The organism is Sinorhizobium sp. GQ132 (assembly GCF_059758575.1).
Genome location: NZ_JCAXDX010000001.1, coordinates 681,200 through 738,870, shown reverse-complemented (window position 1 = coordinate 738,870; position 57,671 = coordinate 681,200). Strand labels below are relative to the sequence as shown.

Below are 57,671 nucleotides of genomic sequence, written 5' to 3'. Positions count from 1 at the left end.
GGGCGAAAAGCATTCGCTTGTAACGTTCTCGGGATTGACAGGCACGGCTTTGGTAATGTTATTACGTCGCTATCGAGTAATGTAATAACATAGCGACTCCGGGAATATCCGCTGTGCGATAGGCCCGGCCGTGCCGACGGACTGCGCGGACGAAGACTGTTTCAAACAAAGAAAGGACCCCCCATGATATTGTCTCTCACCCGGGCCCGCCTGATGGCAGCAGTGGCGACCGCTTTCGTCCTGGCCGCACCCGGCGCACGCGCGGATGATCATGAGACGAAGGAGGCCTGGCGCCTGTTCGTCGCCGATCACACGCAGCCGGTGGTACGCGCCATCGACTTTTCGAACGGCAAGGAACTGGGCCGCTACGACACCAAGGGATATGCAGCCCTGACGGTCAGCGCATCCGGTCAGACGGTCTTCGCCGCGCAGTCGGAAAAGGACATCGTACACGTCATCAAGACCGGCATCGGGTTCTCGGATCATGGGGAGCATCGCGACCTGGAAGTCTCCGATGTGGCGCTTCTTCCGGTGGCGCTCGAGGGCAAGCGCCCCGCCCATGTGGTGCCGCATGACGATCACGCGATCATTTTCTACGATCGCGGCGGCAAGGCCGACATCGTCGATGAAGCCGCACTTCTCGAAGGCAAGGCGCAGGTCAGGACCATCGATACGACCAGGCCGCACCATGGTGTCGCCGTGAGCATGGGGCGCCACGTCCTCGTCTCGGTGCCGGACACGGAAATCGAGCCGAAGCCGGACGAACTGCCGCCGCGCGTCGGCGTGCGTGTGATCGACGAGAAGGGCGGGCAGATCGGCGAGATCAGCAAATGCACCGACCTGCATGGCGAGGCCACATCAGCCCGTCTCGTTGCCTTCGGCTGCAAGGAAGGGGTGCTCGTCGCCCGCCCCGGCGGTATCGACGGGCCGAAGCTCACAATGCTTCCCTACCCCTCGGATTTCCCGAAGGGTCACACCGGCACCCTGCTCGGAGGCAAGGCGATGCAGTTCTTCCTCGGCAATTACGGCGACGATAAAATCGTGCTCATCGATCCCGACAGCAGCGAACCGTATCGGCTGATCACGCTGCCGACCCGGCGTGTCGACTTCCTCCTGGATCCTGCAATGCCGGCCAATGCCTACATCCTGACGGAAGACGGCGACCTTCATGTGCTGGACGTGATCAAGGGGGAAATCCTCCGCAAGGGCAGGGTCACCGAGCCATACAGCAAGGACGGCCATTGGCGTGATCCGCGCCCGCGCCTGGCGGCAGCCGACGGCCAGATCGTGATCACCGACCCGCGACACGCGCTCCTCCGGGTGATCGATGCAGAGACTCTCAAGGAGACCCGCACGATCCCCATCGAAGGTCAGCCCTTTGCGATCGTCGCCGTCGGCGGTTCCGGCGCCTCGCACTGATTTCGAGCGCTTTCACGTCGGGCTCAGTGCAGGTGCCTCAGCTTGTCGGGGTTCCTTACGACATAGATCGCAGCGACTTTGCCGCCCTCGATATCGAGGGCGGTGGTCTGGATTTCGCCGTCGGCTTCCATCGTGATGAAGCCGGGCAGCCCGTTGACGAAACCGATGCGCAGCAGTTTCGAGCCGTTCGCCCGAAAAAGCGCAGCCAGCTTCTCATGGACCTTCATAACGGCATCAAAGCCGACGATCGGCATGATCGCTGCCGAGCGCTTGCCGCCGCCGTCCGCATGGATGCTGACATCGGCCGCGAGCATTGCGCCGAACGCGTTCATGTCCCCGCTGCGCGAGGCCTTGAAGAAGGCCTCCGCAAGCTGGAGGCCGCGCTCCTTCTCGACGTGAAAGCGAGGCCTTGCCTCCCGGACATGCGAGCGCGCGCGGGCGGCAAGCTGCCGGCAGGCGGCGGCGTCGCGCTGGATGGTCGCCGCGACCTCCTCGAAACCGAGCCCGAACACGTCGTGCAACAGGAACGCTGCCCGCTCGAGAGGGGACAACCGCTCCAGCGCCAGCATCAGCGGCAAGGTGACGTCTTCCTCTTCCTCCTCCTCCACGACGGGATCGGGAAGCCAAGGCCCCACATAGGTCTCGCGCTGGCGCCGAGCCGATTTCAGCTGATCGAGGCAGAGCCGGGTGACGGTGCGGCGCAGGAAGGCCTCCGGTTCGCGCACCGCGGCGCGGTCGGCCCCCATCCAGCGGATGAAGGCCTCCTGCACCATATCCTCGGCGTCGGCAACCGAGCCGAGCATGCGATAGGCGACGCGCATCAGCTTCGGACGCAGCGGGTCGAAACTCGCTGCCGCATCCGCTTGCGTAGCCTGTGTCATCAGGCGACCGCCTTCTCGGCGATTGTCTTCGCGGCTGCCGGTTCGACCCACAGGCCGAAGCCCACGGCGAGGCGGTTCCACCCGTTGATGACATTGATCATGAGCGTGAGCTTCACCTGCTCCTCCTGCGTGAACTCGGCCTTCAGCGCCTCATAGGCGGCGGCGTGAGTATGGCCCTCCGACAGCCGCGTCAAAGCTTCCGTCCAGGCGAGCGCAGCGCGCTCGCGGTCGGTATAGCACGGCGCCTCTCGCCATGCCGAGAGCAGGTAGATCCGCTGCTCGCTCTCGCCCTTGGCACGCGCCTCCGTCGTATGCATGTTGATGCAGTTTGCGCAACCGTTGATCTGCGAAGCGCGGATCTTGACGAGTTCGATAAGGCTCGACTCGAGGCTCGAAGCGATCGTGGTCGAGATGCTGAACCAGCTCTTCATCAGCGAAGGGGCGGCGGCAAAGGGATCAAGTCTGGCAGTCATGGTCGGTCTCCTTTTGTTGGTTCCGACACCATGACGAGACAGCATCCGCCGGTGTGACATCGATGCGAAATTTTTTGTGCGTGGACCGAACTTTTACTGTTCCAGCGAACCGCCGGAGTTCCTCGTATCGTCCGCCCCGGGAGCCATCACGCCAACCCCGAAGGGTTCGAAGTGCTTAAGATTCCTAGTGACCACGACCAGGTCATGGACTTTCGCTGTGCCGGCGATCAGCGCATCGGCCATGCCGGGACTGTGACCGGCCGCGACCGCGATTGCTTCCAGTTGGCCCGATATTGTGGAAACGGTCGTGTCGATCGACAGGATCCTGTCGTCGTAGGTCGACACAAGGCCGGAAAGCCAGAGCCGAAGACTTGCTCCTCTCGCCGTGGCTCCCTTCCGCTCGAGCAGGGCGACGCCCTTTTCGATTTCGTGAACTGTCACCACGGACAGGAATATCGTGCCTTCCGCATCGGCCGCCTCCAGCCAGCGGATAAAACCCTCCGGCACTGCCGGCTTGGATGGCGAGAACATCGAAATGACGTTCGTGTCGAGGAGATAACCGCTCACAGATCGACATCCCGGGATGGTGAACTGTTGCGTTCGAACTCACCGCCGGGAAACTTCTGGAGATGCGAGGCCAGGCTGGGCCGGATCCTGTTTAGGGCCTTGCGTGCAATCTCCGCTGCCGCAAGCGGAACCAGCGCTGCGACGGGCTTTCCGTGGCGGGTGATCGTTACGAACTCGCCGGCGATCGCCTCGTCTACATAGGCCGACAGGCCGGCCTTGGCATCTTTGAGGCTCACGGTCGACATGATTCCATCCCAGGCATATAGTCACATGTGACCATATATGCGCCTGCGGGCGGAGGAATTCAAGGCTCGATCTCGGGCTCGGCCCCGCGGCGGGAAGACGACGACGACGGCAACCGCGATCCTGATGGCCGAGAGGACAACACAGGTGCGATCGCGGCCGCCGAGCCGTGTGCGATAGGCGACGCGCGGAAGAACCGTCGCCGGTGCTTCGCTGGATGTCTCCCGCGGGCGGAAAGCGGGCAACAAGGCTGCGTTGCAAAGCCGCTCACTCCGTCCTTATACTCCTCCCGCTATGGAGAAGACCTTCGTCGCGGCGCAAGAGGAACGGCCTGGGGAAGCTTGGCTTTCGCGGTTTGCCGCCGGTCGAGCCGAGGCGGAGAGCTGGTATTTCGGGCGGGCCCGACGAGCATCGGGTCCAAGCGCCAAAGAATGTCGCGAGGCCTTACGGCAGTACATGCCGGAACTCGTTCCTCACTATGAGCACGCCTGCGCTCTCGTTGGAGATGATGAGGTTGCTCATCGGATGCTCAGTCACTTTCGACCCGCGCCGGATGCTTACGGCTGCAGTCAATCTGTCTGGCTCGGGGAAGGGGGCCCGGCACTGATCCGCAATTTCGACTATCCGCCGAGTGTCGCCTCCGATCGTTTCGAAATGACCCGGTGGTCCGGGTTGAAGGTGATCGCGAAGGCGCAACGCCCTTGGGGAGGCTGCGTGGATGGGATGAATGAGAAAGGACTGGCCGCAAGCGTTACTCTTGGGGGCGGACGTTCTCAGGGCAGGGGGTTCTCGATCATCCTCGTGATCCGCTACGTGCTGGAGACCTGTCAGCAGGTCGAGCAGGCTGTCAAAGCTCTATGCCGAATACCTGTGGCGCTCGCGCAGAACGTCACCGTACTGGATAGGGCCGGCAATTATGCCACTCTGTTCCTCGGACCGGGCCAGCGCCCGATCATTACGCGCCTGAAGGCATGCGCAAATCATCAGCGGGCGGCACGACCGTCATCATTCTCGGTGGCTCGACAGCAATTTATTCTGCAAGCACTAGAGGATCCTTCCATGTCGCTGGAGAAGCTGACGGATGGCTTCCTTCGGCCGCCGCTTTATTCCGTGAGCGGCTCCCATCCCACCCTCTACACAGCCGTCTATCGACCTGCAAAAGGCAGAGTAGATTATATCTGGCCGGGGAAACGCTGGTCTCAGCGTTTCGAGGATTTCCGGACAGGCGAATACACGCACACCTTCACCGATCGATTTCCCGGTCAGTGAGCGGGCGCATGGGGCCATGCGCCCGGTGCACCAGACCGATCCGGTTCAATCCTCCTCAACGAAGACCTGCTCGCGCTTTTTCTTGATGCTCGGCAGGAAGACGACGACGAGTACGGCGAGGGCGATGAGGAGCAGGGTCGCACTGATCGGCCGGGTGACGAAGGTCGTCGGGTCGCCGCGAGAGAGGATCATGGCGCGCCTGAGGTTTTCCTCGAGCAGGGGGCCGAGCACGAAGCCGAGGAGCAGCGGCGCCGGTTCGCAGCGCAGCTTCAGGAGCAGGTAGCCGACGAGGCCGAAGAAGGCGACGGCGTAGAGGTCGTAGACGTTGGAGTTGACGCTGTAGACCCCGATCGAGCAGAAGGCCATGATGATCGGGAAGAGCACGAAATAGGGGATCTTCAGGAGCTTCACCCAGAGGCCGATCAAGGGCAGGTTGAGGACCACCAGCATCAGGTTGCCGATCCACATCGAGGCGATGATGCCCCAGAAAAGCGCCGGCTGCTCCACCGCCACGTTCGGGCCGGGCACGATGCCCTGGATGATCATCGCACCGATCATCAGAGCCATCACCGGATTTGCCGGAATGCCGAGGGTGAGCAATGGGATGAACGAGGTTTGCGCGCCGGCATTGTTGGCGCTTTCAGGTCCGGCGACACCCGCGACCGCGCCGCGGCCGAATTCCTCCGGTCGGTCGGAGAGGCGCTTCTCCACCGTGTAGGAGGCGAAGGCGGCGAGGATCGCGCCGCCGCCGGGCAATACGCCGAGCGCCGAGCCGATGGCCGTGCCGCGCAGGACCGGCGCGGCCATCTGCCTGAAGTCCTCGCGCGTCGGCATCAGATCGGTGACCTTCGCCATCAGCACTTCGCGCGTCTTCTCGCTTTCGAGATTGCGGAGGATTTCGGCGATACCGAAGACGCCGACCGCCAGCGCCACGAAATTGAGGCCGTCCGAATATTCCCGGATGCCGAGGGTGAAGCGCGGCGTGCCGGTATAGATATCCGTGCCCACGAGGCCGAGAAGCAGGCCGAGCGCCACCATGGCAAGCGCCTTGATGACCGATCCGTGCGCAAGCGCGACCGAGGAGACGAGGCCGACGATCATCAGCGAGAAATATTCCGCCGCGCCGAACTCGAGCGCAATCTCCGTCAAAGGCGGCGCGAAGAGCGCGACCAGGAATGTCGAGACCGTGCCGGCGAAGAACGAGCCGAGCGCCGCGATCGCGAGCGCCGTGCCGGCGCGGCCCTTGCGCGCCATCTGATACCCGTCGATGGCGGTGACGGCAGACGAGGATTCGCCGGGCATGTTGATCAGGATCGCCGTGGTCGATCCGCCATATTGAGCGCCGTAATAGATGCCGGCGAGCATGATCAGCGAAGAGACCGGCTCAAGCTGGAAGGTAATCGGCAGCAGCATGGCGATGGTCGCGGTGGCGCCGATGCCGGGCAGCACGCCGATCAGGGTTCCGAGGAGTACGCCGATCAGGCAAAAGAGCAGGTTCGCCGGCGAGGCGGCTGTGGCGAAGCCGAGGGCAAGATTGCTGAAGAGTTCCATCGTCGCCGACTCCTAGAACCGGGTCCACGGGCCGAACCGCTCGAATGGCAGGTTGAGACCGTAGCTGAAGACGCCGACCGAAAAGATGGTCAAGGCAAGCGAGAGGGCGATCGCCCAGAGCGGCTTCATCCGGCTGGAGGCGAAACAGGCGATCAGCGCCGTGAAGAAGAGGGAGGGGACGAAGCCGAGGCCGCGCACCGTCAGCCCGAAGAAGATCGGCGCCGGCAGGATGAAGACGATGCCGCGGATGGCGATCGGCCCCATCGGCTCGCCGTGAACGCGCGCCGATTGCACCAGGATGATCAGGCCGAGCAGGATCAGCACGGCGGAGAGAACCAGCGGGAAATAGCCGGGGCCCATGCGGAAAGCAGTGCCGAGCTCGAGCCCGAGCGACTGCCAGGCGAAGAACAGCCCGACGGCCGTCAGAATGCCGCCGCACAGCGCGTTGGTCGTGTCGAAAGAGATGGATTTCATCGTTTCCCCATTATTTCCGTGTGCGCCGATCCCTTTTCCGAGGAGCGTGCCGCACCGGTTCTTGGCGAATATCTTCGCATGTTCTGCTGGCTGATGCATGTCGCCCGAAAGCGGGAAGCCGAGGCATCGCCTGTTGACAGCTGTCAACGCCGGTGCGGGCGCATCCTCGATAGGCGCCCGCACCGGATTGAAGGCCTGACGCGCGATCAGTCGGCGTACTGGCCGGCGGCCTCGATCACCGGCTTCCAGCGGGCGATCTCGCTTTCGAGCTTGGCCTTAAGCGCCGCCGGGGTTGCGTCGGCTTCGCTCGACGGCTCGGTGCCGAGCTCGCCGAAGCGGGCAACCACGTTCTCGTCCTTGAGTGCCTTCTGCAGCGACTTGGAGAGGCGGTCGGTGATTTCGGCCGGCGTGCCCTTCGGCGCATAGATGCCGTGCCAGATGCCGACCTGGAAGCCGGCAAGGCCCGCTTCCTCGGCGGTCGGCAGATCGGGGAAGATCTTGAGGCGCTGCGGCGAGGTCACCGCATAGGCCTTGATCGTGCCGCCCTGGATCTGCTTCGTCGTGTTCGTCGTCTGATCGCACATGATGTCGACCTGGCCGCCGAGCAGGTCGGTCATCGCCGGGCCGGTCCCTTTGTAGGGCACGGTCGTCAGCGGCGTTTCGATCGCGCTCATGAACATCATGCCGCAAAGATGCGACGCCGCGCCGATGCCGGCATTGGCGACCGTCACCGTGTCCTTGTTCGCCTTGACGTGTTCGATCAGGCCCTTGAGGTCGGTCGGCTCGAAATCCTTGCGGGCAACGATGGTCATCGGAACTTCGGTGACGAGGCCGACATATTCGAAGGCATTCAGCGTGTCATAGGCGAGCTTGCGATAGAGCGTCGCGCTGGTGGCCATGCCGATGTGGTGCAGAAGCAGCGTGTAGCCGTCCGGATCGGCCTGAGCGACGCGGCCGGCACCGAGCGTCCCGCCGGCGCCGCCGACATTCTCGACGATGATCTGCTGGCCGAGATCCTTCGACATGGACTCGGCGACGAGGCGGGCAACCGTATCGGTCGGGCCGCCGGCCGAGAACGGCACCACCATGGTGACCGTGCGCTCCGGATAGGTTTGGGCGTTCGCCGAAGCGGCCAAAAGGGAAACGGCGGCGGCTGCGCCCAGAAGCGCGTTAAGGATTTTCATCTTTTCCTCCCGGATGAAATTATCGACCAGCCGGCATGGTTCCTCCCGCCGGTTCTGGGTTCACCCATTAGCAAGCCGGATTTTAGCACAGACAACCGCTGCCCGACGCCGTTTCATGCATTTACCGACTATCGGCGCGTCAAATGGGTGGATTTGGAAACAAAAGCGCCTGTCGGTGGGTGGATTTCCGGACATCGAGCTTGCCGCGCCGGCAAGCCGGGGAAAGCCTCTCGTCAGAGCCCGGTGCGGTGTCTGAGATAAACTATCTCCGCCTCGGTCAGCGGCCGGCTTGCTCCCTTCGGCAGGTCGCCGAGGCGTATGTCGCCGATCGAGACGCGAAGGAGACGCAGGCACTCGAAGCCGAGCGCGTCGAGCATGCGGCGGATCTGGCGGTTGCGTCCTTCGTCAAGCTCCACCTCGATCCAGCTGTTCCTGTCTCCGCTTTTCAGGAGCTCGACCCGCACGGCGCGCAGCAGTTCGCCACCCTCCGTAACGCCTTCCAGCATCCGTGCGGCCATGGCCTCGCCGAAAATGCCGCGCACCTGAACATGGTATACCTTGCCGAGATGGGTCTCCGGATCGAGCAGTCGCTGCGCCAGAACCGTGTCGTTGGTGAAGAGCAGAAGCCCCTCGCTGGCCTTGTCGAGCCTGCCAACCGGCGAGAGGGACGGAACGTCGACATTGTCGAGGCAGCTGAAGACAGTCGGCCGGCCCTCGGGATCGTCGCGGGTGGTCACGAGGCCGCGCGGCTTGTTCAGCATGAGATAGACTCTGGCTTGCGCGGCAATGACGGTTCCGTCGACGGCGATTCTGTCCGTTTCGATGTCGACCCAATGGGAGAGATCCGTGATCTTCCGGCCGGCGACGCTGACACGCCCCTCGGCGATCAGCTTTTCGGCCTGCGTCCTCGAGCAGTAGCCGAGCTTCGAGAGCGCCCGGGCGAGCGTCACGCGCTTGCCGGGCAGTTCGCCGGCTTTCGCGCCTCCGATCCGCCTTTTCGCCGTAGGGTGGCGCTGTTTCACCGTTTCCGCCTCCGCGCTGTTGGATCGTGCCTCCTCTGACATAAATGGCGGTGGTAGGCCAGAGATCCGGCAGAGGTATCGGCTCCCTTTTCGGTGGTGGCGCGCCTCTTCTTCCCTTGCCTGCCGATCGTGGCCGGCTCATAAAAAGCGCCCATGGAAGCGGCGGGCAGATTTGTGGAGGAACTGGAGATGAGCGTGACGGGAGCTTGGGATTTCTGGGTGGATCGCGGCGGTACCTTCACCGACGTGGTCGGCCGCGATCCGGCGGGCGCCTTGCACGCGCTGAAGGTCCTTTCGGAAAATCCCGGCGCCTATCGCGATGCGGCGGTCCACGGCATCCGGCAGCATCTCGGCCTCGGCCCCCGCGATCCGGTTCCGGCGGGCGTGGTCGGCGAGGTCAGGATGGGCACCACGGTTGCCACCAATGCTTTGCTGGAGCGCAAGGGCGAGCGGCTGGCGCTCGTCACGACGCGCGGCTTCCGCGATGCGCTCAGGATCGGGTATCAGGAACGCAAGAAGATCTTCGCCACCGAAATCATCAAGCCCGAGGCGCTCTATTCGGAGATCGTCGAGCTCGACGAGCGGGTGCTCGCCGACGGCACGATCGAGCGGCCGCTCGACGAGGCGGCAGCGCGCCGGGCGCTCGAAGGCTTGAAAGCCAATGGCTACGGGGCGGTCGCTATCGTCCTGATGCACGCCTACAGATATCCCGCCCACGAGGCGATCGTCGCCCGCATCGCACGATCGATGGGATTCGAGCAGGTATCCGTCAGCCACGAGGTCTCGCCGCTCGTCAAATATGTCGGCCGTGGCGATACGACCGTGATCGACGCCTATCTCTCGCCCGTGCTCGGGCGCTATGTGGCGCAGGTTTCGGAAGAGCTGGACGTCGCCCGGTCCGGCGCCCGGCTCATGTTCATGATGTCGTCCGGCGGGCTTACGGCGGCAGAGATGTTCCAGGGCAAGGATGCGATCCTCTCGGGACCTGCGGGCGGTGTCGTCGGTCTGGCGCGGACGGGCGAGGCGGCCGGATTCGGCCGCGTGATCGGCTTCGACATGGGCGGAACCTCGACCGATGTCGCCCATTTCGACGGCGAGTACGAGCGCGCCTTCGAGACCGAGGTTGCCGGCGTGCGGGTGCGGGCGCCGATGATGCTGATCCACACGGTTGCCGCCGGCGGCGGCTCGGTCCTCCATTTCGACGGCGAGCGCTTCCGTGTCGGTCCGGATTCGGCCGGCGCCAATCCAGGTCCGGCCTGTTACCGCAACGGCGGACCGCTCGCCGTCACCGATGCGAATGTCATGCTCGGCAAGCTATTGCCGGAACACTTTCCGGCGATCTTCGGACCGGAACAGAATCTGCCGCTCGACGTGGAGACCGTGCGCGAGCGTTTCGTCGCGCTAGCGGCCGAGATCGGCGACGGGCGGAGCCCCGAGGACGTCGCCGACGGCTTCATCCGCATCGCGGTCGCCAACATGGTCGAGGCGATCAAGAAGATTTCCGTAAGCCGCGGCTATGACGTGACGCGCTATGCGCTCAACTGCTTCGGCGGCGCCGGCGGGCAACACGCCTGCCTGGTCGCCGACGCGCTCGGCATGAAGAGTATTCTCCTGCACCCGATGTCCGGGCTGCTCTCAGCCTATGGAATGGGCCTTGCCGATATTCGCGCAACGCGGCAGAAGGCGCTCGGGGCCGGTCTCGACGAGGCCGCACCGAGGGCGCTTGCCGCACTTGCCCGAACACTGCAATCGGAATGCCTGACGGAACTCGAGGCGCAGGGGATTTCCCGTGAGCGGATACGCACACATCTGCGCGCGCATATCCGCTATGCCGGAACCGACACGGTCCTGCCGGTGGAAGCGACCTTCCCGGATGAGGACGACCAGGCGCGGCTCCGCGGTGAATTCGAGCGTCTGCACAGGCGCCGCTTCGGATTCGTCGCCGAAAACAAGGCTCTGGTGATCGATGCGGTCGAGGTCGAAACGGTCGGCGGCGGGGCTGCGGAAATGGAAGCGGAAGGTCTTGCCGTGACGGCCGGAGATGTCGCCCCGAACCGGCGGACCCGCTTCTATTCGCAGGGTGCGTTTCACGACGCTCCGGTGGCGCTGCGTTCGCAAATCAGGCCCGGCCAGAAGCTCACCGGGCCCGCGATCATCATCGAAGCCAACCAGACGATCGTCGTCGAGGACGGCTGGCAGGCGGAACTGACGGCGAAAGACCATATCGTCCTTAGGCGGATCAAGGCGCTGCCCGAGCGCACCGCGATCGGCACGAAGGCCGATCCGGTCATGCTGGAGATCTTCAACAATCTCTTCATGTCGATTGCCGAGCAGATGGGGGTGACGCTGCAGAACACGGCCTATTCGGTCAACATCAAGGAGCGGCTCGATTTCTCCTGCGCGGTCTTCGACAACAGGGGAAATCTGGTCGCCAATGCGCCGCACATGCCGGTGCATCTGGGCTCCATGGACGCTTCGGTCGCGACCGCGATCCGTGAGAACCCGGTCATCCATCCCGGCGATGTGTTCCTGATCAATGCGCCCTACAACGGCGGCACGCATCTGCCGGACCTGACAGTATGCACGCCGGTCTTCGACGAGGAGGGCCACGAAATCCGCTTCTGGGTCGCAAGCCGCGGTCACCATGCGGATATCGGCGGTATCTCGCCGGGCTCGATGTCGCCGCTGGCCACCAATATCGAAGAGGAAGGCGTCTATATCGACAACTTCAAGCTCATCGACCGCGGCCGCTTCTGCGAGAACGAACTGGAGAGCCTCTTGAACGGAGCGCGCTATCCGGTGCGCAACATCCTCCAGAACGTCAACGATCTCAAGGCACAGGTCGCGGCCAACGAGAAGGGCGTGGCGGAACTCACGAAGATGATCGCGCAATTCGGAGAGGATGTGGTCGAGGCCTATATGGGTCACGTCCAGGACAATGCGGCCGAAAGCGTGCGCCGCGTGCTCGACCGATTGCCGGACGGCGAATTCTCCTACGAGATGGACCAGGGCTGCCGGATCGTCGTGAAGATCTCCATCGACCGCGAGAGCCGGGAAGCAACGGTCGACTTCACCGGAACGTCGCAACAGCGCTCGGATAATTTCAACGCGCCGGAGCCGGTGACGCGTGCCGCCGTGCTCTATGTCTTCCGGGTGCTGGTCGAGGCCGACATCCCGATGAATGCCGGCTGCCTGAGGCCTATCCGCATCGTCATTCCGCAAGGCACCATGCTTTCGCCGCGCTACCCAGCGGCGGTCGTCGCCGGCAATGTAGAGGTCAGTCAGGCGGTCACCAATTGCCTCTTCGGCGCGGTCGAGGCGCAGGCCGCCGCGCAGGGAACAATGAACAACCTGACTTTCGGAAACGCCGACTACCAGTATTACGAGACGATCTGCTCCGGCGCGCCGGCCGGCCCCGGCTATGACGGCGCCGATGCGGTTCACACGCACATGACCAATTCGCGCCTCACCGACCCGGAAATCCTGGAGACGCGCTTCCCGGTCGTGCTCGAAGACTTCCACATCCGCAAGGGCTCGGGCGGGCGCGGCAAGTGGTCGGCGGGCGACGGTACACAGAGGACGATCCGCGCGCGCGAGCGGCTGGATTTCGCGATCCTTTCCGGCCACCGCCGCATCCGGCCCTTCGGCCTGAAGGGCGGCGAGGCGGGGGAAACCGGCCGCAACTTTGTCCGCCGCAATGACGGCCGCATCGAAGAGCTGCCGGGCTCGGCTCATACGGTGCTCGAGGCGGGCGAGACTTTCACCGTCGTGACGCCGACGGGCGGAGGTTATGGGAAGGCTTCGTAACGTCAAAGCCTCACGGATCGCCCCTCTCTCCCGGTTATGACGGAAAGGGGATCCAAGAACGTGCGGCTTGCTCCTTACTCCCCGCCTGCGGGGAGAAAGTGGCGGTAGCCGGATGAGGGGCAGACTTCGAGTGTCCGCTCAAAGTGCTGCAAGGCAACGTTCGATGCGGCTCCAGGTGAGCCGGGCCGCCTCGGAGTCGTAATCGGCAAGCGTGGCGTCGGTATAAAGATGCCCGGCACCGGGATATATGAAGACTTCCAGTGCCACCGGCGTCCGCTCGGCATCAGCACGCCAGGCGGCGACCTCGTCTGCAGGCTCGAAGGTATCCGGGTCGGCGAGATGGACCTGCACCGGCAGCCCGCGACGTGCATTTGCCGGAATTTCGGCGATGCTGTGCAGAAAGAGAATTCCGGCCGCTTCGGGCCGCTTCGGCCACAGGCTGGCGGCGACAGCAGCGCCCATGGAAAAACCGCCGAGAACGGCATCGGCAGCCAGATCCGCGACCGCCCGCTCGGCGCGCTCGCAAAGGGTGCTCCAGCCGATCTCTTCCTTCAGGGCAAAGCCCTCCTCCATCGAGGAAGCAACCCGGCCTTCGTAGAGGTCGGGCGTGAACACCTCGTGGCCTGCGACAGTGAGGCGCTCGGCGACGCCCCTCTCGAACGGGCGCAGGCCATAGACGGAATGGAAAAGGATCACTGTCGTCACGGCACGGTTCCCTGGGCTGTTGGCGCAGGATGCACTTGATCACGCGGAGCCAGCGACGGCAACGGTGCATCCATGACCTGCAGTCCGTTTCGAAGAAGCGATGGCGGCGCCCCCGAGGGAGGAGAAAGGGCGCCGCCTGTCGGTCGACTCTTCGGGGAGGGGGGAGGGAATGACGAGCCGACCCTCTTACGCTTCCAGTCGCTTCGGGCAAAAGCGACCGCGTCTAACGTCTCGCCCGGCGGATGGTTCCGAGAAATCGTGACATGTGACGGGACGTTCGGCGCCGTAGACGGAAGAAGAGCGGGAATGCTCGAAGCGAGGGTCGCAGAGCGATACAGTTGGGGCTGGGGCGTCTTCGCTCTGCGACCCTCGCGCGCCCGGGCGGCAGTTGGGGCTTTCCGTTATCCCGAGAACGCGCAACCACCGGCATAGGTTATGGGAACTCGGCACGCAACGGTCCTAGGACCTATGGCCGGAAGCGTCGGACTAAGGTCTTAGAGCATTTCCAGGAAAAGGGCGCAGCTTCAATGATCTAGACGGGAACGGCAGTGGAGTATTTGACGCTCTTCAACGCGAAGTGAGACGACGAGTTCGCCACTGCCTCGTGGGTGAGGATGCCGCGCATCAGCAGGCGCTCGTAGTCGGCGACATCAGCAACGAGGACCCGTAGCAGGTAATCCCAGTCGCCCGACATGGAATAGCATTCGAGAACTTCCTCGTGGCTTTCCACGAAGCGTTCGAAATTTCGGCGCGCAACCGGATCATGGGACTTCATGCGCACCTGGCAGAAGACGTTCAATCCGCGTCCGACCATGTCGGGATTGACGAGGCTCACGGTCTTGACCAGCACCCCCGCCGTCTCGAGCGCCTTGATGCGCCGCCAGCAGGAGGCCGGCGAGGCACCGACCGCCTCCGCCAAGGCTGCATGGCTGATGTCGCCCCGGTCCTGGAGGATCCCCAGAATCTTTCGGTCGATCGCGTCGAGATTGAATGAATTCATCATGAATCCCTCGAATCCGAAACAGCTTCATCAAAGCCTAGCCAAAAAACGACCAGATTGAAACCGTTTTGCGCTTCGAGCGGCGTAGTCTTGATCTCGGAGGACTGGAGGAGACCCTGATGGCCCAGGCCGCACTCAAAAAAGACCGGCGCAACGCACCGGACGAGAGCATCGAATGGAAGAAGGTCGTGCAACTTCTGCTTCTGTCGCGCGCCCTCGACGAGATGGAAGAGCAGCGCCTGGTCCCGGAGAAGAAGGTCCTCTACCAATTTTCGGCCCGCGGGCATGACATGGCCCAGATTCTCCTGGGGCTTCACCTCACGGGCAGGCATGATGCGGCATGCGGCTATTATCGCTCGCGCCCGCTGCTGCTCGCGCTCGGCGTCGATCCGGCGGACGCGCTCGGCTCGGCGATGGGGCGCGCGGGCGGATATTCCGACGGCCGGGATATCGGTGTCGTTTTCAACTATCCCAACCCGCACGGCGCCTCCGCCCTGCCGATGTGCGGCGGCGTGGGCACCCAGTACACGCCGACGGCCGGCTGGGCGCAGGCGATCACCTATTTCAGCGAAGTTCTCGGAAAAGAGGAATATCGGAAGGATGTTGCCGTCGTGCTGGGCGGTGACGGTTCCGTTGCCTCCAACGGCTTCTGGTCCGCTCTGACGATCGCGACGACGCAGGGCCTGCCGCTGCTCTTCTATATCGAAGACAACGGCTTCGGCATCTCCGTTCCCTCGAGCTTCCAGACACCCGAAGGCAATATTGCCGGCAATCTCGCCGGCTGGAAAAACTTGACCGTTCTCGACGGCGACGGCTCGGATCCCGAAGAGGCCGCCCGGCTGACGAAGGGCGCCGTGGAACTGGTGCGCGAAGGGCGGATGCCGGTGCTGCTCAGGCTCGAGGTGCCGCGCCTCGAAGGGCACAGCTTCCAGGATACCCAGACCTACAAGAGCGAGGAGCTCGTCAGGAGCGAATGGGCACACGATCCTCTGCCGCGGTTGAGGGACTATCTCGTCCCCGCCCTGTTGAGTTCAGAGGAATGGAACGAAGCTGCGAGAGATGCGAAGGCTGCCGCCGAACGGGCGCGCATGGAGGCCGAATCCCGGCCGGTCGCCGACCCCGAAACCGTCACCAGCAATGTCTTCTTCGAAGGCCAGATGCAGGTCATGGGCGGACAGCACTCTGCCGGCTACCGTCCGCCGGAAACGACGGAAACCGCGACGGGCGACGGCCAGAGGATCAACATGGTGACGGCGATCCGCCGCACGCTTGATCACGAGATGTCGGTGAACGAGCGGGTCGTCCTCTTCGGCGAGGATATCGGCCCGAAGGGCGGCGTCCATGCCGTGACCCTCGGGCTGCAGGAGAAATACGGTACCGCCCGCGTCTTCGACACGTCGCTCTCGGAGGAGGGCATCATCGGCCGGGCGGTGGGCATGGCGCTCGCGGGGCTCGTGCCGGTGCCGGAAATCCAGTTCCGCAAATATGCCGAGCCCGCGATCGAGCAGCTCAACGATTGCGGCACGATCCGCTGGCGGACCAGCAACCGCTTCGCCGCCCCGATCGTCGTGCGGATGGCGGGGGGATTCTTCAAATGCGGCGATCCGTGGCACAGCCAGACGAACGAGGTCGCCTTCGTCCACCAGCCCGGCTGGAAGATCGCCGTTCCCTCCAATGCCGAGGACGCCGTCGGGCTCCTGCGCACCGCCTTGCGCGGCAACGACCCGGTGATTTTCTTCGAGCACCGGGCCATGCTCGACCATCCCTGGGCGCGGCGGCCCTATCCCGGCGATGCCTTCGCCCTGCCTTTCGGCAAGGCGAAGTTCACGCGTGAAGGACGCGACATCACCATCGTCACCTGGGGGGCCATGGTGCCGCGTTGCGAAGAGGCGGCCGAGGGGATCTCCGCCGATGTGATCGATCTGAGAACCCTGATGCCCTGGGACAGGAAAGCGGTCATCGCTTCCGTGCGCCGCACCCGCCGGTGCCTCATCGTCCACGAGGACCTCGCAACGGCGGGTTTCGGCGCGGAGATTGCCGCAGCGGTCGCCGACGAAGCCTTCATCGATCTCGACGCGCCGATCTCGCGTCTCACCATGCCGGATATTCCCAGCCCTCATAATCCCGTCCTGCTCGACTGGGCGGTTCCATCGACGGAACGCATACGCCAGAAGATCACCGACCTTCTGGAGTTCTGAGCATGGGCGATCTCATCGACATTCAGGCTCCGCTGGAGCAGGAGGGGACCAAAGCGGTCGTCCGCAATTGGCTAAGGAAGATCGGCGAGACGGTCAAATCGGGCGATCCGCTGGTCGAGCTCGAGACCGACAAGGTGACCCAGGAGGTGTCGGCGCCCGCCGACGGGGTGCTCGCGGAAATCCTGATGCGAAATGGCGACGATGCCCCGCCCGGCGCCGTTCTCGGCCGGATCGGCAGCGAGGCTGCCGGGGCGGGACACGCGCCGCATTACTCGCCGGCCGTGCGGCATGCAGCGGAAGAATATGGCCTGGATCCGGCCACCGTCACCGGCACCGGCAGGGGTGGTCGCGTCACGCGCGCCGACATGGACAGGGCGTTTACGGCCCGGCAGGAAGGCACTGCTTCGGTCGCGGCTGAGGTTGGCGACAGGGGAGCGGCACCGAAGTCGCGCAGGATACCCCATAGCGCCATGCGTGCCGCGATCGCCGAACATATGCTCACCTCCGTCACGACGGCGCCGCATGTGACGGCGGTGTTCGAGGCCGATTTCTCGGCGGTGATGCGCCATCGGGACGAACATGGGAAGAGGCTTGCGGCTGACGGCGCCCAGCTCTCCTATACGGCTTATGTGGTTTCGGCCTGCGTGGCGGCGATGCGCGCGGTCCCCGAGGTCAACAGCCGCTGGCACGAGGATGCGCTCGAAACATTCGACGACATTAATATCGGCGTGGGTATTTCCCTCGGGGACAAGGGCCTGGTCGTGCCGGTCCTCCATCGGGCGCAGGACCTGTCGCTTGCCGAGATTGCGGCCCGGCTGCGGGACCTGACGACACGCGCGCGTTCGAACGCGCTCTCCCGCGCGGACGTGACGGGCGGCACCTTCACCATTTCCAATCATGGCGTCTCCGGATCGCTGCTCGCGGCGCCGATCATTATCAACCAGCCGCAATCGGCGATCCTGGGCGTGGGCAAGCTCGACAAGCGGGTGGTCGTGCGCGAGGTGGACGGCGCCGACACGATCCAGATACGCCCGATGGCCTATGTGTCGCTGACGATCGACCATCGTGCGCTGGACGGCCACCAGACCAATGCGTGGCTGACGCATTTCGTCCGCGTGATCGAGACCTGGCCGACTGATCGGGGCCGATTACAGGCCACAGATTAAAGAACTTTGCGCGTCTGATAAGACGCGCGGCTGTAAATGACCCTCCCGGCCCCTGATAGTCGCCCAAAACGGCGATTGAAATCGATTACATTTTCTGGCTTCATGTGCCGGCAAGATTTGGGAGGATCTTATGAAGAAACTTATCGCATTTGCGCTGGGCACCGTCGCGTCCATCGTCCTGTCGGCATCCGCTCACGCCGAGACCTTTAAAATAGGTCTCTCCAACGGCTGGGTCGGCAGCGAGTGGCGCACCCAGATGATCGACGAGGCGAAGGCCGCCGCTGCGGAATGGAAGGAAAAAGGCGTCGACGTCGAGGTCTCCGTCCAGAGCGCCAATGTCGACGTACCCGGGCAGATCGCGCATATCCGCAACTTCATCGCGGAAGGGGTGAACGCCATCATCGTCAACCCCAACAGCCCGACCGCCTTCGATCCGATCTTCGCCCAGGCGAAGGAAGCCGGCATCCTGGTGATCGCCACCGACGCGGAAGTCTCTTCGCCCGATGCCATCTATGTCGGCATCGACCAGACCGCCTGGGGTGCCGCGGGCGCCAAGTGGCTCGCCGAAACGCTCGGCGGCAAGGGCAAGGTGGTTGCGATCAACGGCGTCGCCGGCCATCCGGCGAACGAGATGCGCGTCGCCGGCTACAAGAGCGTCTTCAAGGATTATCCGGATATCCAGGTCGTCAACGAGGTCAATGCCAACTGGGACCAGGCGCAGGGCCAGCAGGCGATGCAGAACATTCTTGCCACCTATCCGGACATCAACGGCGTGCTGGTGCAGGACGGCATGGCGGCCGGCGCCTGGAAATCGATCATGGACGCCGGCAAGGCCGGCGAAATCGCGGCGACGGGCGAAATCCGCAAGGACTTCATCGACCTCTGGATCAAGGAAAAGCTGAACTCGGGAGCGACCGTGAATCCGCCCGGCGTCATGGCGAGTGCCCTCAACGTCGCCGTGCTGATGCTGCAGGGCAAGGAACTGAAGGAGCCGGCAAAGGCCGGACAATACGGCAACGCGCTTTACCTGCCGATTCCCTTCATCGACTCGAAGAACGTGGCGGAGGCCGCAAAGCAGCTCGAGGGCAAGCCCGGCTATTATTCCTATACGAGCTCGCTTTCGATCGAGGAGGCGGAAGCGCTGTTCAAGTGAGCCTTCGGCAGGGCGCTGAGGCATTGCGCGTCCCGTTGGGCGCGCATGCTCCCGGTAACACTTTGTCTTGCTGCATGTTTCTATCCCTAAATCCGCCAGGATTTGAGGAAACATAAAGTAGCCGATCCCGGCCAGCGCCCGCCAAACCGAAGCGAACGGACGAGTTTCCATGTCGAAATTGAAACTGAGCGGCGTGAGCAAGGCTTACGGCGCGACCCTGGCGGTCCGCCGTGGCGATCTTGAGCTCATGGCCGGCGAGGTCCATGTCCTGATGGGTTCCAACGGCTCGGGAAAAAGCACCCTCTGCAAGATCATTGCGGGCAGCGTGCGGCCCGATGGCGGCAGGATCCTGGTCGACGACCAGCCGGTGACGATCAGCGGACCGCGCTCGGCGCGAGCCCACGGCATCGGCATCTTCTATCAGGAACTCAGCCTCGCCGCGCACCGCTCGGTCGAGGAAAACATCTCGCTCGGCAAGCTGCCGGTCAAATCGCGGGTCTTCATCGACCGCTGGGAACTCCGGCAGCGCGCGGCGCGCTATATCGGCCTTTTCGACGGCGTCTGCGGCGAAGGGTTTTCCGCCGACACACTCGTCGGCAACCTGCGCCCCGACCAGCGTCAGCTCGTCGAGATCATGAAGGCGCTCGCCAGCGAGGCGCCGCTCCTCATCTTCGACGAGCCGACCTCGGCGCTCGACCGAGCCCAGGTGGAACGCTTCTTCGAAATCCTGCGCGATCTCAAACGTCGCGGGCGCGGCATCATCTTCATTTCGCACCGCATGGACGAGATCAAGGCGATCGGCGATCGCGTCACCATCATTCGCGACGGCGAGACCATCACCACGCTCAACCTGGGCGACACGGATCCGGCAACCGTGATCCGGCTGATGGTCGGCGGTGCCGGCGACATGCCGGCGACGCAATCGTCAGTGCCGGCGGTGGTGGAGGGTGAAGGAGGCGCCGCGCTGACGGTGCGCGATCTTTCCGGCCGCGGTTTCCGCAATGTGAGTTTCGAGGTTGGCCGCGGCGAGATTCTCGGCTTCGGCGGGCTGCACGGCCAGGGCCAATCGGCGGTGCTCAGAGCGATCTTCGGCGCCGGCTCGATCGCGTCGGGCGAAATCCTCATCGGCGACAGCCGCTTCGACGCTTCGAACCCGCGTGACGCGATCCGGCGCGGCTGCGCCTATGTCTCCGGCGACCGCAGCCGCGACGGCGTCATCAGCGGAAGACCGATCATCGAGAACGTCACGCCGATCCACTATCTGCGCGACCGGCTGATGATCGCTCGGCCGGGCAAGCTGCGCGACAGGGTGGCGCCGGCGCTGGAAAGCATGCACACCAAATTCGCGAGCCTCTTCCACCCGATCGGTTCGCTTTCGGGCGGCAATCAACAGAAGGTGATCATCGCCCGCTGGCTGATCGACCGCCCCGACGTGCTGCTGCTCGACGACCCGACCAAGGGCATCGACCTGTCCGCCAAGGCGGACCTCTTCGCGCTGATCCGGCAACTGGCGGCGGAGGGGCTCGGCATTGTCCTCTATTCTTCCGAGGATGCCGAACTGCTCGGCAACGCCAACCGCATTCTCGTCTTCAACGGCGGATCGGTCAGCCGGGAGCTCACGGGGGCGGACCGCACCCGCTACAATCTATATCAAGCCGCTTACGAGGCCGCGTGATGGCAGAGACCGCAACCGTCCCGACATACCGGCGCGCCGGCGGCATCGGCAGGCTGCTGGAGCGCTATCCTTTCCTACCCGCGCTCGTGATCGTCGCCGTACTCCTTCTCCTCAACGGCTTCTTTTCGCCGAACAGCCTGACATTTCGGGCTCTGACCGGGCTGCTCAGCACCTATATGGCGCTGATCCTGCTCGCGATCGCACAGACCTACGTCGTCTATGCCGGCGATATCGACCTCTCTGCCGGCGCGATCCTCTCGCTGGTCAATGTCGCGATCGTGGTTCTGATGGAACGCTGGGGAGGGGGGGCCGGCGCGGTGTTCCTGGCGCTGGCCATAGGTCTCCTGCTCGGGCTGGCCTGCGGGCTCGTGAACGGCCTCGTCGTCGCGGCTTTGCGGCTGCAGGCGATCGTCGCGACCTTCGCGACCAGCATCTTCTTCACGGGCCTTGCGCTTTACATCCTGCCCGTTGCCGGCACCCCGGCGCCGGCGCTCTTCTGGCGCACCTATGGCGGCCGGCTTTTCGGGGTTCCCTTCGTCTTCTACATCCTGGCGGCCCTCGTCATCCTCCTCGCTGTGATGAGCCGCACCAGGCTGGTCACGCAACTGCTTGCCGTCGGCGACGACCAGCAGTCGGCCTACCAGACCGGGCTGCCTGTCATAGCGACCCGGATCAAGGGCTATGTGCTCTGCGGCCTCTTCTCCGCGCTCGCCGCCTTCTGCATCACAGGCGATACTGCAAGCGGCGATCCGCTGGTCGGCGGCAAGATGACGCTCTACAGCGTCGCGGCGGTCGTGCTCGGGGGCAGCGCGCTCTCCGGCGGCTGGGGCACCGTCGTCGGCTCGCTGCTCGGGGCGCTGACGATAGGGCTCATCAACTCGGTCGTCTTTTTCATGGGCACGCCGTCCGAGTGGCAGAACTTCGTGCAGGGCCTCGCGATCCTCCTCGTGCTGATGGCGGGCGTGCTTGCCGGCAGGAGGGCGCGCTCATGAGCCGAGTGGTGTCCTTCGTCCGACAGCCGATCGTCGTCGCGCTCGTGCTCATCGTGCTGCTCCTCTATCTCGGCGAGGCGCTGTCGCCGGGCTTTGCGACCGGCGGCCAGATCCTGAGGCTCCTGATCGTCGCCTCGCTGCTCGGCATCGTCGCGGCCGGTCAGAACGTCGTCATCCTCGGCGGACGCGAAGGAATCGATCTCTCGGTCGGCGGCGTCGTCTCGCTCTCGGCCATCCTCGCGGGCAACGTCATGAACGGCGCCGATGGCGGCATCTTGCCGGCCGTCGCCGCCTGTCTTGCGGCCGGCGCCTTCTTCGGCCTCCTGAACGGGCTCGGCGTCACGCTTCTCAGAATCCCGCCGCTGGTGATGACGCTCGGAATGCTGGGCGTGCTGCAGGGGCTTCTCGTCGTCATCCGGATGGGAATTCCCTCCGGCCAGGCCGCGCCCGCGCTCTCGCGCTTCGTCACGCAACCGCTCGCCTATGGCATTCCCGGCATCATCTGGCTCTGGATCGTGATCGGCATCCTGATGGCGCTCATGCTCAACCGCACCGTCTTCGGCCACCGCATCTATGCGATCGGCTCGAACGAGCACGCGGCCTACATGGCCGGCGTGCCGGTCAAGCTGGTCCGCATCGCGCTCTTCATGATCTCCGGCATGTTCGCCGCGATCGCCGGCCTCTGCCTGCTCGGCTATTCCGGCACGTCTTTCGCCAATGTCGGCGAGCAGTACATGCTCCCCTCGATCATCGCGGTCGTCTTCGGCGGCACATCGCTTGCCGGGGGCAAGGGCGGCTACACCGGCACCATGGCGGGCGCGGTCCTGCTGGTCATCCTGCAGAGCATCCTGACGACGATCAACATCGAGGAGTCCGGACGCCAGATGGTGTTCGGCGCGACGCTGCTCCTGCTCATGATGTTCTATGGGCGCGGCCGGGCGATGCGCGCATGAGGAACCGGCCGAAGATCAAGGACATTGCCGAGAAGGCGGGCGTGTCGGTGGCCACCGTCTCGCGCGCCCTGGCCGCTTCGACGCTGGTGACCGCCGAGACGCGCCAGCGCGTGCTCGACCTGGCGCGCGAGCTCGACTACCGGCCGAATGTCAGCGCCCGGAACCTGCGCACCCGCAGGTCCATGACGGTGCTGATGGTCGTACGCGACGTCGGCAATCCCTTCTACCTCGACATCCTCAAGGGCGTCGAAGCGACGGCGCGCGAAGCCGGCTATGCCGTGCTGATGGGCAATACCGAGGACGACCCGGCCCGCGAGACCGAATATTTCAACATGCTGCGCGACGGGCATGCCGACGGCATGATCCTGATGACCGGCAAGTTGCCGCCTGACGGCGGCTGGAACCATCTGCCCGTGGTGGTGGCGCTGGAAATGATCGAGGGCTCGGGCCTGCCGCATGTGCAGGTCGACAATGTCGCCGCGGCCCGCGGTGCCGTCGAGCACCTGATTTCACTCGGCCATCGGAGGATCGCTCATATATCCGGGCCGGTGCCCGAGCCGATGAGCGTCTATCGGCGGGAGGGGTATCGCCTGGCGATGCGCGCTGCCGGGCTGACGGTTCCAGCCGGCTACGAGGTGCGGGGCGACTTCCTGATCGAAAGCGGCGGGGAATGCTGCCGCTCGCTCTTCTCTCTTTCCGATCCGCCGACCGCGCTCTTCGTCGCCAATGACGAAATGGCCTATGGTGCCATCCACGAGCTGAGACGGATCGGACGCGACGTGCCGGGCGACGTTTCGGTCGTCGGCTTCGACGATCTCTATCTGAGCAAGGCCTTCTATCCGCCGCTGACGACGGTCGTCCAGCCTCGCTCCGAGATCGGCCGCACCGCCATGGCGGTGCTCCTTGGAATTCTGGCGGGCGGCTCGGAGGGAGCCGAACCGATCCTGCTGCCCACGGTCCTGAAGGTACGGGGCAGTACGGCGCCGCCACTTATCTGAAAGCACATGCGGGCGGCTGGAAGCGTCGCCGCTGGACGTCGGGGAGGAAAGAATGACCACATTACCGAAACAGACCCTGCGAGTGGGCTTCGTCGGCACCGGCTTTATCGCGCATTTCCACCTGAAATCGCTCATCGGAGTACGCAATGTCGAGGTGACCGGCGTCTACAGCCGCAATCCCGAAAACCGCGCACGCTTCGTGAGCGAAGTCGGGGCGCTCGACCTCGGCGCGTGCCGTGCGCATGAAAGTCTCGAATCGCTCCTGTCCGCCGGCGACGTCGACGCGGTCTGGATTCTGTCGCCGAACTACACGCGGCTCGACGTCATGCGGACGCTCCACGGGGAGATCAAGGCGGGACGCAGCAAGATCTTCGCCGTCGCCTGCGAGAAGCCGCTTGCGCGCACCGTAGCGGAGGCACGCGAGATGCTGCACCTGGCCGAGGATGCGGGTCTCAACCATGGCTATCTCGAAAACCAGGTCTTCTGCACGCCGGTGCTGCGAGGCAAGGAGATCATTTGGCGGCGCGCCGCCTCGACCACCGGCCGGCCCTATCTCGCACGCGCCGCGGAAGAACATGCCGGTCCGCACGAGCCCTGGTTCTGGCAGGGCGACAAGCAGGGCGGTGGGGTGCTTTCCGATATGATGTGCCACAGCGTCGAGGTGGCGCGCCATCTGCTCACGGCGCCCGGCGCACCTCGAAATTCGTTGAAGGTCAAATCGGTGAACGGCACGGTCGCGAACCTCAAATGGACGCGGGCCGGCTATGCCGATGAGCTGCGCCGCCGCTTCGGTGAGGATGTCGACTACCGTCGGCGCCCTTCGGAGGATTTCGCCCGGGCGACCGTGATGCTGGAGGACGAGGAGGGCAACGAACTGATGATCGAGGCAACGACCTCCTGGGCCTATGTCGGCGCCGGCCTGCGCATTCAGCTCGAGCTCCTCGGCCCCGAATATGCGCTGGAGTACAATTCGCTCGGCACCGGCTTGAAGATCTTCCTGTCGCGGGCCGTGCAGGGCACAGAGGGCGAGGACCTCGTCGAAAAGCAGAATGCCGAGCAGGGCCTGATGCCGGTGCTGGAGGACGAAGCCGGCGTCTACGGCTATACGGACGAAAACCGCCACATGGTCGAATGCTTCCGCAAGGGGATAAAGCCGCTCGAAACCTTCGAGGACGGCCTGGCGGTCGTCGAAATCCTGATGGGCCTCTACCGCTCCGCCGAGATCGGCGCGACGCTGCATTTCCCGGCGCCGGAGCTCGAAAACTATATTCCCGTCGTGGCGCGCGTGGGGGCGTGAACGGCCGTTGAGACGCCGCCTGACGACGCCACGCCTCCGAGGGCTCTGGATTACGATGTAGGTTGGATCGACCTAAAACATGAACCTGAGCGATTCCGATAAGTTGAAACGCTGGATGAAGGCGGAAAGCCGCACAGGTTTCCTCATCCCGTTCTGGTAGACGGGGCGGCGGCCGCAGCGTATCGTGCGAGAAGTTCACCGGTCTTCGTCGGGGCGAAGATATCGTCCAACAGCAGGTGGGCGGCGCCGTACAGAGCGCTGTCGTCTTGGATGCTGGACAGCTCTATCGAGAGGTTTCTGGTGGCGAGCGGCAGGCAGCGCTGATAGACGAGCTCGCGGATGCCCGACAGCAGCAAATCGCCGCCGCGCGCCAGAGTACCGCCGACGACGATCAGGCTCGGATTGATGATGCTCACCGCATCCGAAATGACCTCGCCGACCGTTCGCCCGGCAGCGCGCAGCAGCATCAGTGCCTCTGGCTTGCGCTGTTCGACGAGGTCGAGCACATCGCGGGCGGTTTCGGCGCGAAAGCCGCGGGAGGAGAGGTCGCGGGCGATCGCCCAGCCGGCGGCGCGCGCCTCCACGCAGCCGAATTTGCCGCAACGGCAGAGCGGTGCGTCATCCGACAGGAACTGGATGTGGCCGATGTCGCCGGCAGCGCCCTGGGCGCCGCGGAAAAGGCGTCCGCCTGCGATCAGGCCGCTGCCGATGCCCGTGCCGACCTTCACGAAGAGCATGTCCTCAACGGTCGGCAAGCGACGCTTGTGCTCGCAGATCGTCATCAGGTTCACGTCGTTCTCGACATAGACCGGCACTGAAAACCGGGTGTTGAGACGGCCGATGATGTCGAATTCGTCCCAGCCGGGCAACACCGATGGGCCGACCACGCAGCCGCGCTTGAAATCCACCGGCGTCGGCAGGCTGAGCCCGATGCCGAGGAGGAAACCATGCGTCTTTTCGGCCCCTGCCGCCAGCGCGGCGAAGGCTTGGCCAATCTGCTCCAGCGTCACCTCGGGGCCGCTTGCCACGCAAAAGGGCAGCGTCGTCTGGGAGATGATCGCCGGCTTCAGATCCATGGCGGCGAGATGGATGTGCGTCTCACCGACATTGGCGACCAGCAGAAAGCCGCTCGTGGCGTTGATCGCGAGCACACGCGTCGGCCGTCCGCCGCTGGGCAGGGTCTCCTCGGTCTCGCGTACCAGCCCGCTGGCGAGGAGCGCGCTCAGCCGCTGCGTCACCGTCGCCCGCGACAAGCCGGAGGCGGCCAGCAGTTCGGCGCGCGAGACGGCGCTGCCGGTCGCGATGAGGGAAAAGATACCTCCGGCGCCTTCCAGAGTGGGTCTGTCGGGCCCCTGTACCGGCCGTGCCATGCAAAACTCCGTATTCGGCCCGGTTTAGCGGCAAAGCGGCGCGCGAGAAAGCACCGAACCTCAGAGATCATAACTTATGGGAAATAAGATACATAAGTCCTCCCTGGCGTTTATCCGCATCGCTGCCTCTGACGCGCGTCCGTTCTCATCGGGTAATCGTTCCGCGAGAACCTCGTCGCCCGTTTTGTATAAAAATATACATAAGATTGGCGATATTAAGTTGACTTTATCTAAAATGGCTGAGTTAATCCCTGTGGCCTTTGAGGAGAGGCCGTCCACGCCGAAAGAGCCGGAGGGGTTCATGGCGTCTTTGGATTTGGGAGGAGGATCTAATGGCACTTCACAATATTAGCGCGTCCTCGCGCTCTGCCGTCCTGCGGGGCGGCATCGCCGCCGGCGTACTCGTTTTCGGCCTCGCCTTCGGCCCGGGCTCCGCCGCCGCCAGCGAGGTAATCGTCGGACTGGTCACGAAAACCGAGGTCAATCCTTTCTTCGTCAAGATGCGCCAGGCGGCCGAGGCGCGTGCCAAGGAGAAGGGCGTGAAGCTGATCGCCCGCGCCGGCAAGTTCGACGGCGATAACGAAGGACAGGTCGCCGCCATCGAGGACCTGATCAGCGCCGGTGCCAAGGGCATCCTGGTCACGCCGAACAATTCTTCCGGCATGCTCGACATCATCAAGAAGGCCCGCGATGCCGGCGTGCTGGTGATCGCGCTTGATACGGCGACCGATCCGGCCGATGCGGTCGACGCCACCTTCGCCACGGACAATTTCGAGGCCGGCGTGCAGCAGGGCGCCTACGCCCGCAAGGCGATGGGCGACAAGCAGGCGGTCGTCGCAATGCTGGACGGCACGCCCGGCGGTACGGTCGATACGTTCCGCCACGACGGTTACCTGAAGGGCTTCGGAATAGCCGAGGGTGACCCTTCCATAGCAGGCGCGGCCATCACCAATGGTGCGCAGGACAAGGGTCAGATCGGCATGGAGAATTTGCTCTCCAAGAACGGCGAGATCAACGCCGTCTACACGATCAACGAGCCAGCGGCGGCCGGCGCCTATGCGGCGCTCAAAGCCTTCGGCAAGGAAGGTGACGTGATGCTGACCTCGATCGACGGCGGCTGTGCCGGCGTGCGCGACGTCAAGGACGGCAAGATCGCCGCGACGGTGATGCAGTTCCCCTACAAGATGGCGACCATGGGCGTCGACGCGGTGGTGGAATATGCGGCTACCGGCAAGAAGCCGAGCGGATTCGTCAACACCGGTTCCGTCCTCATTTCCGACAAGCCGGTCGAAGGGCTGGATTCGAAAGATACCTCCTGGGGCCTCGAAAACTGCTGGGGCGACTGATCCGCTACCACGGCGGGATCGCGCGACGCCCTGCGCCGCAGCGATCCCGCGGGCGAACGGCCGCGCAACAAAACCCTGAGGCACGGGACGTCCATGAACACAGCAACCGTATATCCAGCTGAGGCGCCGCGAAGCCTGAAAGCCCGTATATTGGGCAGCCCGTCGGCGGGACCTCTTCTGGTGCTGCTCGGATTCTGCGTGATTTTCGCGCTGACCAATCCCCGCTTTCTCGCCACCCACAACTTGTCGATCATCCTGCAGCAGACAGTCGTCATAGGCGCTCTGGCGATCGGTCAGACGCTCGTGATCCTGACTGCCGGGATCGACCTTGCCGTCGGCGCCATATGCGTGCTGGGAACGATCGTCGCGGGAAAGCTTGCCAATCTTGGCTATGATCCGGTTCTCTCCATGGGCATTGCCGTGCTCATATGCACGGCCGCCGGCCTTGCCGCGGGGGGCCTCGTCAGCGGCCTCAGGCTCCCGCCCTTCATCGTCACACTTGGCATTCTCGGCATCCTGACCGCGGCGCTGCGACTCATTTCCGAGGGTGGCGCCTTCCCGGTACGCGATCCCTTCCTGGCCTGGACGGGCAATACGATGAAGATAGGCGGCTTCGTGCTCACCTATGGCGTGCTGATCATGTTCATGCTCTATGCGAGCGTCTGGTATTTGTTGAACCAGACGAAATGGGGCCGGCACGTCTATGCGATCGGCAACAATGCCGAGGCCGCCCGGCTGGTCGGCATCCCAGTACGGCGCCACCTGCTCTCGGTTTATGTATTGGCCGGCCTCATCTACGGGATTGCCGCCTGGCTCGCGCTCGGGCGTATCCCAAACGCGGACCCGAATGCCATGCAGAGCGCCAATCTCGATTCGATCACCGCGGTGGTGATCGGTGGCACGAGTCTTTTCGGCGGCCGAGGCGGGCTCGTAGGGACATTGATCGGCGCGCTCATCGTCGGCGTTCTGCGCAACGGCCTGACGCTCGCAGGCATCGACCCGCTCTGGCAGGACCTCATAACGGGCATCCTCGTCATCATCGCCGTCGCGCTCGATCAGCTGTCCCGGAGGAAGCGTTGATGCCAGCCGGTTCCCCCATCGAAGAGCCTTCCGCGCGCCTGGTTCTCGAAGCGCGCAACGTGGTGAAGACCTACGGCCACGTCACTGCGCTCGACGGCGTCGACTTCGAACTCAGGGCCGGCGAGATCCTTGCCGTCGTCGGCGACAACGGCGCCGGCAAGTCGACGCTCATCAAGACCCTGACCGGCGCCGTGCGCCCGACCAGCGGTGAAATTCTGCTCGACGGAGTGCCGATCCACTTCAAGGGACCTCTCGATGCGCGCCATGCCGGAATCGAGACGGTCTATCAGGACCTCGCCGTGGCGCCTGCGCTCGATATCGCCGCCAATCTCTTTCTCGGCCGGGAGCTGCGCGCACCAGGGCTTCTCGGAAGCCTTTTTCGCCGCCTCGACAAAAAAGGCATGCGCGAGGAAGCCCGCCGGGCCATGGGAGAACTCAAATTTCGACTGCCGGCGATCGACAATCCGGTGGAATCGCTCTCGGGGGGCCAGAGGCAGGGCGTGGCCGTGGCCCGTGCCGCGCTTTTCGCCCGCAGACTGGTGATCATGGACGAGCCGACGGCGGCACTCGGGGTGCGTGAAACCGGGCAGGTGTTGCAACTCATCCGCTCGATACGGGATCGCGGCCTGCCCGTCGTTCTGATCAGCCACAACATGCCGAACGTCTTCGACATCGCCGACCGCATCCACATCATGCGCCTCGGCCGGCGCGCCGCCGTGGTTACCCCGAAGACCCATTCCATGAACGACGTCGTTGCCATCATGACCGGCGCAGCGACTGCCTGACCCTCTTGTCCCGAAATAGGAGTGAGACCATGTATCGCCTCGACCGGAAGCTCGCGCGCATCCGCGCTGGCCAATATACCCGCAGCGACTTCATCATCGCCGACGCCAAGGACGGCGACATGGGTCCCTCGATAACCTCCTGCGGTCCCAAGCGGGAGAAGGACGGCAGCTGGTCACGCCACTATACCCGCCCCGAATTTCTCGAAAATATCCGCGCCGTTGTGGAGCAGGATATCGTGGACATCATGCTCACCTCCGCCTCCAACATGGAGGCGCTGACCGAGATGGGCGTCTATCGCGACAGTGCCGTCAAGCCGGCAATCCGCGCCAACGATACGACGGACATCTGGGTCGGCCGCGGTGCGACCTATGTGAAGGCAGCCTCGCGCCCCTTCCGCACCGCCTCCCTCTCGCGCGTTACGACCGGGTCCGTCGATCCCGCGCCTGGCGCGCCGATCACCGGCACCGATCTCGGTCTTTATTCCATCACCTTCAACAACGATCTGGACCGCGACTATGAGGCGCTCGAAGCCTTCCGCGCCTTCCGCGAGGATGCGGCGCGCAACAGGTTCAAGTATTTCCTTGAAGTCTTCAATCCCAACGTCGCCTGCGGCATCGACCCTGAGGTACTGCCCCACTATGTCAACGACGTGATGACGCGCTGCCTTGCCGGCGTCACCCGGGAAGACCGGCCGCAGTTTCTGAAGATCCAGTTCAATGGAGCCAAAGCGATGGAGGAACTCGCCTCCTACGATCCGAGCGTCATCGTCGGCGTGCTCGGTGGCGGCGCCGGCACGACGCGCGATTGCTTCGAGCTGCTCCACCAGGCCGAGCGATTCGGCGCGCGAGTGGCGCTGTTCGGGCGCAAGATCAACCTTGCCGAGGACCCGCTGTCGATGGTGCGATTGCTGCGCGAGGTTGCCTCCGGTACGGTCTCGCCCTCAGAGGCAGTGAAAGCCTATCATGCGGGTCTTGCCACGGAAGGCATCACGCCGCTGCGCGATCTCGCCGCCGACAACGTCGTCACCGAAGCGGTGCTCAAACAGGAAGAGAGCAGATGAGCGGTGGCCGGCGGGGGATCGTCACGGGCGGAACGTGGTGCGCAGACTACAACCGCACCGTCAGCCACTGGCCGGGCGAGGACGGCCTTGCCGAACTTCTCGAGGAAGAACGCCACGGCGGGGGCTCGGGCTGCAACCTTGCGCTCGACATCAAGCATCTGGACCCGTCCGTCCCCGTCGAGACGATAGGTCTCGTCGGCGACGACGACGACGGCCGCTACCTGAGGGAGACGGCAGCTGCCGCCGGCATCGACATCAGTCAGATGATGGTGACTGAGGCGGCCGCCACCCAGTTCTGCGATGCTTATGTCTCGCTGCGTTCCCACCGGCGCACGCACATCTTTCACGCCGGAAGCGGAGCGCTGCTGACGCCGGATCATTTCGAATTCTCTTCAACGCGCATGCGCTATCTGCATCTCGGCCTGCCGGGCGTGCATCGCATTCTCGATGCTCCCTGGCAAAACGAGCCGAATGGCTGGGTGGCGGTGCTCAAGAAGGCGCGCGCTGCGGGCCTCGAAACCAACCTGGAGCTGGCGAGCATCGACCGCGCTTTGATGGCGCGGCTGGTCGGGCCCTGCCTGCCCCATCTCGATTTCCTCATCGTCAACGACCTGGAAATCGGGGCGATCGCCGGCGTTGAAACAATTCTGGGCGACGCACCCGACCAGGCGGCATGCATGCGCGCAGCGCGTGCCGTGCTGGAGCGCGGCGCGCTGAAACTTGTCGCCGTGCATTGCCCCGCCTTTGCCATCGCCGTCACCCGCGAGGGGGAAGGCGTGGTGCTGCCGTCCGTCGCCATCCCCGAGGCGGAGATCAAGGGGGCGAACGGGGCCGGCGATGCCTTCGCTGCCGGGATGCTCTACGGCATCCATGAAGGCTGGAGCGTGAAGCAGGCTCTCCGGCTGGCGCATGCAACAGCGGCCGCGTCCTTGCGCAGCATCTCGACTACCGGCGCGGTCTTGCCTTGGAAGGATTGCCTGGCACTCGCGGACAAATGGGGCCCCCGAGACCACTGATGGGTGCGCCGAGCCGGCTTGGTGGTGTCTGCGGGCGCGACTGCGCAATGGATCCGAAACTCTGCCCCTGAACTCGGCGAAGTGCTGACCTATGACGCCGCGACCGGGAACCTTCCTGCCTGAGCGCGGTTTGCTTCGGCATGCCGAAAGATGCAAATCAGCCGACCGTTCTCATTACCGGCTCGAGCGGCTTTCTGGGCCAGGCGATCGCGCATCGCCTGAGGGACCGGTATCGCGTCATCGGGCTCGACCTGTCCCCTCCGAAAGGCAAGTCCGAGACCGAAGAGACGATCAAATTCGACATCACCTCCGACGAAAGCGTGAGAGAGGCGATCGAGACGGCGGGTAAGCGCAGCGGCCGGCGCCTTGCTTCCGTCATTCATCTCGCCGCCTATTACGACACCACCGGCAAGGACAATCCCAAATACGATGCCGTCAATGTCGAGGGCACGCGCCGGCTATTGGAGGCGCTCCAGGGTCTTCCCACCGAACAGTTCATCTATGCAAGCACGCTGCTGGTGCAGGCGCCCAGTCCGGCCAAGGGTGCGCGGATCAACGAGGATGATCCGCTGGACCCCGCCTGGGCCTATCCCAAATCGAAGGCCGAGACCGAGGCGGTGATCGCCAGACATCGCGGCGCGATCAGGACCGTGACCCTCCGTCTCGCCGGCGTCTATGACGAGGACTGCCGAGCCGCTTTCATTGCCCAGCAGATCGCCCGCATCTTCGAGCGGCTCCCGACCGCCTATCTGTTCAGCGGCGATCTGGACGCAGGCCAGCCCTATCTGCACAAGGACGATCTGGTCGAGGCTTTCGCGCGCACGGTCGACCGTCGCAACGACTTGCCCGATGATTGCGCGTTGCTGATCGGCGAGGAGGAAACGCTCTCCTATGGCGACTTGCAGAAGCGCATCGGCCGGCTGATCCACGGCGAGGACTGGCGCACGCTCGCTCTGCCCAAGAGCCTCGCAAAGCCGGGGGCTTGGATGCAGACCGAGGTGCTCGACCAGGACTCGGAGATCAAGCCGTGGATGGTCGAGAACTCGGACGATCATTACGAGATCGACATCTCTCGTGCCCGCAACAAGCTCGGCTGGGAGCCGAGGCACAGCCTGGCTGCGACGTTGCCGGAAATGATCCGGCGGCTGAAGCAAGACCCGACCGACTGGTACGCGAAGAACAAGCTGGAGCCCTCCGTGGTCGCCGCCTCGGATCCCGAGATCGAGCAGGCGGAGAAAAGGCTGGCGGAGCCGCTGGAGCGCAGTGACGCCGAAGTCGAAGCTGCCGTGGAAGAGCACCGGCTGCGCACGCTCTGGGCGCCGCTGGCAAATGTCGCTCTCGGCCTGTGGCTCGTCTCCTCGCCGGCGACGCTCGGCCTTTTCGATCCTGTCAGCGTACCGCTGCCACCGGCGCTCGGCCACGAGATCGACGAACCCGCCATACGCAATGCCCGTCTCGGGACAAGCGAGATCCTGTCCGGATTGCTCGTTGCCGCATTCGCGCTTTTCGGCATGTACCGGCGCTGGTCTCATGCGCAATGGATCACGGCCGCGCTCGGCGTCTGGATCATGCTGGCTCCGCTTGTCTTCTGGACGACGAGTGCCGCGGCCTACGCCATCGATACGCTTGCCGGCATGCTGATCGTGGCCTTTGCGGTGATGATTCCGCCGACGCCCGGAATAAGGCTGCGGGCGCTCGCGGCCGACGACGACCGGCCCCTCGGCTGGAGCTATTCGCCGTCCTCCTTCACGCAGCGCATGCCGATCGTCGCGCTCGCCTTCGTCGGCCTCTTCGTCTCGCGCTATCTCGCCGCCTATCAGATGGGCCATGTCGACGGGCTGTGGGACCCGTTCTTCGGGCCTGGCGAGGCACCCGTCCGCAACGGCAGCGAGGCGGTCGTGACGTCCTGGGTTTCCAAGGGCTTTCCGATCGCCGATGCCGGCCTCGGCGCCTTCGCCTATGCGCTGGACATTCTGGCCGGCGCGATCGGAGACAGCCGCCGCTGGCGTACCATGCCCTGGATGGTGCTCCTCTTCGGCCTGCTGATCGTGCCCCTCGGCGTCGTCAGCGTCTCCTTCATCATCATCCAGCCGCCGCTTATCGGCGCACTCTGTACGCTCTGCATCATCCAGGCGGCCGTCACCGTCGTGCTCATCCCCTATTCGATAGACGAGGTGCTCGCCACCATCCAGTATCTCTGGCGCGTAAGGAAGGCGGGCGAGCCGTTCTGGCGGACGTTCTGGATGGGCGGCCCGGCCATTTCGGAGGATCAGACGCCGGCGCCCGATCTCAACCGCCCGGCCACCGAGCTGTTGAAGGAATTCATCGTCGGCGGCGTCAACTTTCCCTGGACGCTGGTCGCCAGCGCATTACTCGGCGCGGTCCTGATGACGACGCCCTTGATGTTCGGCAGCGTCCCGCCGCTCTATCACAGCGACCACATTCTCGGCTGCGTCGTGATCCTGGTTGCCGTCACCGCCATGGCGGAGGTCGTCCGGCCGGTGCGCTTCCTGAATGTGCTGCTCGGCGCCTGGGTGGCGGCCTCGCCCTTCCTGCTTGCCGGCGGCAGCACGGTCGCCACCCTTGCCGACGTCGCGATCGGCTTGGCACTGATCGCGCTCAGCCTCCCGCGCGGGACGCGCAGCGAAGAACATTATGGCGGCTGGGACCGGGCGATCGTCTGACGGACGCGCCTCAAGACGCGGTGGTCCAGTCAGCTCATCTGGGGAAGCACCATGACGAGCAGGAAGCGGCGGCGTTGGCGATCGCCGAAGACTGCTGGGATTGATGCGACTCCGCTTCCGGCACGAGGTCGGTAATCGTCAGGTAGAACATCCCGCCCGCTCCCGTCGCGAAGAGAAAACCGGTGACCGGCTGGACCAGGCCTTTCAGCAGGAACCACCCTGCAACGGCGGACACGAAAAGGGAGAGGCCGATGAGGGAGGTCCATCCGAGCGCTTCGCGTTCTTCCGCTCCTCGTCGAGCGTCAATTCGCCGATGCTCATTCCTTCGCTGAAATTATCGATGCAGATGGCGAGGCCCACGATAAGCGCCACTTTCGGCTCGAAGGTGGCGCCGAGGCCGATCGTCATGCCTTCGATCAGCTCTTCCGCACTCGTGCCGCCGGCGAGCACCGCCAGATTGCTCCCGCGAGGCTTGCGCCTCCGGTGCAACCGATCGACCTCGGCCTTTTGATCCGCTTCCGGCCGGCCATTTTCCAGCGGTTGACGTAGAGGTCGAGAATATAGACGAGTACCAGGCCGAGCAGAAACCGGCAACGGCAAGCGGAAGACCCGCAAGTTCCATGGAGGTGGGCATCATCTCGAAAGCGAAGGTGCCCATGAGGACGCAGGCCGCGAAGCCGACCGCGATCGAGAGCACGAGGCTCGACGGCCTGAGCGAGATCGCCGCCAGGCCGCCCAGGGGCGATGCGACGGCCGCCGCTGCCGCGAAGATCATTGCTCATCGCTGCCCGGATTCTCGGTTTTCAAGGCGATCCTTCGGGACGTACGATCTGCTCGTAGGTACATTGGCGCGGGTCCTTGTCCGGCCGCCAGCGCATGAGTTTCGTACCGTGGCGGAAGCGCCGGTTGCTGACATGGTCGAACCGGACTTCGACGACCAGTTCCGGCCGAACCGGCTGCCATTCGCCGCTGCGCTCGCTGCTCCAGCGGCTGGGCCCGCCCGGTGCCTTGCCGGTGAAGCCCGGCGGCTCCTGCAAAGCTTCGAGCTGGCGCGTCAGGGCAGGCCGCTCCTTGTCCGAGATCGTCGCGGTAAAGCCCACATGGTTCAGCAGTCCCTCGGTGTCGTAAAGGCCGAGCAGAAGCGAGCCGACCAAAGAACTGTCGCTCTCGTAGCGGAAGCCGCCGACGACGCAGTCGGCCGTCTTCAGCCGCTTGACCTTCACCATTGCCCTCTCGCCGCATTCATACGCGCCGTCGCGCCGCTTTGCGACGACCCCGTCGGTGGCACCCGCCTGCCATGAGGTGAGCCACCTCTCGGCCTCCTTAATGTCGAGCGTGAAGGGCGAAAGCTCGAGCATCTCCGCAGCCGCGTTCTCTTTGGCGAATGTCTCGAGGCGGGCGCGCCGTGCTGTCAGAGACTGGTCGGTCAGGACCGTTCCGCCGGTGCCGGCCAGCATGTCGAACAGGATGAGTTTGGCCGGCGTCTCCTGCGAGAGCTTCTGCACGCGGCTTGCCGCCGGATGCAGGCGCATCTGAAGAGCGTCGAAGGAAAGGCGCCCGTCGACCTCGATCACCAGTTCGCCGTCGAGGACGAACATGTCCGGCTCCAGTCGGCGCAGCAGGGCGAGGATCTCGGGGAAGAAGCGCCCGAGCGGCTTGCCGGATTTCGCCCTTATGTCGACTTCCTCGCCGGACTTGAACGCAAGGCAGCGAAAGCCGTCCCACTTCGGCTCGTACTGCCATGCGTCGCCGCCCGGAAGCCCGGTCGCGGAACGGGCTTCCATCGGCGCCGTGCTGACGGGCAGGGGATAGCCCTCTGCCTTCTTCGCCGCGCTTGACGGAGCGGCCTTCTTCGTCGGCTTTCCATGTGCGGGCGACGCCATCGTCCACTCCGTCTAAGCCGTCGACCTATTTCAGCTTGACCGAGGGCTCTCTTCCCCAGACACGCAACTTGCCGAGCTCCTTGAGGAAGGCGGCCGCACTCGCAGCGTCGGTGAGTTCGATCGTTCCCTCATCGAGCAGCTCCGCAATGCCGGCCCTCTCGAGAAGGGGAACGGCGGCGCCGGCATAGCCGATATATTTGCAATGGGCGAAGGCGTCGGCCACGAAATCGCGCGCGGTGGCGACGTCGATCAGATCCGCGACGGCGTCTGCGGAAGGAAGCAGGACCACCGCGTCGTAGAGTACCGACGGGCCGCCGTCGAGCATCTGGTGGGCGGCGATGCGCTTTCCGTCGGAGGCGGTAAAGCCGCCGACTTTCGGCGCGATCAGCTCGAGGACCGCCTTCTCCTTCTCGACAGCCGCTATCAGGGCGTCGAGAAGCGCGGCGTCCGCGCCGTCAGTCGCCAATATTCCGAGCTTGCGGCCCTCGAAACGCTTCGGCCCACGCTGGATGATGCTGAGGGCCGGCGAGGGGTCGAGGTCCTGGCGGGTGGCAACGGCCGCATCCGCCGGTTTCGGCATCGTCTCCAGGCCGAGGGCGTGGCCGACCTTTTTCCCCAGCGTTTCATCGATATTGAGAAGATGCGCGACCATCCGTTCGCGGATCACCGGCGTCTCCACCTTGCTCAATTCGAAGGTCAGGGCATCGGCGATGTGGCGCTGCTCGGGTGGCGTCTGGCTGATGAAGAACTGACGGGCCTGGCTGTAATGGTCGGCAAAGCTCTCGGCGCGGATGCGCAGCTTCGGGCCCTGCTCCTCGGAAGGAAAATGGCGGAAACCTTTCATGGGCGACTCGCGCGGACCCTCGCCCCAGGAATTGGGCTGGTAGTTCACGCGTCCTACCGGGTTGCGCATGGCCATGTGGCCGTCCTGCTGAAAGTGCTGGAAGGGACATTTCGGCGCGTTGATCGGAAGATGGGTGAAGTTCGGGCTGCCGAGCCGCTTCAGCTGCGTGTCGAGATAGGAGAAGTTGCGCCCCTGCAGCAACGGATCGTCGCTGAAGTCGATGCCGGGCGGCACGTTCTGCGTCATGAAGGCGACCTGCTCGGTTTCGGCGAAGAAATTCTCCGGCATGCGGTCGAGTACCAGCCGGCCGACAGGCTTCGTCGGCAGCACTTCCTCCGGGATGATTTTCGTCGGATCGAGGATGTCGAAATCGAACTTGTCGGCGAAGTCCTGATCGAAAAGCTGCACATGCAGTTCCCATTCCGGGAAGTTGCCGGACTGGATGGCTTGCCACATATCGCGCCGGTGGAAATCAGGATCGGCGCCATTGATCTTCACGGCCTCGTTCCAGACGACCGACTGGAGACCGAGCTTGGGCTTCCAATGGAATTTGACGAAGGTGGACTCGTCCTTGGCATTGACGAAACGGAAGGTGTGGACGCCGAAGCCTTCCATAAACCGGAAGGAGCGCGGGATCGCCCGGTCCGACATGACCCACATGACCATGTGCATGCTTTCCGGCGTCAGGCTGATGAAGTCCCAGAAATTGTCATGCGCGGACTGCGCCTGGGGAAACTCCCGGTCCGGTTCGGGCTTTACCGAGTGTATGACGTCGGGGAACTTGATCGCGTCCTGGATGAAGAACACCGGGATGTTGTTGCCGACGAGGTCCCAATTGCCTTCGTTTGTGTAGATTTTGACCGCGAAACCGCGAACGTCGCGGGCGAGGTCGAACGAGCCCTTGCTTCCGGCCACCGTCGAGAACCGCACGAAGGCAGGGGTTCGTTCGCCCGGTCGCTGGAACAGATCCGCCCGGGTGTAGGCTGCAAGCGACTCGTAGGTTTCGAAGAAGCCGTGCACGCCGTAGCCGCGGGCATGCACGACGCGCTCGGGAATGCGTTCGTGATCGAAGTGGAAGATCTTCTCGCGGAAGTGGAAATCCTCGATGAGCGTCGGGCCGCGTTCTCCGGCGCGCAGACTGTTCTGGTCGTCGGCGACGGGGCCGCCCTGAGCCGTCGTCAGGACGGGCGTGTCGCCTTCGGCGATCTGGTGAAGTTCTCCACCGTTGCCGCGTGTCGCTTTCTGGTCATGAATGGTGGCCGGTTTCGTATTGTTCGGCGCAGAGGGTTTCTTGGCCATTGCAGCACTCCTTGGTCGGGGGCGGATGGGCACGTAACCTTGGCGAGGGAGGTTGGTTCCCCTGCACGCCAAAATTACCCGGACATCCGGCCTGCTGCTACCGCCGATTCCAAGAGGTGGAGCGGGATGCCGTCGGAAAACCGCACGCACTTTCCTCATCCCGCTCCGGCAAGGTCGTAGCGAACAGGTAGTGCGTCGGCCCGCCATACGCTGCGGCGCGGACGGAAACGCCAATAGCGCTCGGCGCCGTCGAGAGGCACGCCGTCCGGAGCTTCGGACAGGAGCTCGGCCTCGCCGGTCATCTGCAGGAGGCCGCCCGTGGAGAAGTCCGGGAAAGTGAGCCCGGCGCGCGGATTGAGCGCGATGTTGCCGAGCGTGTTGAAGAAGCGGTTGCCGACGAAATCCGGGATTACCAGCCAGCCGTCTTCCCCGACATGCACGAATCCGGCGTGTCCGCCGCGATGGGAGACGTCGATCTGCCGGCCGCCGGCGAGATCGGCATAGGTTGCGACGAAGAACGTGTCCGCCTGCGCCACCAGAGCACGCGCGGCGGCGTTGAGCCCGAAGCTGGAAACGGGCGGTACGGAAGGTGGCACGGAAGGGTCGCGCACGAAACGGGCCTGGCGGAGCTGGATGTATTTCGGACAGTTGCCGAAGCTCTGGTCGACGCCGAGATCGAAACCGCGGGCATGCCGCTTAAGCGTGCCGTTCAGCCGGTTGCGCCGGCGGGTGCCGAGATCGATTCCGAGCAGGGCGAGGGGAGCGCCGTCCTCCATGCCCGCCTCGGCGGGGTCCGTCGGCTCCCGCGGGAGCTCGACGGTAAGCCTTTTTTCGTCCGGCGCGTGGAGGAAGCCGGGTTCGCCCGCCCTGAGCGTCGCCCAGGCGTCGCCGTCGCGATCGACCGAGCCCAACACGACCATCGGCAGAAGGGGATAGAATTCCCGGTGCTGCTCGATCAGGTGGTCGCGCATGACGCGGCGTCCGATCTCGTCCATGCGCGTTTCCACACCCAGCCTCTTCTGCAGGGCGATTTCGCCCTCATGCCAGGGCGAATGTGCGAGGATGGGAGCCTCCATGACGATTGTTTCCTTGGTTGCGTGAATGTTGGGCATCTAGGGGCTTGTTCGCGGGCGATAACATCCGCCCCCGGCCCAAACTCCCTCATTCCTGTGCCTGTCCAGGAACCCAGCAGGCCAAGTCATTGGGCTGAAGGACTCCTCGCACCGCAGACGCGGCGCTGCTCTCATCCCTGTGACAAGCACAGGGAAGAGGGTGGTTGCAGTCCTTCGATACGCTTAAAAGCACGTGCCGTGCGAGAAGGCTTCCCGCAAGCGGACGTCGTCATAACGCTCGCTAAGCCGCCAACCCCACCGGCGTCTTTGCGAACTCGACGAAGCCCGGCAATGCCTCGATGCGGGCGAGCCAAGCGCGGATCTCCGGATAGGGCTGGAGATCGACATCGCCTTCGGGGGCGCGCGCCACGTAGCTGTAGAGCGCGACATCGGCGATCGTCGGCCGGTCGGCGGCAATCCAGCCTCTGCCTTTGAGCTCCTGCTCGATCAGCGCCAGGATCGCATGCGAACGAGGGATCACCTCTTCCGGTCGGTAGGGCGCCTTGAACACGTTGATGAGCCGCGCCTGGGCCGGACCATGGGCGATCTGGCCGGCAGCCACCGAAAGCCAGCGCTGAACGGCAGCCGCCCCCGCGGCGTCTTCCGGCAGCCAGTCCGTGCGGCCGGTCTTCTTTGCCAGATAGACGAGAATTGCGCTTGAGTCCGAGATGATCGTGCCGCCGTCGTCGAGCACCGGGACCTGACCGAAGGAATTGAGCTTCAGGAAATCCGCTTGCTTGTGCTCTCTCCTGGCGAAATCGACGACCACCAGCTCATGCTCGATACCGAGCAGCGAGAGGAACAAGCGGGCGCGGTGCGCGTGGCCGGAGAGGGGATGGTGATAGAGTTTCATGTCGGCCTCGTTGAATGATGGAACGAAACCAAGATGATTGTTATCCACGGAGTTGATAAGCTCCGACAGAGGCACTAGACCGTTTCACTTGATGAAATAATTGAGGAGCATTCGATGGATCGCTGGCAGGCGATGCGGATCTTCGTGCAGGTGGTGGAAAGCGGCGGCTTCACGGCGGCCGCCAAGGTGCTGCATATGAGCCCGCCATCGGTCACCCGGGCGGTGGCGAAGCTGGAGGACCTGATCGGGACGCGGCTTCTGGTGCGCACCACGCGCTCGCTGAAACTGACTGCGGCGGGCGAAGGTTACGTGGCCGATTGCCGGCGTATCCTCGGGGAGATCGCCGAGGCGGAAGCCAATGCGGCGGGCAGCTTCACCGCCCCTGCGGGGTTGCTCACGGTAACGGCGCCCGCGCTCTTCGGGCGCATCCACGTGCTCCCCGTCATCCTCGACTTTCTCGATCACTATCCGGCAATGCAGGTCAAGACCGTCTTCGTCGACCGCGTGACCAACCTGGTCGACGAGGGCCTGGATGTGGCGATCCGCATTGCCTCGCTCCCGCCCTCCGGGCTCGTTGCGCGCCGGATCGGCTCGGTCCGGCAGGTGCTTTGCGGCTCGCCGGATTATTTCGCCCGCTTCGGCGAGCCGGGCAGCCCGCAGGAGCTTGCCCGTCATCGCATCATCGGGCGAGAGGGCCTCTTCGGCCACTCGGAATGGCTCTTCGGACGCGACAACAGCATCCGCGTTCCGATCAGCCCTCGTCTCATCTGCAACACCAATGACGCGGTCCTCTCCGCCGCTTTGGCGGGCTGGGGATTGTCGCGGTTTCAGTCCTACCAGGTGGCACCCGACGTGAGAGCCGGCAGGCTCAAGGTCGTCCTTGCCGACCACGAGCGCGAGCCGGTGCCGATCCACATCGTGCATGCGGAAGGCCGCATGGTCTCTGCAAGGGTGCGCGCCTTCGTGGACTTCGCCGCCGGGCGTTTTCGTCGCCACGCGGGTCTTGGCATCGAGCTTTGAAGACCTCTACCGGTCGTCGCCGCGCACCCGCAGCAGCACGCGTTCGAGCGCATCCGTCAGCGCCCGGTGACCGCCGCCGCGGTCGAAGTCCGTCAAAACCTGCTCGTTCAATCCGCCGGCGGTCGAAAATTCGCGGGCGAGTTCTTCGAGCGGCGTCCCCCCGTCCCTGATCGCCCTCTGCGAGAGACTGGCGAAGAGCGGCGCGATATAGGCGCGTGCCTTGTCGCGGTCGAGACCCTTTTCGGCGAACCAGCCGGTCGTCCGGTCGAGGATGCCGAGACAGGTCGCCATCAGAGCGCTTCCGACGGCAAGCAGGTCATATTCCTCCTTGGTCTCGCATTCGACCGCCGTTCCGAGTGCCGCAAAGATCGCGGCAACGGCGCGGTTCGGTGGATAGATCGCCGTCACGCCCTCGCGCTCGGCGACGAAGGGCAGGGGGATTGCCTGGGTGAGCTCCACCTCCTCGCTGATCCAGCCGAGAAGCTTGGAACGATCGGTAGCGGCAATGACGCTGACGACCTTCTGACCCTTGCGGAATTTGAGCTTGGGGATCACGTCCTCGGCGATTTGAGGACGAACGGCGAGGAACAGCACGTCGGCCGCGTCCACCGCTTCCTGATTGTCCTTGGCGATCCGCACGAGCAGGAAGCGGCCGGCAAGCCGGGCAGCAATTTCCCGGTTGCGCGGGGAGACGAGGATCCCGGCGACGTCGAGCCCGGAACCGACGATGCCCGTCACCATCGCTTCGGTGATGGCGCCGGTGCCGATGAAGCCAATACGCATCGCTGTTCACTCCCCTGATTCGTACCGGCGACATTAGAACAATTCCGGGAAATTGCGTCACTAACGCAGCCGTTTTCCCTCTCCGTCGAACACCAGAACCGAAACCGGATCGAAGCGGGCCGTCAGGCGGTCACCGGCCTTGAGTCCGCGGCCGTTCTTCGTTTCGACCACGATGAGCTCGCCGTTGCCGTGGCGGGCATAGGCGAAGGTCTCTCCGCCGAGATGTTCCAGCATGTCGATCGTGAGGGCTAGCCCTGCAGGACCGTCTTCATTGAAATGCTCGGGCCGGATGCCGATCGTCACCGCAGTTCCCGCCGCCGCCTGCAGGGTGACGGGGATCTTCGCGTCTCCGTGGTCCGGCAGGCGCGCATAGGGCCGGTCCTGGTCGATTTCGATCACGCCCTTCAGGAAGTTCATCTTGGGCGACCCGATGAAGCCGGCGACGAAGAGGTTGGCCGGGTCGTCATAGAGGTCGAGGGGCGAGCCCACCTGTTCGACCACGCCGGCGCGCATGACGACGATCTTGTCGGCAAGCGTCATGGCCTCGACCTGGTCATGCGTCACGTAGACGATGGTGGTGGCGAGCTGCTTGTGCAGCCGTGCGATCTCGATGCGCATATGCACGCGCAGCTCCGCATCGAGGTTGGAAAGCGGCTCGTCGAAGAGGAAGATCTTCGGATGGCGGACGATCGCCCGGCCGATCGCCACGCGCTGGCGCTGGCCGCCCGAAAGCTGCTTCGGTTTGCGGTCGAGCAGCGCGCCGAGTTCCAGGATATGGGCGGCCTCGTTCACCCTCTTCTCGATCTCGGCCCTGGGGACACCGGCGAAGCGGAGGGCAAAACCCATATTCTCGCGCACCGTCATATGCGGATAGAGTGCATAGGACTGGAACACCATGGCGATCCCGCGCTTGGACGGATCGACATCGTTCATTCGGCTATCGTCGATCGTCAGGTCGCCGGAGGTGATCTCCTCAAGCCCGGCGATCATCCGGAGCAGCGTGGACTTGCCACAGCCGGAAGGTCCGACGAAGACGACGAACTCGCCGGATTTTATGTCGAGATCGACGCCCTTGATGACCTCGAGGCCACCATAGGATTTACGGACATCGCTGAGTTGGAGTTGGCTCATGCGCTCGCCGCTCCTTCCGCCAGGGCGACGAGCTCGAGCTTCGCCGCGCCAAGGCGCGTCGAAGCGACCGAGACGACGACGGCGCCGGCGGGGCCCGTGGACTCCAGCCAGAAACCGGCGGAACCGCCCTGAAGGACGAGGCGGGCCGATCCGACCAGCCGCGCCGGACCATGAACCTCGACGTCGACTGCATCGTTCAGGAAGGGCAGGACGTTGCCGGCCTGGTCGAGCGCGCGCAGGATGACGCGAACGCTGTCGCGGCCTTCCGCACGCAGCGTCTTGCTATCCGCCTCGACGTGAAGCGTCGTAGGCACGGGGTCGGCGGCCATGCGGAGATCGGCGACCGGCTTGCCGGCGACGAAGCCGGTAAATTCCGCGCTTTCCCACTTCATGCCCCAGACTCCGAGCTCGTCCTTGGTGAAGTGGCGGTGGTCGATGACGACCGGCGGATGCGGCAGGTGCGGGAAATTCTCGCGATCCGGGCCGACGCGCTTGGAAAGCGAGCCGTATTTCAATTCGACCTCGTCGCAATTCGTCAGCACGATTAAGGGCAGCACGCCGCCTATATTGCGCTCGCCGCGCGCCCAGAAGGTCACCGGCTTCATCACGACTTCCTCGGAGGGATCGCACTGGCTGGCATAGACATAAGCAGCGAATTTCGGCTCGCGGAACATGTCCATGACGCCGTGATAGCAGATCCGGTCCCCGGAGCCGAAATCCTTGTGGGTGTTGTAGTCGAACATGCACCAGCCGATCGCACCGGAAATGCCGGGATCGCCATAAGCCGCATTCAGCACTTCCAGATGCCGGCGAACATGTTCGGCCTGGCGCTGCTCCTGGTCATAGATCTTCGTCGGATACATGTGCCCGCCGAATTCGGTGATGAGATAGGGCACCTTGCGGGCAAGCCCGGTGCATTCCTGCTGCGGGCGAAGCGCCGTGCGCGGCCGGTTCGAGCCGGGCAGCTCCTCGTTGCCGAGGATGAAGTCGTTCATCGTGTAGACGTCTTCCAGAAATTCGCTGTCGGTAATGTATCGCACGCCGCCCGTCTGCCGTGTCGGGTCGAGCTCGCGGGCGAGGCGATTGGTCTCGGCATAGAAGTCGTGCGAATCCTGTGACTCGTTGATGCGCACACCCCAGATGACGATCGATGGGTGGTTCCAGTCGCGCTCGATCATGCGGCGGACATTGCGGATCGCCTCCTGTTTCCATTCCTCCCCGCCGATGTGCTGCCAGCCAGGAATTTCCTCGAAGACGAGGAGCCCGATGCGGTCGCAATGGTCGAGGAACCATTTCGACTGCGGGTAATGCGAGGTGCGCACGAGATTGCAGTGAAGCCTGTGCTTCATGATCTCCGCGTCGCGCTCCTGGGCGGTGCGCCCCATGGCGTAGCCGACATAGGGGAAGGCCTGATGACGGTTCAGCCCGCGGATCTTCAGCGGGCGGCCGTTGAGCCGGAAGCCTGCGGTCGTGAACTCCGCGGTGCGGAAACCGAAATGCGAGGCCAAGCGGTCGGAGCCCTGACGGGTCCGGAGCTCGGCTTCGATCTCGTACAGCACCGGATCGTCGATGTCCCAGAGCGAGAGGCCCTTCAGGCCTTCCATCTCAAGGGTGAGGCTCTCGCCGGCCGTTTCGCCGGCGACCTCGGCCAGCACTTCGCCCGCCGCATTCTTGAGGAGCGCCGAGACCGTACCCGAGAAGGGCAACCCTTGCGGATTGGAAAGGTCGCACCGGACGGAAACGGCCTTGTTGTCGGAGAGCACGTCGCGGGTTTCGATCTTGATATTGGCGATCGAAACCGGATCGGTGACCTTCAGCCAGACGTCGCGATAGATACCGGCATAGGTCAGATAGTCGATCCGGCCGCCGAAAGGCGGGATCTCCGGATTCTCGCTGCCGTCGATCTTCACCGTGATGAGATTGTCGCCTTCCTGGAGCCTGTCCGTCAGGCGTGCCTCGAAAGGCGTGTAGCCGTCCTTATGCGCCAAGATCTCTTCGCCGTTGAGATAGACGACCGCATCGGCCATTGCCGCGTCGAAGACGAGCGAGACCTCCCGGCCGGAGAAGTCCGGGCGCCAGGCAAGCACCTTCTGGTAGGTGAAGGCGCGCTGGTAGCATGTCTCGTCGAAATAGTTGAACGGCAGTTCGACGGCGTTGTGCGGCAGGCTGATCGGCTGACCCGCCCGGAGCGTTCCGGCGTCGGCGGCGTCGAAGCCTTCGGAGAAGACCCACGAATTATTGAAGGAAGTAACAGAGCGCATCATCGTTCCTATTTGACTGAGCCCAGCATGCCCTGGACGAACTGGCGTTGCATGAAGAAGAAAACGGCTAGCGTCGGCAGTGTCGCGAGAATCGTCCCGACCATGACCACGCCGTAATCGGGGTAGTAGGCGGAGGCGAGCGACGAGATGACCAGCGTGATCGTCTTGGTTTCGTTGGTCTGGAGCACGATCAGCGGCCAGAGATAGTTGTTCCACGCGGTCATGAAGACGATGACGAAGGCGGCCGCATAGGTCGAACGCATGACCGGTACGTAGATGAAGAGGAAGATCTGCCATTCCTTGAGCCCGTCGACCTTGGCCGCGTCGCGGAGCTCGGAGGGGAAGGCCTTGGTGCTCTGCCGGAAGTAGAAGATGACGAAGGCCGATCCGATCGTCGGCAGGACGACGGCGAGATGCGTGTTGATGAGACCCGCCTTCCCCATGATGACGAAGAGCGGGATCATCAGCGCGGCGAAGGGGATCATAAGGGTGAGCAGCATCGCCCGGTAGACGCGCTCGCGTCTTCGCGAGCGGAACATCTCGAAGCCGTAACCGGCGAGCGAGGAGACCGCGAGCGTGAGCACGGTCGCAAGGATCGCGATCTTCGCCGAGTTCCAGAAGACGAGCGGCACGTTTACCAGCGTGAAGAAGTTGCCGACATTGGTGGCAAAGGCTGCGCCCGGCAGGAGTTTGCCCTTGATGATGTCTATCGATGAATTGGTTGCGCCGAGCACCATCCAGATGAACGGAAAGACGGAGAGGAAGGCCATCAGGCCGAGGAAGCCATAGGTGGCCGCCATCGCCGCGAAACGTCCAAATCCGTTCATCGGTCACGCTCCCTTGCTGCGAAGAACTGCACGAAGGCGAGGAGCGCGACGAGGACGACGATGACATAGGAGACCGTCGCCGCATAACCGAGATTCGGCATGAAGCGGAAGGTCAGGTTGTAGATGTAGAGCGACAAGGTGAGCGTGGCATTGGACGGGCCGCCCTTGCCCTCGGTCAGGTTATAGACCTCGTCGAAAAGCTGCAGCGTGCCGATCGTCGAAATGACTGTCGTGAAGAGGATGACGGGCTTCAGCAGAGGGATGGTGAGGTGGGTGAAGCGCGCCCAGGCCGGAACGCCGTCGATGCGCGCCACCTCGTAGATCGACTTGTCGATGTTCTGAAGTGCCGCAAGATAGAAGATCATGTTGTAGCCGGTCCAGCGCCAGGTGATGGCAAGAATGACGAGAACCTTCGCCCAGAAGGGATGCGTCAGCCATGGAATGGGCGAGGCGGCGAGACCGATCGCCTGGAGCGTCGAATTGACGATCCCGTCGGTTGCGAACATGCCCTTGAAGAGCACCGAATAGGCGACCAGCGAACTGACGCAGGGCAGGAAGATCGCCGTGCGGAAAACCCCTCGGCCGACGAGCCGCGGGTTGTTGAGGAGCGACGCCAGGATCAGCGCGAGCAGGATCATGATCGGCACCTGCACGACGAAATAGGTCATCGTGTTGGTGAGGGCCTTGATGAAGACCGGATCGTTCCAGAGCCGAACGATGTTCGCGAAGCCCGCGAACTTCATGGTCATGCCGCGGCCGGACTGGAACGACATCCAGAGGGACCACGCGATGGGATAGACCATGAACAGGGCGATCAGCCCGAGGGCCGGCGCGACGAACAGCCAGCCATTGACGTCGTAATATCGGCCGATACCGCGGCGCGCTCGAACCATGTTCCCCTCCTGGAAGGCCGGACAGCCGGAAATTTGGCCGCGGCAAGAGCCGCGGCCGGAAACAGCGGGCGCATGCCCGCCGCCATTCACCGCATCACTGGATCTGTGCGCTGACCTCGGCCTCGATCGCCTGCAGCACTTCGTCGACCGGTGTGCCCTGCGTCACGGCCGGGAGTTGCGCAGTGACGGCAAGGTCCGCCTCGTTGGTGAAGATGCCGTAATTGACCGAGGGGACCTTCGCCAGCCAGTCGGAGAAGTTCTGCCAGACCTTCTCGCCGCCGAAGAAGGGGTCTGCCGCCTCATAGGCCGCGCCGCCGCGGGCGGCGAGCAGCGAGCCGACCGCACCGCGGTCCTGGAGGATCTTCTGATAGAAATCGATGTCCTTGGCGTAGATCTCGTTCAGGAAGTCGATGGCCTCCGCCTTCTCCTCGGAGCTTTCGAGCACGTACCAGCTGGAGCCGCCGAGATTGGAGGCATGCGTCGCGCCTTCGATCGAGAGCGCCGGAATGGGGGCGACGCCCCAGTTGCCGGACTGGTCCGGCTGCGCCTTGACGGTGCCGGTGATCCAGACGCCCGTGACGACGGTCGCGACGTCGCCGGAGGTGAAGGTGCCCACCCAGTCGGACCAGCCGTTGGCAGGCTTGTAGATATTCGCCTGCATGATCTTGCCGATGGTTTCGAGGGCCGCCTTCAGCGCCGCATTGCCGGTGATGTTCGGTTTGCCTTCCTTGTCGAAATACCATTGCCCGGCCGACTGCATGATGATGCGCACGAGACCGGCGTCGTTCGGGTCGAGGCCCATCATCTTCTTGCCGGTCTTCTCTTCGACCTGCTTTCCGATCTCGATGAAGCGGTCCCAGGTGAGATCCTGCATGTCCTGCGGCTTGAAGCCGGCGGCTTCCAGATAATCCTTGCGGTAATAAAGACCCGTGACGCCGGAATCGAAGGGCATTCCGTAGACTTGCCCGTCGAGCGTCATGAGCTCGACCTTGTAGGGGGCGAAACCGGAATAATCGACGGTGCCGGACAAAGGCGCGAAGGCGCCCGGGAAGGATTGAAGGTATTTCTGAGCGCCGTAATCCTCGATGAGCACGATGTCGGGGAGCGCGTCGGCAGTGCCGGACGAAAGCCCGGTCTGCAGCTTCTGCTCGACGTCGAGCTTGGCGAAATCGACGATGTTGAAGGTGACGTCCGGATGCGTTTTCGTATAGCGGGCGCCCGCCTCCTTCATGATCGCGACATTGAAATTCGGGTCCCAGCACCAGATGGTGATTTCCTTGGCCTGCGCCGCGGTAACCCCCAGGAAGCTTGCGCCCGCGAGAGCCAGAGCGGCGATACGCGGCAGATAGGCACGCGCCTGAATGTCCATTGTTTCCTCCCGAAATCGTGTTCCCCGAGACAGTCCTCTCTGTCCCGGCGGCGAGTATTTCTCAAAACTCGAGTGGGCGCAATTATTTTCAGTAAATTTTTACTTGGCACTTGCGACGCGTGCTTTGAAGGCACGTTAGCCGTCACGACCGCGCGCCAGTCGGCGCCTGATGGCATGATTGCCGCTATGGCCAGAGTGAACGCGGGCGATTGGCTACACGCGACGTTGCGGATATCGTCCAGTCGATTTCGACCCGGGATTCTAGAGCCGGCCCGCCATGTCATCTTCCTTGTTCGCTGTCTCGGCCGGTGCCGGCGTGCTGCCGCGCCAGACGATTTCCGTGCCGAAAACCACCTTCTTGGCGACCTCTCGGCCCGAAAGGCGCTCCAGCAGCAGGTCGACGGCGGTCTCGCCGATGAGCTCCGCCGGAATCTTCACCGTGGAAAGCGGCGGCCCGAGAAACTGCGCGACCGGAATGTCGTTGAAGCTCGCGACCGCGATATCCTCGGGAATCCTGAGCCCCATCTCGTGGATGGCCCTGTAGGCGCCCAGCGCCATATTGTCGTTGCAGGTGATGAGGATCTTCGGTGGATTGGGCTTCGATAGCATCGCCCTGGCAAGCTTGTAGCCGCTGTCGGGCGTCATCGGCTCGACCATGCACAATTCCGGATCATAAAGCCCGGTCTTGGTCATCCAGTCGATATAGGTGCGGCAACGGCGCTCCGAATGGATGTTGTCGGGCCCGTAGAAAGCGTCGATCCAGCCGATGAAGCCGATGCGCCGGTAGCCCATGGCATGCACCGCCTCCAGGAGCCGGGTCATCGCCAGCGAGACGTCGCTGAGCACGGTGTCCTCCATGTCTCCGGCCGGTGCGTAATCGGCAAAGACGAGGTGGCGGCTGTGGCGGCGCAGCCATTCGAGCTCGTCGCCGTAATAGTGGCCGACGGCCACCACACCCGAGGCGCCCTCGAGGATCGTCGCTTCCGGAGGGTTGCCGGTGAGGAAGACCTTGACGACTTCGCTCTTCAGCGCCTGGCAGCGGCTTTCGATGCCGAGGCGGACACCGACATAGTAGGGATCGGCGAGTTCCTGGGCGGGGTCGAGGAAATGCACGAGCGCGATCTTCAGTCCGACGCCGACGCCATGCGCTGAGGCGCGGCTGCGATTGCGCGGCGTCGCATAGTTGAGCGCCTCCGCCGTTTCGATGATCGCCTGGCGCTTCCTGTTGGAGATCGACAGCGTCGGGTCATAGTTGAGGACGCGTGAGACAGTTGCCGAGGATACGCCGACGGCCGACGCGATTTCCTTGATTGTGACCATTCGGGTTTCGCCTGTCCTTCTGCCGTGCCGCGCTCGAGTATCCTGTTTAGTAAATTTTTATCGCAGCTTTTTCAATCGCAAGCCGCAGCCAAGGTGGTCACGGATTCGTTGGTCCTCGCATTGCGGCCCGTGGCAGATACGCTCGCATACATGCCTGTGGTGCGGAACTCGGTCGGGCTCGCGCCGAAGACGCGGCGGAATACCTTGGCGAAGTAGTTGGGGTCCTCGAAGCCGGACAGGATGGCGACTTCCTTGACCGGCAGGTCCGCGGTCTTGGTCAGCAGCTTTACCGCCCTTTGCAGGCGCTTCTGCAGCACGAATTCCGCCGGCGGCATGCCTTCGCTGGCGGCGAAGACTCGGGAGAAATGGGCGCGGCTCAGGCCCGAAATGCGCGCGAGCTCCTCGACCGGAAGGGGCTTGTCGAGATTGCCCAGCACATGATCGATCACGTGCTGCATCTTCCGGTATTCGTCACTGAGAACCGGATGCGATCCGAACACGTCGTCATAAAGCGCCATCGCCGCCTCATAGGCGATCGCCGAGGCGCTGCCCGGGGTGTCGCCGCCGGCCATGAGGCGCAGGCTGCAGTCGGCAAGATGTTCGACGGTTTCCGGCTGCAACCTTATGATGGGACCGGTGACGGCGAGAATGGCGCGGTGGATCCTCAGCGCCTCCTCGCCGTTCATGGAGATCCAGAAGAACTCCCAGCGCCCGCCTTCCTCAAGCCAGTAGCGATGATTGTGGGGCACGAGCAGGAGCAGCGTCTCGCCCGGACGCACGCGGTGACTGCGGTTTTCATATCGCAGGTTGCCGGCCCCGCCGATCGTGTACTGCAGCACGGTGAACGGGGTTTGGCCGCGCTTGCGACCGTCCCAATCGTAGCTTGCATCGGTCCTGATCTCGTAGCCGGTGCTCGTCGGCATGGTGTGCAGGCTCTGGCGTCCCCGCGGCAGTGAGACCGTCCGCATCGCGGGCCCCCGGGCGATCAGTTGCTGCAGCATAGAATTACCCATGAAAGCACAATACCTCTCTAGTCGTGCATCCGATTATACACATAATGCCCCCAGATCGCGCAAGACATGCGGTTGATACGGCGTTTGACGAGGGTTTGCCGAGGAGGGCACCGCTTCGCCGATCCAGGCCAGTTCAATGAATGGATTTTACCCTTTTAGCGCGAAGGTCGCAGTCTGAGGAGGAATAGCACGGCCATGGCCAGCTTTAAGATCGCCATCATCGGCGCCGGCAGCATCGGCTTCACCAAGAAGCTCTTCACCGACATCGTTTCCGTGCCGGAGCTCCGGGACGTCGAGTTCGCGTTGACGGATCTGAGCGAGCACAACCTCGCCATGATCAAGTCCATCCTCGACCGGATCGTCGAGGCGAACAAACTGCCCACGCGCGTGACCGCGACGATCGACCGCCGCAAGGCGCTGGAGGGCGCGCGTTACATCATCAGCTGCGTGCGCGTCGGCGGCCTCGAGGCCTATGCCGACGATATCCGCATACCGCTGAAATACGGCGTCGACCAATGCGTCGGCGACACGATCTGCGCCGGCGGCATCCTCTACGGTCAGCGCAACATTCCGGTGATCCTCGATTTCTGCAAGGACATCCGCGAAGTGGCCGAGCCCGGCGCCAAGTTCCTCAACTATGCCAACCCGATGGCGATGAACACTTGGGCGGCGATCGAATACGGCAAGGTCGACACGGTCGGTCTCTGCCACGGCGTCCAGCACGGGGCCGAGCAGATCGCCGAGATTCTCGGCGCCGGGGAAGGCGAGCTCGACTACATCTGCTCCGGCATCAACCACCAGACATGGTTCGTCGATATCCGCCTCAACGGCCGTACGGTCGGCAAGGACGAACTCGTCGCCGCCTTCGAGGCGCATCCCGTCTTTTCAAAGCAGGAGAAGCTTCGGATCGACGTGTTGAAGCGCTTCGGCGTCTATTCGACCGAAAGCAACGGACACCTGTCCGAATACCTGCCCTGGTATCGCAAGCGTCCGGACGAGATCTCCAGATGGATCGACATGTCGGACTGGATCCATGGGGAAACCGGCGGGTATCTCCGCTATTCGACCGAGACCCGCAACTGGTTCGAGACCGAATATCCGCGCTTCCTCGAAGAGGCGGGCCGGCCGCTGGAAACGATCAGGCGCTCGAACGAACATGCGAGCCGCATCCTCGAAGCGCTGGAGACGGGTCGGGTCTATCGCGGCCACTTCAACGTCAAGAACAACGGCGTGATCACCAACCTTCCGGCGGATGCCATCATCGAATCGCCCGGCTTCGTCGATCGTTTCGGCATCAACATGGTGGCAGGCATCACATTGCCTGAGGCCTGTGCGGCCACCTGCATCTCGTCGGTCAACGTCCAGCGCATGTCCGTTCATGCGGCGATCACCGGCGACATCGATCTTCTGAAGCTCGCCGTGCTGCACGACCCGCTGGTCGGCGCCATCTGCACGCCGGAGGAAGTCTGGCAGATGGTCGACGAAATGGTCGTCGCGCAGGCCAGATGGCTGCCGCAATATGCCCATGCGATCGACGCTGCCAAGGAAAGGCTCGCCCGCGCCACGGTCGCCACCCGGGAGTGGAAGGGCGCCGCTCGGCGCGAAGTGCGCTCGATCGAGGAGATCCGCGCGGAGAAGGAAGCGGCGAAGCTGCGCGTGGCTGGGTAGAAGAGTGGCTATCTCTGCCCGGAATTGCCCCTCACCCTAACCCTCTCCCCGCAGGCGGGGAGAGGGGACTTCGGCGAGCGCTGCTAGTCCCCTTCTCCCCACTCGCGGGGAGAAGGTGGCCGGCAGGCCGGATGAGGGGCAATCCCCCGGTCGGGGCGGATAGCAGGGCAAAGCGCCCGCAAATTGAGGAATGCGCGAGGTCACCTGCGTGAGGAGACGCGAGTGCCACGAAGGAAGAGGAGCGCCGGCCGCCCCGGCCCGGCGAAGACAGGAGGGAGAACCTGGGACATGAAAACGCATCGACTGAATATGACCGCGAGCCTGCTGATCGGCATATCCGCCTTTGCCGTGCAGGCCTTCGCATCCGAGCCGACCGTGGTGCCGGAGCAGCCGCCCTTTCCGGCGCAGGGCAAGGTCACCTATGTGTCGCGCGATTCCATTCTCGAGTTCAAGGCGCTGCCCGAATACAGGGAGCCCGAATGGGTCACCGAGAAATTCGTCAAGGCCGGCAAGCTGCCGCCGGTGGCCGAGCGGCTTCCGAAGGAACCCATGGTCTACAAGACCGGCAACATGCCCGATGGCATGGGCGTTTATGGCGATGTCATGCGCCACGTGATCGGCGGCCGGCCGGAAGGCTGGAATTACAGCGCAGGCCAGACCCAAGGATGGGGCGGCATCGACATCGGCATGTTCGAGTGCCTGACGCGCACCGCGCCGCTCTTCCAGGTCGAGGCCGACGATATGGAGCCGCTGCCGAATCTCGCGAAAAGCTGGGATTGGTCGGAGGACGGACGCAAGCTGACCATGCATCTGATCGAGGGCGCGAAATGGTCGGACGGCGATCCTTTCGATGCCGATGACGTCATGTTCTACTGGGAGGACAATGTCCTCGACTCGAGCGTTTCACCCTTGAACGGGGCGACGCCCGAAACCTTCGGCGAGGGCACGACCCTCAAGAAGATAGACCAGTATACGGTCGAATGGGTCTTCAAGGAGGCCTTCCCGCGCCAGCATCTTTTCGCGATGGCCTACGGTACCTTCTGCCCCGGCCCGTCGCATATCCTCAAGACCAAGCATCCGAAATATGCCGGCACGACCTACAACGAATACAAGAACGGCTTCCCCGCCGAATATATGAACCTTCCGGTGATGGGTGCATGGGTGCCGGTCGCCTATCGTCCTGACGACATCATCGTGCTGCGCCGCAATCCCTATTACTGGAAGGTCGACGAGGCCGGCAATCAGCTCCCCTATCTGAACGAAGTCCATTACAAGCTGTCGACCTGGGCCGACCGCGACGTGCAGGCGATCGCGGGTTCGGGCGATATTTCGAACCTCGAACAGCCGGAAAACTTCGTGGAATCGCTGAAGCGCGCCGCCAATGAGAGCGCGCCGGCGCGGCTTGCCTTCGGTCCGCGCGTCATCGGCTATAACATGCACATGAACTTCTCCGGCAATGGCTGGGGAGACCCGGACGAACGCGCGAAGGCGGTGCGAGAGCTCAACCGCAACCTGGACTTCCGCAAGGCCGTCACCATGGCGGTCGACCGCAAGAAGCTTGGCGAAGCCCTGGTGAAGGGTCCCTTTACGGCGATCTATCCGGGCGGGCTTTCCTCCGGCACGAGCTTCTACGACCGGAACTCCACCATCTACTACCCCCACGATCTCGAAGGCGCCAAGGCGCTTCTCGAAAAGGTGGGGCTCAAGGACACGGACGGCAACGGCTTCGTCAATTTCCCGGCCGACAAGCTTGGCGGCCGCGACGTCGAAATCGTTCTGCTCGTCAATTCCGACTACAGCACCGACCGTAATCTTGCCGAAGGGATGGTCGGGCAGATGGAGAAGCTCGGGCTCCGGGTCGTCCTCAATGCACTCGACGGCAAGCAGCGGGACGCCGCCAATTATGCCGGCCGCTTCGACTGGATGATTCATCGCAACACGGCCGAATTTGCTTCCGTGGTGCAGAACACGCCTCAGCTCGCCCCGACCGGCCCGCGCACGAGCTGGCATCACCGCGCTCCGGAAGGCGGCGAAGTCGATGTCATGCCCCACGAGCAGGAGCTCGTCGACATCGTCAACAAGTTCATCGCCAGCAACGACAATGACGAGCGAACGAAGCTGATGAAGCAATACCAGAAGGTAGCCACCACCAATGTCGATACCGTCGGCCTGACGGAGTATCCGGGCGCGCTGATCATCAACAAGCGCTTCTCGAACATTCCTCCGGGCGCGCCGATCTTCATGTTCAACTGGGCGGAAGACACGATCATCCGCGAACGGGTCTACGTTGCCGCCGACAAGCAGGGCGACTACGAACTCTATCCCGAGCAGCTTCCCGGCAAGCCGGGCGAAAGCGGCCCGATCAACTGAAGCTGAACCGCCTCCGCCGGCTCCGAGGAAAGGAGCCGGCGAGGGTGCAAGCCCTTCACGCCGCCGCGAGCCGATACAGGCATGGCTCTCGCGGAACTCGAGACAGAAGGAAACGGCATGTTCAGATTTCTGCTTGTCCGAATCGCCTCTGCCATTCCGGTGCTGCTCGTCCTGAGCGTGGTGACCTTCGGCATCATCCAGGCGCCGCCGGGAGATTACAGCGACTACATCCGCTCGCAGCTCATCAATCAGGGCGGCGCTTCTTTCGAGGAGGCGGATGCTCAGGCGCAGGCCTACCGCAAGGAGCACGGCCTCGATAAGCCGCTGCCGATCCAGTACGTCGACTGGATAACGGGCATCGTGACGCGCGGCGATTTCGGCCACAGCCTCTACTACAACAAGCCCGTGGCCGACGTGGTCGGCGAGCGCCTGCCGCGAACGCTGGCGCTGGCGCTCGTCTGCCACATCCTGGCTTCGGTGATCGGCATCGCTTTCGGCATCATCGCGGCGACGCGGCAATATTCCTGGATAGACAGTCTGCTTTCGACCGTATCGTTTCTCGGCATGACGGTGCCGCGCTTTCTTATGGCGCTGATCATCGTCTATATCCTCGTCTTCCATTTCAATGTCAGCGAGATCAACAGCTTCCATTCCGCCCGCTACGGCGGGGCGCCCTGGTCCTGGGACAAGTTCGTCGACCTGGTCAAACATGTCTGGCCGGTCGTGGCGATCGCCACCTTCGGCGGGCTCGCCTACAATATGCGGGTGATGCGGGGCAATCTCCTCGATACGCTGAACGCGCAATATGTCGAAACGGCACGCGCCAAGGGCCTGAGCGAGGGTGCGGTCGTCATGCGCCATGCGGTGCCGAACGCCTTGCACCCGCTGATCATGTACCAGGGCGTCGTGCTTCCCTACATGCTGACCGGCGAGATCGAGACGGCGATCATCTTCGCGCTGCCGACCGTCGGGCCGGCGATCGTCGGTTCCATGTGGGTGGGCGACGTCTACGTGACGGCGACATTCATGCTGGTCCTCTCCGCAACGCTGATCGTCGGCAACATCATCGCCGACATGATGCTCGCCGCGCTCGATCCGCGCGTGCGCATGGGAGGGGGGGTATACGCATGACAGTCGAAGCCGAAGGCACTTTTCCGGTGGCGATCGAGCCCGAGGAAAAACACCACCACGAGAGCTACTCCGCCCTCGTCTGGCGGCGGCTGAAGCGTTCCTGGACCGGCCTGCTCGGCCTTGTCCTCGTCTGCCTTCTGATCCTGATGGCGGTCTTCGCCGAGTTCCTGTCGCCCGTTGATCCGAAGGCGACGGACGTGGCCTTCGCGCAGCCGCAGACGATCAGCTTCCGGGACAAGGAGGGCAATTTCGTCTTTCCGCCGAGGAGCTATCCGGTGCGGGAGACGGAAGAGCTCGATCCGGTCACCTTCCAGCCGATCATCGGACCGGATTACGACAACCCGCAGGTCCTCGGCTTCTTCGTCAAGGGCGCACCCTACAGGCTCTTCGGGCTGATCCCGGCCGAGCGGCATCTGTTCGGCGCCGTCGACGGTACGCCGGTGCATCTGCTCGGCACCGACAAGTTCGGCCGCGATGTGCTTTCCCGCATTCTCTACGGCTCGCGCATCTCGCTGATGATTGCCCTCACCGTCGTCTTCATCGTCACCGTGGTCGGGACGACCGTCGGCATGGTGTCCGGCTATTTCGGCGGGCGCTTCGATGCCTGGGTGCAGCGTTTCGTCGAGCTGGTGCTCGCCTTCCCGCAATTGCCGCTCTATCTGGCGCTCGCCTCGCTGATCCCGGTCACCGCGCCGACCAATGTCTTTCTCGCCTTCGTCATCATCGTGATGTCCGCGCTCGGCTGGGCGCAGATGTCGCGCGAGGTGCGCGGCAAGACCCTGGCGCTTGCCCGGATCGAATATGTGCGGGCGGCGATCGCCATCGGCGCCACGGACCGACGCATCATATTCCAGCACATCTTCCCGAACGTGATGAGCCACGTCATCGTCGCGGTGACGCTCGCCATCCCGCAGGTGGTGCTGCTCGAATCGTTCCTCGGTTTCCTCGGCTTTGCGGTCAAGCCGCCGCTGATCTCCTGGGGGCTGATGCTGCAGGACACGGCGAATTATTCCGCGATCGGTTCCTATCCCTGGATCCTCTCGCCCGTCGCCTTCGTGCTCGTCACCGTTTTCGCCTTCAATGCGCTGGGCGACGGCCTGCGCGACGCAATCGACCCCTATTGAGGAGCATGCCGATGGTAACGATCGAAAGTGTTGTCCCGGCACCCGAGGAACGGCGCGACCGCGATACGAAGGATGCGAGGCCGGTGATCGATGCCCGAAAGGTGGCGGTATCCTTCAAGGTCGAGAACGGCACCGTCGAGGCGGTGAAGGATGTCTCCTTTCAGCTTTACCGCGGCGAGACGGTGGCGATCGTCGGCGAATCCGGCTCCGGCAAGTCGGTGACGGCGCGCACCGTCATGGGGCTCTTGTCGAAGCGCGCTACGATCGCGCCGCAGGCACGCATCGAATATGACGGCAGGGACGTGTTGAAATTCTCGAAGAGAGAGCGCCGGGCGCTGCGCGGCGATCGTATCTCGATGATCTTCCAGGAGCCGATGAGCTCCCTGAACCCGGTCTACACG

At 63.8% G+C, this 57,671-nt stretch carries 46 protein-coding genes and 1 pseudogene (1 of these 47 cut by a window edge); 23 read left to right on the top strand and 24 right to left on the bottom strand.

Features of this window, described 5'->3' with window-relative positions; translation table 11 throughout:
* Nucleotides 1-183: 183 nt before the first annotated feature.
* Nucleotides 184-1,419 (top strand): zinc metallochaperone AztD, encoded by a 1,236-nt coding sequence (gene aztD, locus AC6CIG_RS03335; protein WP_498322300.1) that lies wholly within the window; start codon nt 184-186, stop codon nt 1,417-1,419.
* A gap of 23 nt (nt 1,420-1,442) precedes the next feature.
* Here aztD and AC6CIG_RS03330 read toward each other — a convergent pair whose 3' ends face one another.
* The 4 genes from AC6CIG_RS03330 to AC6CIG_RS03315 all read right to left on the bottom strand — a co-directional run bounded on the left by AC6CIG_RS03330 (nt 1,443) and on the right by AC6CIG_RS03315 (nt 3,585).
* Entirely contained in the window at nt 1,443-2,300 is an 858-nt protein-coding gene (locus AC6CIG_RS03330) for a sigma-70 family RNA polymerase sigma factor (protein ID WP_018096032.1), read from the bottom strand.
* Nucleotides 2,300-2,773 (bottom strand): carboxymuconolactone decarboxylase family protein, encoded by a 474-nt coding sequence (locus tag AC6CIG_RS03325; RefSeq protein ID WP_102761515.1) that lies wholly within the window; start codon nt 2,771-2,773, stop codon nt 2,300-2,302. The genes AC6CIG_RS03330 and AC6CIG_RS03325 overlap by 1 nt, the downstream gene beginning before the upstream one ends.
* Nucleotides 2,774-2,866: 93 nt before the next feature.
* Nucleotides 2,867-3,340 (bottom strand): type II toxin-antitoxin system VapC family toxin, encoded by a 474-nt coding sequence (locus AC6CIG_RS03320; protein WP_102761516.1) that lies wholly within the window; start codon nt 3,338-3,340, stop codon nt 2,867-2,869.
* Entirely contained in the window at nt 3,337-3,585 is a 249-nt protein-coding gene (locus AC6CIG_RS03315; protein ID WP_102761517.1) for a type II toxin-antitoxin system Phd/YefM family antitoxin, read from the bottom strand. Before AC6CIG_RS03315 ends, AC6CIG_RS03320 begins: the two co-directional genes overlap by 4 nt.
* Nucleotides 3,586-3,877: 292 nt before the next feature.
* Here AC6CIG_RS03315 and AC6CIG_RS03310 point away from each other — a divergent pair, with 292 nt between their 5' ends.
* Nucleotides 3,878-4,852 (top strand): C45 family peptidase, encoded by a 975-nt coding sequence (locus AC6CIG_RS03310; protein ID WP_102761519.1) that lies wholly within the window; start codon nt 3,878-3,880, stop codon nt 4,850-4,852.
* Nucleotides 4,853-4,897: 45 nt separating this feature from the next.
* Here the strand turns inward: AC6CIG_RS03310 and AC6CIG_RS03305 are convergent, their stop codons facing one another.
* The 4 genes from AC6CIG_RS03305 to AC6CIG_RS03290 form a co-directional block, all read right to left on the bottom strand.
* Nucleotides 4,898-6,403, bottom strand: a complete 1,506-nt coding sequence (locus AC6CIG_RS03305) for a tripartite tricarboxylate transporter permease (RefSeq protein WP_102761520.1) — start codon at nt 6,401-6,403, stop codon at nt 4,898-4,900.
* A gap of 12 nt (nt 6,404-6,415) precedes the next feature.
* Nucleotides 6,416-6,877 carry a tripartite tricarboxylate transporter TctB family protein gene (locus AC6CIG_RS03300; RefSeq protein ID WP_100671026.1) on the bottom strand — a complete coding sequence of 154 codons (462 nt, stop codon included), beginning with the start codon at nt 6,875-6,877 and terminating at the stop codon, nt 6,416-6,418.
* Nucleotides 6,878-7,083: 206 nt separating this feature from the next.
* Complete coding sequence (locus AC6CIG_RS03295) at nt 7,084-8,061, bottom strand: tripartite tricarboxylate transporter substrate binding protein BugD (protein ID WP_102761521.1); 978 nt, start codon at nt 8,059-8,061, stop codon at nt 7,084-7,086.
* A 233-nt stretch (nt 8,062-8,294) separates the two neighbouring features.
* Nucleotides 8,295-9,125 (bottom strand): pseudouridine synthase, encoded by an 831-nt coding sequence (locus tag AC6CIG_RS03290; RefSeq protein ID WP_164866744.1) that lies wholly within the window; start codon nt 9,123-9,125, stop codon nt 8,295-8,297.
* 147 nt (nt 9,126-9,272) lie between these two features.
* On the opposite strand from AC6CIG_RS03290, the gene AC6CIG_RS03285 reads away from it, so the two are divergent.
* Nucleotides 9,273-12,890, top strand: a complete 3,618-nt coding sequence (locus tag AC6CIG_RS03285; RefSeq protein WP_102761522.1) for a hydantoinase B/oxoprolinase family protein — start codon at nt 9,273-9,275, stop codon at nt 12,888-12,890.
* A gap of 138 nt (nt 12,891-13,028) precedes the next feature.
* On the opposite strand, the gene AC6CIG_RS03280 is transcribed toward AC6CIG_RS03285, so the two are convergent.
* Nucleotides 13,029-13,595 (bottom strand): dienelactone hydrolase family protein, encoded by a 567-nt coding sequence (locus AC6CIG_RS03280; RefSeq protein WP_102761523.1) that lies wholly within the window; start codon nt 13,593-13,595, stop codon nt 13,029-13,031.
* Nucleotides 13,596-14,127: 532 nt separating this feature from the next.
* Nucleotides 14,128-14,598 (bottom strand): Lrp/AsnC family transcriptional regulator, encoded by a 471-nt coding sequence (locus AC6CIG_RS03275; RefSeq protein WP_102761524.1) that lies wholly within the window; start codon nt 14,596-14,598, stop codon nt 14,128-14,130.
* Nucleotides 14,599-14,714: 116 nt separating this feature from the next.
* Between AC6CIG_RS03275 and AC6CIG_RS03270 the strand changes: the two genes are divergently transcribed.
* The 8 genes from AC6CIG_RS03270 (at nt 14,715) to AC6CIG_RS03235 (ending at nt 25,027) form a co-directional block, all read left to right on the top strand.
* Nucleotides 14,715-16,793 carry a dehydrogenase E1 component subunit alpha/beta gene (locus tag AC6CIG_RS03270; RefSeq protein WP_498322298.1) on the top strand — a complete coding sequence of 693 codons (2,079 nt, stop codon included), beginning with the start codon at nt 14,715-14,717 and terminating at the stop codon, nt 16,791-16,793.
* A gap of 2 nt (nt 16,794-16,795) precedes the next feature.
* On the top strand, nt 16,796-17,959 hold the full coding sequence (locus AC6CIG_RS03265; RefSeq protein ID WP_102761526.1) for a dihydrolipoamide acetyltransferase family protein: 1,164 nt from the start codon (nt 16,796-16,798) through the stop codon (nt 17,957-17,959).
* Nucleotides 17,960-18,089: 130 nt separating this feature from the next.
* Nucleotides 18,090-19,112 carry an ABC transporter substrate-binding protein gene (locus AC6CIG_RS03260; RefSeq protein WP_018096043.1) on the top strand — a complete coding sequence of 341 codons (1,023 nt, stop codon included), beginning with the start codon at nt 18,090-18,092 and terminating at the stop codon, nt 19,110-19,112.
* A gap of 169 nt (nt 19,113-19,281) precedes the next feature.
* Nucleotides 19,282-20,787: a sugar ABC transporter ATP-binding protein gene (locus AC6CIG_RS03255; protein WP_102761527.1), complete on the top strand. Its 1,506-nt coding sequence runs from the start codon at nt 19,282-19,284 to the stop codon at nt 20,785-20,787.
* Nucleotides 20,787-21,779, top strand: coding sequence for an ABC transporter permease (locus AC6CIG_RS03250; protein ID WP_102761528.1), 993 nt, complete (start codon nt 20,787-20,789; stop codon nt 21,777-21,779). The genes AC6CIG_RS03255 and AC6CIG_RS03250 overlap by 1 nt, the downstream gene beginning before the upstream one ends.
* Nucleotides 21,776-22,732: an ABC transporter permease gene (locus tag AC6CIG_RS03245; protein ID WP_018096046.1), complete on the top strand. Its 957-nt coding sequence runs from the start codon at nt 21,776-21,778 to the stop codon at nt 22,730-22,732. The genes AC6CIG_RS03250 and AC6CIG_RS03245 overlap by 4 nt, the downstream gene beginning before the upstream one ends.
* Nucleotides 22,729-23,730, top strand: a complete 1,002-nt coding sequence (locus tag AC6CIG_RS03240) for a LacI family DNA-binding transcriptional regulator (RefSeq protein WP_102761529.1) — start codon at nt 22,729-22,731, stop codon at nt 23,728-23,730. Before AC6CIG_RS03245 ends, AC6CIG_RS03240 begins: the two co-directional genes overlap by 4 nt.
* 52 nt (nt 23,731-23,782) lie before the next feature.
* Nucleotides 23,783-25,027, top strand: coding sequence for a Gfo/Idh/MocA family protein (locus AC6CIG_RS03235; RefSeq protein WP_102761530.1), 1,245 nt, complete (start codon nt 23,783-23,785; stop codon nt 25,025-25,027).
* Nucleotides 25,028-25,170: 143 nt separating this feature from the next.
* Here AC6CIG_RS03235 and AC6CIG_RS03230 read toward each other — a convergent pair whose 3' ends face one another.
* Entirely contained in the window at nt 25,171-26,397 is a 1,227-nt protein-coding gene (locus AC6CIG_RS03230; protein WP_102761531.1) for an ROK family transcriptional regulator, read from the bottom strand.
* 332 nt (nt 26,398-26,729) lie between these two features.
* Between AC6CIG_RS03230 and AC6CIG_RS03225 the strand changes: the two genes are divergently transcribed.
* The 6 genes from AC6CIG_RS03225 (at nt 26,730) to AC6CIG_RS03200 (ending at nt 34,369) form a co-directional block, all read left to right on the top strand.
* Nucleotides 26,730-27,743: a substrate-binding domain-containing protein gene (locus tag AC6CIG_RS03225; protein ID WP_102761532.1), complete on the top strand. Its 1,014-nt coding sequence runs from the start codon at nt 26,730-26,732 to the stop codon at nt 27,741-27,743.
* Between the two features lie 180 nt (nt 27,744-27,923).
* Entirely contained in the window at nt 27,924-28,823 is a 900-nt protein-coding gene (locus tag AC6CIG_RS03220; RefSeq protein WP_245425067.1) for an ABC transporter permease, read from the top strand.
* The gene (locus AC6CIG_RS03215; RefSeq protein WP_102761534.1) at nt 28,823-29,608 is read left to right on the top strand and encodes an ATP-binding cassette domain-containing protein; all 786 of its coding nucleotides are present in this window, start codon (nt 28,823-28,825) and stop codon (nt 29,606-29,608) included. The genes AC6CIG_RS03220 and AC6CIG_RS03215 overlap by 1 nt, the downstream gene beginning before the upstream one ends.
* Nucleotides 29,609-29,637: 29 nt before the next feature.
* Nucleotides 29,638-30,669 carry a beta/alpha barrel domain-containing protein gene (locus tag AC6CIG_RS03210; protein ID WP_102761535.1) on the top strand — a complete coding sequence of 344 codons (1,032 nt, stop codon included), beginning with the start codon at nt 29,638-29,640 and terminating at the stop codon, nt 30,667-30,669.
* Nucleotides 30,666-31,685: a carbohydrate kinase family protein gene (locus AC6CIG_RS03205; RefSeq protein WP_102761536.1), complete on the top strand. Its 1,020-nt coding sequence runs from the start codon at nt 30,666-30,668 to the stop codon at nt 31,683-31,685. The genes AC6CIG_RS03210 and AC6CIG_RS03205 overlap by 4 nt, the downstream gene beginning before the upstream one ends.
* A 140-nt stretch (nt 31,686-31,825) precedes the next feature.
* Complete coding sequence (locus AC6CIG_RS03200) at nt 31,826-34,369, top strand: NAD-dependent epimerase/dehydratase family protein (protein ID WP_102761537.1); 2,544 nt, start codon at nt 31,826-31,828, stop codon at nt 34,367-34,369.
* A 29-nt stretch (nt 34,370-34,398) separates the two neighbouring features.
* Here AC6CIG_RS03200 and AC6CIG_RS03195 read toward each other — a convergent pair.
* From AC6CIG_RS03195 to AC6CIG_RS03175, 5 genes and pseudogenes are all read right to left on the bottom strand, one after another.
* Nucleotides 34,399-35,144: pseudogene (locus AC6CIG_RS03195) on the bottom strand (ZIP family metal transporter).
* A gap of 28 nt (nt 35,145-35,172) precedes the next feature.
* Nucleotides 35,173-36,252: an ATP-dependent DNA ligase gene (locus tag AC6CIG_RS03190; protein ID WP_102761538.1), complete on the bottom strand. Its 1,080-nt coding sequence runs from the start codon at nt 36,250-36,252 to the stop codon at nt 35,173-35,175.
* Between the two features lie 25 nt (nt 36,253-36,277).
* Nucleotides 36,278-38,395, bottom strand: coding sequence for a catalase (katE, locus tag AC6CIG_RS03185; RefSeq protein ID WP_498322295.1), 2,118 nt, complete (start codon nt 38,393-38,395; stop codon nt 36,278-36,280).
* A 155-nt stretch (nt 38,396-38,550) separates the two neighbouring features.
* Nucleotides 38,551-39,507 (bottom strand): pyridoxamine 5'-phosphate oxidase family protein, encoded by a 957-nt coding sequence (locus AC6CIG_RS03180; RefSeq protein WP_102761540.1) that lies wholly within the window; start codon nt 39,505-39,507, stop codon nt 38,551-38,553.
* Between the two features lie 241 nt (nt 39,508-39,748).
* Complete coding sequence (locus AC6CIG_RS03175; RefSeq protein WP_102761753.1) at nt 39,749-40,360, bottom strand: glutathione S-transferase family protein; 612 nt, start codon at nt 40,358-40,360, stop codon at nt 39,749-39,751.
* Nucleotides 40,361-40,474: 114 nt separating this feature from the next.
* Between AC6CIG_RS03175 and AC6CIG_RS03170 the strand changes: the two genes are divergently transcribed.
* Nucleotides 40,475-41,380, top strand: a complete 906-nt coding sequence (locus AC6CIG_RS03170; protein WP_102761541.1) for a LysR family transcriptional regulator — start codon at nt 40,475-40,477, stop codon at nt 41,378-41,380.
* Between the two features lie 6 nt (nt 41,381-41,386).
* Here the strand turns inward: AC6CIG_RS03170 and AC6CIG_RS03165 are convergent, their stop codons facing one another.
* The 8 genes from AC6CIG_RS03165 to AC6CIG_RS03130 form a co-directional block, all read right to left on the bottom strand.
* Complete coding sequence (locus AC6CIG_RS03165; RefSeq protein ID WP_102761542.1) at nt 41,387-42,163, bottom strand: pyrroline-5-carboxylate reductase; 777 nt, start codon at nt 42,161-42,163, stop codon at nt 41,387-41,389.
* Nucleotides 42,164-42,223: 60 nt separating this feature from the next.
* The gene (locus AC6CIG_RS03160; protein WP_102761543.1) at nt 42,224-43,294 is read right to left on the bottom strand and encodes an ABC transporter ATP-binding protein; all 1,071 of its coding nucleotides are present in this window, start codon (nt 43,292-43,294) and stop codon (nt 42,224-42,226) included.
* Nucleotides 43,291-45,555 (bottom strand): glycoside hydrolase family 2 protein, encoded by a 2,265-nt coding sequence (locus AC6CIG_RS03155; RefSeq protein ID WP_498322294.1) that lies wholly within the window; start codon nt 45,553-45,555, stop codon nt 43,291-43,293. The genes AC6CIG_RS03160 and AC6CIG_RS03155 overlap by 4 nt, the downstream gene beginning before the upstream one ends.
* Before the next feature lie 8 nt (nt 45,556-45,563).
* Entirely contained in the window at nt 45,564-46,382 is an 819-nt protein-coding gene (locus AC6CIG_RS03150) for a carbohydrate ABC transporter permease (RefSeq protein ID WP_018096058.1), read from the bottom strand.
* Entirely contained in the window at nt 46,379-47,275 is an 897-nt protein-coding gene (locus AC6CIG_RS03145; protein ID WP_100671066.1) for a carbohydrate ABC transporter permease, read from the bottom strand. The genes AC6CIG_RS03150 and AC6CIG_RS03145 overlap by 4 nt, the downstream gene beginning before the upstream one ends.
* 94 nt (nt 47,276-47,369) lie before the next feature.
* Complete coding sequence (locus AC6CIG_RS03140; RefSeq protein ID WP_102763755.1) at nt 47,370-48,644, bottom strand: ABC transporter substrate-binding protein; 1,275 nt, start codon at nt 48,642-48,644, stop codon at nt 47,370-47,372.
* 261 nt (nt 48,645-48,905) lie between these two features.
* Complete coding sequence (locus tag AC6CIG_RS03135; protein ID WP_102761545.1) at nt 48,906-49,964, bottom strand: LacI family DNA-binding transcriptional regulator; 1,059 nt, start codon at nt 49,962-49,964, stop codon at nt 48,906-48,908.
* A gap of 71 nt (nt 49,965-50,035) precedes the next feature.
* Complete coding sequence (locus AC6CIG_RS03130) at nt 50,036-50,977, bottom strand: AraC family transcriptional regulator (protein ID WP_102761546.1); 942 nt, start codon at nt 50,975-50,977, stop codon at nt 50,036-50,038.
* A gap of 195 nt (nt 50,978-51,172) precedes the next feature.
* On the opposite strand from AC6CIG_RS03130, the gene AC6CIG_RS03125 reads away from it, so the two are divergent.
* The 5 genes from AC6CIG_RS03125 to AC6CIG_RS03105 form a co-directional block, all read left to right on the top strand.
* Nucleotides 51,173-52,645, top strand: a complete 1,473-nt coding sequence (locus AC6CIG_RS03125; protein ID WP_498322291.1) for an alpha-glucosidase/alpha-galactosidase — start codon at nt 51,173-51,175, stop codon at nt 52,643-52,645.
* 288 nt (nt 52,646-52,933) lie between these two features.
* Nucleotides 52,934-55,015, top strand: coding sequence for an ABC transporter substrate-binding protein (locus AC6CIG_RS03120; protein WP_102761548.1), 2,082 nt, complete (start codon nt 52,934-52,936; stop codon nt 55,013-55,015).
* Between the two features lie 117 nt (nt 55,016-55,132).
* Nucleotides 55,133-56,146 carry an ABC transporter permease gene (locus AC6CIG_RS03115; RefSeq protein WP_100671602.1) on the top strand — a complete coding sequence of 338 codons (1,014 nt, stop codon included), beginning with the start codon at nt 55,133-55,135 and terminating at the stop codon, nt 56,144-56,146.
* Nucleotides 56,143-57,270: an ABC transporter permease gene (locus AC6CIG_RS03110; protein ID WP_437407477.1), complete on the top strand. Its 1,128-nt coding sequence runs from the start codon at nt 56,143-56,145 to the stop codon at nt 57,268-57,270. The genes AC6CIG_RS03115 and AC6CIG_RS03110 overlap by 4 nt, the downstream gene beginning before the upstream one ends.
* Before the next feature lie 11 nt (nt 57,271-57,281).
* Nucleotides 57,282-57,671: the 5' end (the start) of an ABC transporter ATP-binding protein gene (locus AC6CIG_RS03105; RefSeq protein WP_018096067.1), read on the top strand. It continues 1,281 nt past the right edge of the window; 390 of the gene's 1,671 nt are visible here — the first part of the coding sequence; it begins with the start codon at nt 57,282-57,284; its stop codon lies beyond the right edge, outside the window.

Bases quoted from the DNA above. Each gene is read 5' to 3' on its own strand.
- aztD (WP_498322300.1), top strand. From the start codon at position 184: ATGATATTGTCTCTCACCCGGGCCCGCCTGATGGCAGCAGTGGCGACC.
- AC6CIG_RS03330 (WP_018096032.1), bottom strand. From the start codon at position 2,300: ATGACACAGGCTACGCAAGCGGATGCGGCAGCGAGTTTCGACCCGCTG.
- AC6CIG_RS03325 (WP_102761515.1), bottom strand. From the start codon at position 2,773: ATGACTGCCAGACTTGATCCCTTTGCCGCCGCCCCTTCGCTGATGAAG.
- AC6CIG_RS03315 (WP_102761517.1), bottom strand. From the start codon at position 3,585: ATGTCGACCGTGAGCCTCAAAGATGCCAAGGCCGGCCTGTCGGCCTAT.
- AC6CIG_RS03310 (WP_102761519.1), top strand. From the start codon at position 3,878: ATGGAGAAGACCTTCGTCGCGGCGCAAGAGGAACGGCCTGGGGAAGCT.
- AC6CIG_RS03305 (WP_102761520.1), bottom strand. From the start codon at position 6,403: ATGGAACTCTTCAGCAATCTTGCCCTCGGCTTCGCCACAGCCGCCTCG.
- AC6CIG_RS03300 (WP_100671026.1), bottom strand. From the start codon at position 6,877: ATGAAATCCATCTCTTTCGACACGACCAACGCGCTGTGCGGCGGCATT.
- AC6CIG_RS03295 (WP_102761521.1), bottom strand. From the start codon at position 8,061: ATGAAAATCCTTAACGCGCTTCTGGGCGCAGCCGCCGCCGTTTCCCTT.
- AC6CIG_RS03290 (WP_164866744.1), bottom strand. From the start codon at position 9,125: ATGTCAGAGGAGGCACGATCCAACAGCGCGGAGGCGGAAACGGTGAAA.
- AC6CIG_RS03285 (WP_102761522.1), top strand. From the start codon at position 9,273: ATGAGCGTGACGGGAGCTTGGGATTTCTGGGTGGATCGCGGCGGTACC.
- AC6CIG_RS03275 (WP_102761524.1), bottom strand. From the start codon at position 14,598: ATGATGAATTCATTCAATCTCGACGCGATCGACCGAAAGATTCTGGGG.
- AC6CIG_RS03270 (WP_498322298.1), top strand. From the start codon at position 14,715: ATGGCCCAGGCCGCACTCAAAAAAGACCGGCGCAACGCACCGGACGAG.
- AC6CIG_RS03265 (WP_102761526.1), top strand. From the start codon at position 16,796: ATGGGCGATCTCATCGACATTCAGGCTCCGCTGGAGCAGGAGGGGACC.
- AC6CIG_RS03260 (WP_018096043.1), top strand. From the start codon at position 18,090: ATGAAGAAACTTATCGCATTTGCGCTGGGCACCGTCGCGTCCATCGTC.
- AC6CIG_RS03255 (WP_102761527.1), top strand. From the start codon at position 19,282: ATGTCGAAATTGAAACTGAGCGGCGTGAGCAAGGCTTACGGCGCGACC.
- AC6CIG_RS03250 (WP_102761528.1), top strand. From the start codon at position 20,787: ATGGCAGAGACCGCAACCGTCCCGACATACCGGCGCGCCGGCGGCATC.
- AC6CIG_RS03245 (WP_018096046.1), top strand. From the start codon at position 21,776: ATGAGCCGAGTGGTGTCCTTCGTCCGACAGCCGATCGTCGTCGCGCTC.
- AC6CIG_RS03240 (WP_102761529.1), top strand. From the start codon at position 22,729: ATGAGGAACCGGCCGAAGATCAAGGACATTGCCGAGAAGGCGGGCGTG.
- AC6CIG_RS03235 (WP_102761530.1), top strand. From the start codon at position 23,783: ATGACCACATTACCGAAACAGACCCTGCGAGTGGGCTTCGTCGGCACC.
- AC6CIG_RS03230 (WP_102761531.1), bottom strand. From the start codon at position 26,397: ATGGCACGGCCGGTACAGGGGCCCGACAGACCCACTCTGGAAGGCGCC.
- AC6CIG_RS03225 (WP_102761532.1), top strand. From the start codon at position 26,730: ATGGCACTTCACAATATTAGCGCGTCCTCGCGCTCTGCCGTCCTGCGG.
- AC6CIG_RS03215 (WP_102761534.1), top strand. From the start codon at position 28,823: ATGCCAGCCGGTTCCCCCATCGAAGAGCCTTCCGCGCGCCTGGTTCTC.
- AC6CIG_RS03210 (WP_102761535.1), top strand. From the start codon at position 29,638: ATGTATCGCCTCGACCGGAAGCTCGCGCGCATCCGCGCTGGCCAATAT.
- AC6CIG_RS03205 (WP_102761536.1), top strand. From the start codon at position 30,666: ATGAGCGGTGGCCGGCGGGGGATCGTCACGGGCGGAACGTGGTGCGCA.
- AC6CIG_RS03200 (WP_102761537.1), top strand. From the start codon at position 31,826: ATGCCGAAAGATGCAAATCAGCCGACCGTTCTCATTACCGGCTCGAGC.
- AC6CIG_RS03190 (WP_102761538.1), bottom strand. From the start codon at position 36,252: ATGGCGTCGCCCGCACATGGAAAGCCGACGAAGAAGGCCGCTCCGTCA.
- katE (WP_498322295.1), bottom strand. From the start codon at position 38,395: ATGGCCAAGAAACCCTCTGCGCCGAACAATACGAAACCGGCCACCATT.
- AC6CIG_RS03180 (WP_102761540.1), bottom strand. From the start codon at position 39,507: ATGCCCAACATTCACGCAACCAAGGAAACAATCGTCATGGAGGCTCCC.
- AC6CIG_RS03175 (WP_102761753.1), bottom strand. From the start codon at position 40,360: ATGAAACTCTATCACCATCCCCTCTCCGGCCACGCGCACCGCGCCCGC.
- AC6CIG_RS03170 (WP_102761541.1), top strand. From the start codon at position 40,475: ATGGATCGCTGGCAGGCGATGCGGATCTTCGTGCAGGTGGTGGAAAGC.
- AC6CIG_RS03165 (WP_102761542.1), bottom strand. From the start codon at position 42,163: ATGCGTATTGGCTTCATCGGCACCGGCGCCATCACCGAAGCGATGGTG.
- AC6CIG_RS03160 (WP_102761543.1), bottom strand. From the start codon at position 43,294: ATGAGCCAACTCCAACTCAGCGATGTCCGTAAATCCTATGGTGGCCTC.
- AC6CIG_RS03155 (WP_498322294.1), bottom strand. From the start codon at position 45,555: ATGCGCTCTGTTACTTCCTTCAATAATTCGTGGGTCTTCTCCGAAGGC.
- AC6CIG_RS03150 (WP_018096058.1), bottom strand. From the start codon at position 46,382: ATGAACGGATTTGGACGTTTCGCGGCGATGGCGGCCACCTATGGCTTC.
- AC6CIG_RS03145 (WP_100671066.1), bottom strand. From the start codon at position 47,275: ATGGTTCGAGCGCGCCGCGGTATCGGCCGATATTACGACGTCAATGGC.
- AC6CIG_RS03140 (WP_102763755.1), bottom strand. From the start codon at position 48,644: ATGGACATTCAGGCGCGTGCCTATCTGCCGCGTATCGCCGCTCTGGCT.
- AC6CIG_RS03135 (WP_102761545.1), bottom strand. From the start codon at position 49,964: ATGGTCACAATCAAGGAAATCGCGTCGGCCGTCGGCGTATCCTCGGCA.
- AC6CIG_RS03130 (WP_102761546.1), bottom strand. From the start codon at position 50,977: ATGGGTAATTCTATGCTGCAGCAACTGATCGCCCGGGGGCCCGCGATG.
- AC6CIG_RS03125 (WP_498322291.1), top strand. From the start codon at position 51,173: ATGGCCAGCTTTAAGATCGCCATCATCGGCGCCGGCAGCATCGGCTTC.
- AC6CIG_RS03120 (WP_102761548.1), top strand. From the start codon at position 52,934: ATGAAAACGCATCGACTGAATATGACCGCGAGCCTGCTGATCGGCATA.
- AC6CIG_RS03115 (WP_100671602.1), top strand. From the start codon at position 55,133: ATGTTCAGATTTCTGCTTGTCCGAATCGCCTCTGCCATTCCGGTGCTG.
- AC6CIG_RS03110 (WP_437407477.1), top strand. From the start codon at position 56,143: ATGACAGTCGAAGCCGAAGGCACTTTTCCGGTGGCGATCGAGCCCGAG.